At 37.8% G+C, this 57,671-nt stretch carries 51 protein-coding genes and 1 tRNA gene (2 of these 52 running past the window's edge); 34 read left to right on the forward strand and 18 right to left on the reverse strand.

Going from position 1 to position 57,671, the window contains the following annotated elements:
• The 18 genes from HHL20_RS07610 to hisIE form a co-directional block, all read left to right on the forward strand.
• Positions 1-298: the end of an efflux RND transporter permease subunit gene (locus tag HHL20_RS07610; protein WP_169230553.1), read on the forward strand. It extends 2,849 nt beyond the left edge of the window; 298 of the gene's 3,147 nt are visible here — the last part of the coding sequence; its start codon lies off the left edge, out of view; it ends in the stop codon at positions 296-298.
• A 77-nt stretch (positions 299-375) separates the two neighbouring features.
• The gene (locus tag HHL20_RS07615) at positions 376-1,791 is read left to right on the forward strand and encodes a TolC family protein (RefSeq protein ID WP_169230554.1); all 1,416 of its coding nucleotides are present in this window, start codon (positions 376-378) and stop codon (positions 1,789-1,791) included.
• Between the two features lie 174 nt (positions 1,792-1,965).
• Positions 1,966-2,039: transfer RNA gene (locus tag HHL20_RS07620), tRNA-Ala, on the forward strand.
• A 304-nt stretch (positions 2,040-2,343) separates the two neighbouring features.
• Positions 2,344-2,721 (forward strand): hypothetical protein, encoded by a 378-nt coding sequence (locus HHL20_RS07625; RefSeq protein WP_169230555.1) that lies wholly within the window; start codon positions 2,344-2,346, stop codon positions 2,719-2,721.
• Positions 2,722-2,857: 136 nt separating this feature from the next.
• Positions 2,858-3,430, forward strand: a complete 573-nt coding sequence (locus tag HHL20_RS07630) for a C40 family peptidase (RefSeq protein WP_169230556.1) — start codon at positions 2,858-2,860, stop codon at positions 3,428-3,430.
• A gap of 93 nt (positions 3,431-3,523) precedes the next feature.
• Positions 3,524-4,336: a 2,3,4,5-tetrahydropyridine-2,6-dicarboxylate N-succinyltransferase gene (locus tag HHL20_RS07635; protein WP_029293243.1), complete on the forward strand. Its 813-nt coding sequence runs from the start codon at positions 3,524-3,526 to the stop codon at positions 4,334-4,336.
• A gap of 29 nt (positions 4,337-4,365) precedes the next feature.
• Positions 4,366-5,535 (forward strand): glycosyltransferase family 87 protein, encoded by a 1,170-nt coding sequence (locus HHL20_RS07640; RefSeq protein WP_169230557.1) that lies wholly within the window; start codon positions 4,366-4,368, stop codon positions 5,533-5,535.
• Positions 5,536-5,540: 5 nt separating this feature from the next.
• Positions 5,541-6,470: a glycosyltransferase family 2 protein gene (locus HHL20_RS07645; RefSeq protein WP_169230558.1), complete on the forward strand. Its 930-nt coding sequence runs from the start codon at positions 5,541-5,543 to the stop codon at positions 6,468-6,470.
• Position 6,471: 1 nt separating this feature from the next.
• Complete coding sequence (locus HHL20_RS07650) at positions 6,472-7,248, forward strand: polysaccharide deacetylase family protein (RefSeq protein ID WP_169230559.1); 777 nt, start codon at positions 6,472-6,474, stop codon at positions 7,246-7,248.
• Positions 7,245-8,339, forward strand: coding sequence for a glycosyltransferase family 4 protein (locus HHL20_RS07655; RefSeq protein WP_169230560.1), 1,095 nt, complete (start codon positions 7,245-7,247; stop codon positions 8,337-8,339). Before HHL20_RS07650 ends, HHL20_RS07655 begins: the two co-directional genes overlap by 4 nt.
• A 251-nt stretch (positions 8,340-8,590) precedes the next feature.
• Positions 8,591-9,448 (forward strand): ATP phosphoribosyltransferase, encoded by an 858-nt coding sequence (hisG, locus tag HHL20_RS07660; RefSeq protein WP_169230561.1) that lies wholly within the window; start codon positions 8,591-8,593, stop codon positions 9,446-9,448.
• 1 nt (position 9,449) lies between these two features.
• Entirely contained in the window at positions 9,450-10,742 is a 1,293-nt protein-coding gene (hisD, locus tag HHL20_RS07665) for a histidinol dehydrogenase (RefSeq protein WP_169230562.1), read from the forward strand.
• Positions 10,729-11,754, forward strand: a complete 1,026-nt coding sequence (gene hisC, locus HHL20_RS07670) for a histidinol-phosphate transaminase (RefSeq protein WP_169230563.1) — start codon at positions 10,729-10,731, stop codon at positions 11,752-11,754. Before hisD ends, hisC begins: the two co-directional genes overlap by 14 nt.
• Before the next feature lie 62 nt (positions 11,755-11,816).
• Positions 11,817-12,911: a bifunctional histidinol-phosphatase/imidazoleglycerol-phosphate dehydratase HisB gene (hisB, locus tag HHL20_RS07675; RefSeq protein WP_169230564.1), complete on the forward strand. Its 1,095-nt coding sequence runs from the start codon at positions 11,817-11,819 to the stop codon at positions 12,909-12,911.
• A complete protein-coding gene (gene hisH, locus HHL20_RS07680; RefSeq protein WP_169230565.1) occupies positions 12,911-13,489 on the forward strand; it encodes an imidazole glycerol phosphate synthase subunit HisH in 579 nt (192 codons plus the stop codon). The genes hisB and hisH overlap by 1 nt, the downstream gene beginning before the upstream one ends.
• A 1-nt stretch (position 13,490) precedes the next feature.
• On the forward strand, positions 13,491-14,213 hold the full coding sequence (gene hisA / locus HHL20_RS07685; protein ID WP_169230566.1) for a 1-(5-phosphoribosyl)-5-[(5-phosphoribosylamino)methylideneamino]imidazole-4-carboxamide isomerase: 723 nt from the start codon (positions 13,491-13,493) through the stop codon (positions 14,211-14,213).
• On the forward strand, positions 14,206-14,958 hold the full coding sequence (hisF, locus tag HHL20_RS07690; protein ID WP_169230567.1) for an imidazole glycerol phosphate synthase subunit HisF: 753 nt from the start codon (positions 14,206-14,208) through the stop codon (positions 14,956-14,958). The genes hisA and hisF overlap by 8 nt, the downstream gene beginning before the upstream one ends.
• The gene (gene hisIE, locus HHL20_RS07695) at positions 14,955-15,545 is read left to right on the forward strand and encodes a bifunctional phosphoribosyl-AMP cyclohydrolase/phosphoribosyl-ATP diphosphatase HisIE (protein ID WP_169230568.1); all 591 of its coding nucleotides are present in this window, start codon (positions 14,955-14,957) and stop codon (positions 15,543-15,545) included. The genes hisF and hisIE overlap by 4 nt, the downstream gene beginning before the upstream one ends.
• A gap of 78 nt (positions 15,546-15,623) precedes the next feature.
• Here the strand turns inward: hisIE and HHL20_RS07700 are convergent, their stop codons facing one another.
• The 6 genes from HHL20_RS07700 to thrS all read right to left on the reverse strand — a co-directional run bounded on the left by HHL20_RS07700 (position 15,624) and on the right by thrS (position 22,161).
• A complete protein-coding gene (locus HHL20_RS07700) occupies positions 15,624-16,796 on the reverse strand; it encodes a M28 family peptidase (protein WP_169230569.1) in 1,173 nt (390 codons plus the stop codon).
• A gap of 102 nt (positions 16,797-16,898) precedes the next feature.
• Positions 16,899-17,243: a 50S ribosomal protein L20 gene (gene rplT, locus HHL20_RS07705; protein ID WP_169230570.1), complete on the reverse strand. Its 345-nt coding sequence runs from the start codon at positions 17,241-17,243 to the stop codon at positions 16,899-16,901.
• A gap of 121 nt (positions 17,244-17,364) precedes the next feature.
• A complete protein-coding gene (gene rpmI, locus HHL20_RS07710; protein ID WP_002979658.1) occupies positions 17,365-17,562 on the reverse strand; it encodes a 50S ribosomal protein L35 in 198 nt (65 codons plus the stop codon).
• 89 nt (positions 17,563-17,651) lie between these two features.
• The gene (locus HHL20_RS07715) at positions 17,652-19,421 is read right to left on the reverse strand and encodes a glycosyltransferase family protein (protein WP_169230571.1); all 1,770 of its coding nucleotides are present in this window, start codon (positions 19,419-19,421) and stop codon (positions 17,652-17,654) included.
• Between the two features lie 170 nt (positions 19,422-19,591).
• On the reverse strand, positions 19,592-20,092 hold the full coding sequence (gene infC / locus HHL20_RS07720; protein WP_185194799.1) for a translation initiation factor IF-3: 501 nt from the start codon (positions 20,090-20,092) through the stop codon (positions 19,592-19,594).
• A gap of 149 nt (positions 20,093-20,241) precedes the next feature.
• Positions 20,242-22,161, reverse strand: coding sequence for a threonine--tRNA ligase (thrS, locus tag HHL20_RS07725; protein ID WP_169230572.1), 1,920 nt, complete (start codon positions 22,159-22,161; stop codon positions 20,242-20,244).
• 93 nt (positions 22,162-22,254) lie between these two features.
• On the opposite strand from thrS, the gene HHL20_RS07730 reads away from it, so the two are divergent.
• Entirely contained in the window at positions 22,255-23,436 is a 1,182-nt protein-coding gene (locus HHL20_RS07730) for a DUF4932 domain-containing protein (RefSeq protein ID WP_169230573.1), read from the forward strand.
• Positions 23,437-23,488: 52 nt separating this feature from the next.
• Here HHL20_RS07730 and HHL20_RS07735 read toward each other — a convergent pair whose 3' ends face one another.
• Entirely contained in the window at positions 23,489-25,033 is a 1,545-nt protein-coding gene (locus HHL20_RS07735; protein WP_169230574.1) for a hypothetical protein, read from the reverse strand.
• A 148-nt stretch (positions 25,034-25,181) separates the two neighbouring features.
• Here HHL20_RS07735 and HHL20_RS07740 point away from each other — a divergent pair, with 148 nt between their 5' ends.
• From HHL20_RS07740 to leuB, 4 genes are all read left to right on the forward strand, one after another.
• Positions 25,182-26,345 (forward strand): 2-isopropylmalate synthase, encoded by a 1,164-nt coding sequence (locus HHL20_RS07740; protein WP_169230575.1) that lies wholly within the window; start codon positions 25,182-25,184, stop codon positions 26,343-26,345.
• 27 nt (positions 26,346-26,372) lie between these two features.
• The gene (gene leuC, locus HHL20_RS07745; RefSeq protein ID WP_169230576.1) at positions 26,373-27,752 is read left to right on the forward strand and encodes a 3-isopropylmalate dehydratase large subunit; all 1,380 of its coding nucleotides are present in this window, start codon (positions 26,373-26,375) and stop codon (positions 27,750-27,752) included.
• A gap of 333 nt (positions 27,753-28,085) precedes the next feature.
• Positions 28,086-28,691 carry a 3-isopropylmalate dehydratase small subunit gene (leuD, locus tag HHL20_RS07750; RefSeq protein ID WP_169230577.1) on the forward strand — a complete coding sequence of 202 codons (606 nt, stop codon included), beginning with the start codon at positions 28,086-28,088 and terminating at the stop codon, positions 28,689-28,691.
• On the forward strand, positions 28,675-29,796 hold the full coding sequence (gene leuB / locus HHL20_RS07755) for a 3-isopropylmalate dehydrogenase (protein WP_169230578.1): 1,122 nt from the start codon (positions 28,675-28,677) through the stop codon (positions 29,794-29,796). The genes leuD and leuB overlap by 17 nt, the downstream gene beginning before the upstream one ends.
• A gap of 153 nt (positions 29,797-29,949) precedes the next feature.
• On the opposite strand, the gene HHL20_RS07760 is transcribed toward leuB, so the two are convergent.
• The 7 genes from HHL20_RS07760 to HHL20_RS07790 all read right to left on the reverse strand — a co-directional run bounded on the left by HHL20_RS07760 (position 29,950) and on the right by HHL20_RS07790 (position 37,299).
• Positions 29,950-30,135: a hypothetical protein gene (locus HHL20_RS07760; protein WP_169230579.1), complete on the reverse strand. Its 186-nt coding sequence runs from the start codon at positions 30,133-30,135 to the stop codon at positions 29,950-29,952.
• A gap of 11 nt (positions 30,136-30,146) precedes the next feature.
• Positions 30,147-30,752 carry a DUF4230 domain-containing protein gene (locus HHL20_RS07765; protein ID WP_169230580.1) on the reverse strand — a complete coding sequence of 202 codons (606 nt, stop codon included), beginning with the start codon at positions 30,750-30,752 and terminating at the stop codon, positions 30,147-30,149.
• 3 nt (positions 30,753-30,755) lie between these two features.
• Positions 30,756-31,322: a TlpA family protein disulfide reductase gene (locus HHL20_RS07770; RefSeq protein ID WP_169230581.1), complete on the reverse strand. Its 567-nt coding sequence runs from the start codon at positions 31,320-31,322 to the stop codon at positions 30,756-30,758.
• Between the two features lies 1 nt (position 31,323).
• The gene (locus HHL20_RS07775; RefSeq protein WP_169230582.1) at positions 31,324-31,791 is read right to left on the reverse strand and encodes a pyrophosphohydrolase domain-containing protein; all 468 of its coding nucleotides are present in this window, start codon (positions 31,789-31,791) and stop codon (positions 31,324-31,326) included.
• 713 nt (positions 31,792-32,504) lie between these two features.
• A complete protein-coding gene (locus HHL20_RS07780) occupies positions 32,505-35,432 on the reverse strand; it encodes a reprolysin-like metallopeptidase (protein ID WP_169230583.1) in 2,928 nt (975 codons plus the stop codon).
• A gap of 203 nt (positions 35,433-35,635) precedes the next feature.
• On the reverse strand, positions 35,636-36,136 hold the full coding sequence (locus HHL20_RS07785) for a DinB family protein (protein WP_169230584.1): 501 nt from the start codon (positions 36,134-36,136) through the stop codon (positions 35,636-35,638).
• Positions 36,137-36,159: 23 nt separating this feature from the next.
• Positions 36,160-37,299 carry an acyl-CoA dehydrogenase family protein gene (locus HHL20_RS07790; protein WP_169230585.1) on the reverse strand — a complete coding sequence of 380 codons (1,140 nt, stop codon included), beginning with the start codon at positions 37,297-37,299 and terminating at the stop codon, positions 36,160-36,162.
• A gap of 192 nt (positions 37,300-37,491) precedes the next feature.
• Between HHL20_RS07790 and HHL20_RS07795 the strand changes: the two genes are divergently transcribed.
• The 9 genes from HHL20_RS07795 (at position 37,492) to HHL20_RS07835 (ending at position 50,768) form a co-directional block, all read left to right on the forward strand.
• Positions 37,492-39,354, forward strand: coding sequence for an endonuclease (locus HHL20_RS07795; protein ID WP_169230586.1), 1,863 nt, complete (start codon positions 37,492-37,494; stop codon positions 39,352-39,354).
• A gap of 249 nt (positions 39,355-39,603) precedes the next feature.
• Positions 39,604-40,044: a GPW/gp25 family protein gene (locus HHL20_RS07800; RefSeq protein WP_169230587.1), complete on the forward strand. Its 441-nt coding sequence runs from the start codon at positions 39,604-39,606 to the stop codon at positions 40,042-40,044.
• Between the two features lie 24 nt (positions 40,045-40,068).
• The gene (locus HHL20_RS07805) at positions 40,069-41,946 is read left to right on the forward strand and encodes a type VI secretion system baseplate subunit TssF (protein WP_169230588.1); all 1,878 of its coding nucleotides are present in this window, start codon (positions 40,069-40,071) and stop codon (positions 41,944-41,946) included.
• A gap of 112 nt (positions 41,947-42,058) precedes the next feature.
• Positions 42,059-42,985, forward strand: coding sequence for a DUF3829 domain-containing protein (locus HHL20_RS07810; protein ID WP_169230589.1), 927 nt, complete (start codon positions 42,059-42,061; stop codon positions 42,983-42,985).
• Between the two features lie 199 nt (positions 42,986-43,184).
• Positions 43,185-46,016, forward strand: a complete 2,832-nt coding sequence (uvrA, locus tag HHL20_RS07815) for an excinuclease ABC subunit UvrA (RefSeq protein WP_169230590.1) — start codon at positions 43,185-43,187, stop codon at positions 46,014-46,016.
• A 327-nt stretch (positions 46,017-46,343) separates the two neighbouring features.
• Positions 46,344-46,748: a hypothetical protein gene (locus tag HHL20_RS07820; protein ID WP_169230591.1), complete on the forward strand. Its 405-nt coding sequence runs from the start codon at positions 46,344-46,346 to the stop codon at positions 46,746-46,748.
• 125 nt (positions 46,749-46,873) lie between these two features.
• Positions 46,874-47,749, forward strand: a complete 876-nt coding sequence (gene era / locus HHL20_RS07825; protein WP_072882662.1) for a GTPase Era — start codon at positions 46,874-46,876, stop codon at positions 47,747-47,749.
• A 67-nt stretch (positions 47,750-47,816) separates the two neighbouring features.
• A complete protein-coding gene (locus tag HHL20_RS07830; protein WP_169230592.1) occupies positions 47,817-48,248 on the forward strand; it encodes a DoxX family protein in 432 nt (143 codons plus the stop codon).
• Positions 48,249-48,365: 117 nt separating this feature from the next.
• Positions 48,366-50,768 (forward strand): alpha/beta hydrolase family protein, encoded by a 2,403-nt coding sequence (locus HHL20_RS07835; RefSeq protein ID WP_169230593.1) that lies wholly within the window; start codon positions 48,366-48,368, stop codon positions 50,766-50,768.
• A gap of 238 nt (positions 50,769-51,006) precedes the next feature.
• Here HHL20_RS07835 and HHL20_RS07840 read toward each other — a convergent pair whose 3' ends face one another.
• Positions 51,007-51,696: an HAD family hydrolase gene (locus HHL20_RS07840; protein WP_394352916.1), complete on the reverse strand. Its 690-nt coding sequence runs from the start codon at positions 51,694-51,696 to the stop codon at positions 51,007-51,009.
• 84 nt (positions 51,697-51,780) lie between these two features.
• Between HHL20_RS07840 and HHL20_RS07845 the strand changes: the two genes are divergently transcribed.
• Both HHL20_RS07845 and HHL20_RS07850 read left to right on the forward strand, forming a co-directional pair.
• Complete coding sequence (locus tag HHL20_RS07845) at positions 51,781-52,359, forward strand: Crp/Fnr family transcriptional regulator (RefSeq protein ID WP_169231147.1); 579 nt, start codon at positions 51,781-51,783, stop codon at positions 52,357-52,359.
• Between the two features lie 53 nt (positions 52,360-52,412).
• Positions 52,413-52,916, forward strand: a complete 504-nt coding sequence (locus HHL20_RS07850; protein WP_169230595.1) for a GNAT family N-acetyltransferase — start codon at positions 52,413-52,415, stop codon at positions 52,914-52,916.
• Here the strand turns inward: HHL20_RS07850 and HHL20_RS07855 are convergent, their stop codons facing one another.
• The 3 genes from HHL20_RS07855 to HHL20_RS07865 all read right to left on the reverse strand — a co-directional run.
• Entirely contained in the window at positions 52,917-55,364 is a 2,448-nt protein-coding gene (locus HHL20_RS07855) for a ligase-associated DNA damage response DEXH box helicase (RefSeq protein ID WP_262888421.1), read from the reverse strand.
• Positions 55,365-55,489: 125 nt separating this feature from the next.
• Positions 55,490-57,070, reverse strand: coding sequence for an ATP-dependent DNA ligase (locus tag HHL20_RS07860; RefSeq protein WP_169230596.1), 1,581 nt, complete (start codon positions 57,068-57,070; stop codon positions 55,490-55,492).
• A gap of 47 nt (positions 57,071-57,117) precedes the next feature.
• A protein-coding gene (locus HHL20_RS07865; RefSeq protein WP_169230597.1) for a ligase-associated DNA damage response exonuclease crosses the window boundary here: on the reverse strand, positions 57,118-57,671 show its 3' portion. 463 nt of this gene lie beyond the right edge of the window; only the last 554 of its 1,017 coding nucleotides appear in the window; its start codon lies beyond the right edge, outside the window; its stop codon occupies positions 57,118-57,120.

A 57,671-nucleotide genomic window follows, 5' to 3' on the forward strand; every position in this document is an offset into this window, starting at 1 on the left:
CGTACAGCGGAGACATCACGGAGAAACCATCGTCATGTCTGCTATCAATGCTGCCAAAGCGAGATTAAGACCTATCCTGATGACTTCATTTGCATTCATCTTCGGACTTTTACCATTGGTATTAGCAAGCGGAATTGGTGCTGTTGGTAACAGATCCATCGCTACGGGGGCCGCAATAGGATTATTGATAGGTACCATTTTAGGACTTTTCGTCATTCCTGTACTGTACGTTATTTTCGAATACCTGCAGGAAAAAGTGAAACCTATTAAAAAAGAAGAAATCAATTTAGCAGAATAATTAAGCATGTTCATGGTTTCGGTTTAATGTTAAATTAAAATCCGGAACCATGGACTTTAAACCTTAAACTTCAAATAATGAAGAATATTTTAAATAGTATAAAAGGAATATCTTTTTCGATAGTGCTTGTTGCTTTAGTATCATCGTGTATGGCGAGAAAGGAATACAACAGACCCAACAATGTTGTAGACGAAAAGCTGTACCGTACCGATATGCTTCCTGCAGACAGCACGAATATCGCCAATGTTTCGTGGAAAGAAATCTTTACCGATCCTATCCTTCAGAAACATATTTCAAAAGCGCTGGAAAATAACCTTGACATTAGAATTGCCCTACAGAGCATTGCTTCCGCAGAGGCGTATCTTAAACAAAGCAAAGCAGCTTACCAGCCTACTTTATCCGTGGGGCCCAACTATACCTTTCAGACCCAGTCTATCAACACCCAATTTGGGCAGATTATCGGGGAAAGAAGATATGTAAATCAGTTTGATATCACGGCAAGCATCGGCTGGGAAGCCGACATCTGGGGAAGGCTGAAATCACAGGAAAAAGCCCAATATGCGGCTTACCTCGGAACCATTGCTGCCCATAAAGCGGTGAAAAGTGATTTGGTAGCATCTGTAGCTTCGGCGTATTATCAGCTTTTGACCTATGATGCACAGAAGAAAATCATTACCGAAACCATTGCGGTGCGCGAAAGAAATCTCGAAACAACGAGAGCTTTAAAAACAGCAGGAACTTTAACAGAGGTTGCCGTACAGCAAAGTGAAGCCTTAGTTTTTAACGCTAAATCTTTACTGATCGATATCGATACGCAGATTCAATTGCTGGAAAACACAATGAGCCTTCTAATGGGAGAGCCTTCTCACACCATCGAAAGATCTACTTTGGAAGGCCAGCGTCTTCCTATCGATGTGAAACTAGGATATCCGGCGCAGCTTTTGGCCAACCGTCCGGATGTGATGAGAGCAGAGTACAACCTGATCAATGCTTTTGAACTAACCAATTCTGCGAAAGCACAGTTTTATCCTACTTTAAGACTAACCGGAAGCGGGGGAGTTCAGTCAGTAGATATTGACCATTTATTCAGTGTAAACTCATTGTTTGCCAATGTTGTGGCCGGTCTGGCACAGCCTATTTTAAACAGAAGAGCGATCAGAACCAATTATGATGTAAGTCTTGCCAACCAGGAAACAGCGTATCTGAATTTCAGAAAAGCAGTTCTTACAGCAGGAAAAGAAGTTTCTGATGCCATAAGGGTTTTCTCAGTGCAGGATTCTTTTATTGAATTAAAACAAAAAGAGCTGAATGCCTATAAAAACTCTGTTGAATATTCTCAGGAGCTAGTAAACTACGGGATGGCCAATTATCTTGAAGTATTAAACGCCAGCGTAAACTCACTGAATGCAGAACTGAATATTGCCAATGCAGAATACAGTAAAATGAGAGCTGCCGTTGAGCTTTATCAGGCTCTTGGCGGAGGATGGAAATAATTTAAGTTAGTAAATACATATAAAAGCAGAACGCGCATCGTTGATGTGCGTTCTGCTTTTTTATTTAAAATATCTGAAATAATGGTGGTTAGCTGTAAATGCTGAAGAAAATTAAATAAAATGTTTGCACATTTGGTTTAAATAGCTATTTTTGTACCGCTTTAAACAGTAAAAGGGGAATTAGCTCATCTGGCTAGAGCGTTAGACTGGCAGTCTAAAGGTGACGGGTTCGATCCCCGTATTCTCCACATTTACAAAGAGTTACATTTATTAAATTGTAACTCTTTTTTTTATAATCCTATTTTTACGGAGATGAACGTTAGTCATTTACATCCGTCTAACCAACTACAAAAACTTTTTCTAAAAAAATTCAGCAACAATAGTTCATTCCAGATATTTTATTATCTTTGGAAATAATTAAAAATAGAAGAAAAACAGGTAAAAACTGACTATTTTTATAAGAAAATCAAAATACAACCCATTTATTAATCAGGAGATAAGGAATTTAATTAAAAACCCATATTCTCCATATTTGTTTATAAAACAAAGACTATGAAGAAAATATTTTTACTTGTGTTCACCGCTTTTTTATTCATCGGTTGCGGCAAAGATGAAGATACCATTTATGATTTTATCGGTACCTGGGCCGGAACTTACTCCGGAACAGAAAAAGGAAGCTGGAACATTGTAGTGGCAAGCGACGGAAAAGTAACCGGAACACTGGATTCTGAACAGACCACAGAAAACTATTACATTACCGGTACCCTTACCGAATCCGGCGAACTTAACGCCACCATCGGTTCACCTGCGGACGGAGAATTCAAGGGAACGCTTACAAGAGAAGATAAAAAAGCAAGCGGAACATGGGTAAATGCAGTTCCGTCACCCACGAGATCCGGAACATGGAAAGGTGAAAAAACATCCAAATAATACAATCATTCACTATACAAAGCTATTCATCTGAATAGCTTTTTTTATTTCCAGATATTTCATACCACGAAATGACAAAAAGGAAAACATAATTTATTTATATTTGTAGTCACGTTTGCCCGTAAAATCAAGAAATATGAAGAAGTGTCTGAATTATAAATATGTAAATAGCAAAACAATTCATTCGTTACTCATTGTATCTTTACTCACCGTTTCATGCGGAAGTTCGAAAAAAGCAGCTTCAAATAAAAGCTCCGGAAGCAAAGCTGTATCAAATACCGAAAACCTCAGAAACCTGGACTCGAAATTCAACGGCAAAGTTTCAAAATCTATTAATGAAATCCTTAAAGACGCCGAAAAATATCTGGGCGCACCATACAAATTCGGAGGAAATACCTCTTCAGGATTTGACTGCTCCGGATTCGCCGTAAAGGTTTTTGAAGAAAACGATTATAAACTTCCACGTAGATCAGCAGACCAGGCCGAAACCGGAAATACAATAGACATCAGAGAAGTGAAACCCGGAGACCTCCTGTTCTTTGCTACAGCCGGCGGAACAAGGGTTTCCCATGTAGGGATCGTTCATGATATCGGAAATGACGGGGAGGTAAAATTTATTCACGCTTCCACAACAAAAGGCGTTATCATTTCATCCCTGAAAGAAAAATACTGGAATAAAGCGTATCTGCACGCAAAAAGAATTCTTTAAAAGCCATTCTTTAGACCGCATTCTGCTCATTACAGTCAGAAAATTTTCCTTAACTTTTTGTATCTTTGGCGCAAATAATTTTAAACTAGAAACATGTCGTTACAACAAACAATTGAAAATATCTGGGACAACAGAGAATTATTGCAGAATGAAGACAGCCAAAAGGCTATCAGAGAGGTTATTGCTTTGGTGGACAAGGGAGAGCTTCGTACAGCGGAGCCTACGGAAAACGGATGGCAGGTAAATGAATGGGTGAAAAAAGCAGTAGTAATGTATTTCCCGATTCAGAAAATGGAAACTATTGAAGTAGGTCCGTTTGAATTTCATGATAAAATGCCTTTGAAGAGGAACTATGCTGAAAAAGGCGTAAGAGTTGTACCGCATGCTGTGGCTAGAGAGGGAGCTTATATCGCTCCGGGAGTGATCATGATGCCTTCTTATGTAAACATTGGTGCTTACGTGGATTCGGGAACAATGGTTGATACCTGGGCAACAGTGGGAAGCTGCGCGCAGATCGGTAAGAATGTTCACCTTAGCGGCGGTGTTGGAATCGGCGGAGTTCTGGAACCGCTTCAGGCTGCTCCGGTAATCATTGAAGACGATTGTTTTATCGGCTCAAGATGTATCGTGGTAGAAGGAGTACATGTAGAAAAAGAAGCCGTATTGGGAGCGAATGTCGTTCTTACGGCATCAACAAAAATTATTGACGTTACAGGTCCTGAACCGATTGAAATTAAAGGAAGAGTGCCTGCACGTTCGGTTGTAATTCCGGGAAGTTACACCAAACAGTATCCGGCCGGAGAATATCAGGTTCCTTGTGCTTTGATCATCGGCCAGAGAAAAGAATCTACAGACAAAAAAACGTCTTTAAATGATGCTTTGAGAGATAATAATGTTGCTGTTTAAGAATACATTCTAAAACTAAAACCAAAATTTTGAAAGAAAAATTTCTTAAAATACTATTAAACCCTAAATATATATTTGGGGTTTATCTTATTATATCCGTCGTTACCGCAATCTCAAAATATTTAAGAGGAGATTATGCCATTAATAATTACCTGATTTTTAAAAATGTATTTTTTAATACCATTCATCAGAAAAATCTGTTCATCCATTATCCGGAGCTTTATTTTGACTTAAACCATTACGGCGTATTTTTCAGTGCATTGATTGCACCTTTTGCCGTAATGCCGGACTGGCTGGGAATTTCGCTCTGGAACGCCGCCAATACATTTATCCTTATTTACGGTATTCACAAGCTGCCTTTTTCAGATTCTAAAAAGGCACTGTTTGGGTTGTTCTGTCTTCAGGAATATATCACGGCAGCTTTAAGTTTACAGTTCAACGTAGCACTTACAGGACTTTTACTCTTATCGGCAGTTTATATTTACGAGAAAAAGGAAGTAAAATCGGTAACAGCAATACTGATCGGGGTCTTCGTAAAAATCTATGGAATTGTAGGGCTGTCGCAATTTTTCTTTATTAAAAATAAAACAAAATTTATTCTTTCCGGATTAATCATAGCCGTAGTATTATTTGCGTTACCAATGGCGTATTCAAGTCCGAAATTTGTGATCCAGTGTTACGCAGACTGGTTTCAATCTATTGTAGAAAAGAACAATGAAAACCAGGTGTTGGGAAATATGCAGGATATTTCATTAATGGGCTTTTTCAGAAGGATTCTGGGGGATGCTTCCATTTCAAATCTTGTTTTTCTTGCTTTTGGACTGCCGCTTTTTGCCGCACCGTATTTTAGAATCAAACAATACAAACAGTATGCTTTTCAGCTGATGATTTTAGCTTCTACATTGCTGTTTTTAGTATTATTCAGCTCAAGCTCCGAGTCTCCGACGTATATTATTGCTGTAGTCGGTGTACTGATCTGGTTTTTCCTTCAGAAAGAAAGAACTCCTCTTGTTATCGGATTATTGGTGTTCGTAATTATATTCACATGTTTTTCAACTTCAGATTTGTTCCCGAAATTTGTAAAAGAGCATTACATCATTAAATATTCTTTAAAAGCCGTACCTTGCATCGTAGTCTGGCTGAGGATTACCTATGAACTTCTCACCAAAGATTTTGAGAAAAATTACAGCCTTGAATAATCAGTATGAAGAAAATTTCAATCGTCATTCCTGCGCATAACGAAGAAGGGAACGTTGCTTTGGTACATCAAAAAATAAAAGAAATTTTTGATGCTCTGGAGCAATATACATTTGAAATCATATTCGTTAACGACGGCAGCAGGGACAATACCCAACAAAAGCTGGAAGAGCTTTCAGAACAATTTGAAGAGATAAAATTCATTGAATTTTCAAGGAACTTCGGACATCAGCCGGCGGTAAAAGCCGGTATGGACAATGCCACCGGAAACGCAGTCATTTCAATGGACGGCGATCTGCAACATCCTCCGGAACTTATTCCTGAGATGATCAAAAAATGGGAAGAAGGCTATGATATTGTGTTCACAGTAAGAAAATATCCTAAAGAAATCTCATTATTTAAAAGAAAGACCTCTGATTTTTTCTATAAAATCCTTTCAGGCTTATCGGATGTTGATTTAACAAAAGGGGGCGGTTCAGACTTCAGACTGATGGATGCAGGTGCCGTAGAAGTGATGAGGAATCTTAATGAAGATGATCTCTTTCTCAGAGGACTTACCAGTTGGATGGGTTTCAAACAGACAGGAATCAGTTTTATTGCCAATGAAAGGCTTTCCGGCAAAAGCAGTTATAATCTTAAAAAGATGGTGACTTTTGCCTTTACGGGAATTACGGCATTTAGTGTAAAACCGCTTTACATTGCCGCATATCTTGGATTCCTGTTTTCCGGACTTTCGGTGATAGGATACGCAACGTATGTCATCCATTCTTTCATTGTCGGAACGGAAATTTCAGGATGGGCATCGCTGATTATGACCATTGTTTTTTTCGGCGGACTCCAGTTAATTATATTGGGAATTATCGGAATGTATCTGGGTAAAATCTTTAAACAGGTAAAACACAGACCCAATTATATCATCAAAAACAAAAATTTTTAACATGGTTTTATTAAGTTTTGACATCGAAGAATTTGATATGCCATTGGAATACAAAGGTGAAATATCTTTCGAAAAACAGATTTCCATCTCTCAGTCCGGACTGGAAAAAATCTTAGATATTCTGAACAAACATCAGGCAAAAGCTACTTTTTTTTCAACCGTTGTCTTTGCTGAAAACAGCAAGCATCTCATTGAAAGATTGCTTAAAGAAGGCCACGAACTGGCTTCTCATACCTGGTATCATTCGGATTTTAAAGAAGAGCACCTGAAGCAGTCTAAGGAAAAACTGGAAGAAATTTCTAGCACGAAAGTGACCGGATTGAGAATGCCGAGAATGATGCCGGTAAGTAAAAACGCCGTCGAAAATGCAGGATATTCGTACAACTCTTCGATTAATCCTACTTTTCTTCCGGGAAGATACAATAACCTCAAAGTCTCCAGAACTTATTTTAAAGAAGGAAATGTAACGCAGATTCCCGCTTCGGTTTCGCCCAATTTCAGAATTCCTTTATTTTGGCTGAGTTTTCACAATTTCCCTTTGTCTTTTTATAAAAAACTGGCTTCGGATGTTCTTAAAAAAGATCAGTATCTGAATATTTATTTTCATCCCTGGGAATTTGCAGATATCAAAGACGAAGCTTTTAAATTACCCGGATTTACCGTTAAAAATTCCGGAGAAGATATGGTCAAGCGTTTTGATGAATTTCTATCATGGTTAAAAAGTAAAAATTACTCATTTGGAACATTCCAGGAATTTCAAAAACAGATCACCTCATGAAAATAGCTTTTGACGCAAAACGTTTTTTCCATAATACTTCAGGATTAGGAAACTATTCGAGAGATCTTGTGAGAATTCTGGCAACGTATTTCCCCGAAAACGAATACATTTTATTAAACAAAAATAAATCCGAAAGAGCGGCTGATCTTCTCAATTTACCGAACGTTCATTTCATAAAAACAACAAAAGGAAGCCTATCGCGCCAGCTGAAAATGGGAAAAGATGCGCAGCAGCAAAGCGCAGATGTTTTCCATGGGCTATCTGGCGAACTTCCTTTAAAATGGGATAAAAAGCCCATTAAAAAAACGGTGACTATTCACGATCTTATTTTCGTACGATATCCGCAGTATTATTCTTTTTTTGACCGTAAAATTCATTTCTGGAAGTTTAAAAAAGCAACAGATACTGCCGATAAAATCATCGCCATTTCCGAGCAAACGAAACAGGATATTATCCAGTTTCTTAAGGTTCCTGAATCCAAAATTGAAGTAATTTATCAGGGTTGCCATCAGGCTTTTAAAGAAAAGCAGCCGGAAGAATTTATTCAGCAGACAAAAGAAAAATTTGATCTCCCTGAGCGTTTTGTATTAAATGTGGGAACCATCGAAGAGCGCAAAAATCTCCTGAATGTTGTTAAAGCATTAAAAGATACGGATATTCCATTGGTGGTAGTCGGCAAAAAAACAAAATATTTCAAAAAAGTAGAACGTTTTGTCCGTGAGAATAAGATAAAAGCTTATTTTCTTGAAAATGTTTCAATGGATGAATTGGCTGCGATCTACAAACTTGCAGATATCTTCATTTATCCGAGTTTATTTGAAGGGTTCGGAATTCCTGTGATTGAAGCATTATTTTCTAAAACAGTTGTTATAACAAGCAACACAAGCTGTCTTCCTGAAGCCGGCGGGCCGGATTCGGTTTATATAGATCCTAAAAACCCTCTTGATATTCAGGCAAAAATAAAATTTTTATGGCAAAACGAATCCGAGAGGAAACGCCGTGCGGAAAAGGGTTTCGGGTTTGTTCAGAAGTTTAATGACGAACCTATTGCCAACCAATTAATGAATTTTTATAAAAATATTTTACAATAATATTTGCATTTGTAAAATTTATTGCTTTAAATTTGCACCATACAATTCAAACAAATGAAACCGAATTTTTTAACAGTACATCATTATCATCATCATCTCTGCTAAGACGGAATTGATTGATATATGACTATGTTAAAAATCAAAATAATTAAAACCGTCTGAGTAAACAGGCGGTTTTTTTGTTCTAAATTCTTCCCGGGCAATTTATATCAATTTACCATTTTGTTACTCAGACACAACCAGAAAGTGAAATGAGTAAATTAAAAATAGCTATACAAAAAAGCGGAAGGCTTTACGAAGAATCTCTTCAGCTCCTTAAAGACTGCGGCATTTTCGTTAATAATGGCAAAGACCAGCTAAAAGTTTCCGTAGACAATTTTCCGATGGAAATCATGTACCTCAGGAATTCGGATATTCCCCAATATCTGGAAGACGGCGTCGTAGATATTGCCATCGTAGGTGAAAATCTTTTAGTAGAAAAACAGAAAAAAATTGATATTGTACAACCTTTGGGGTTCTCAAAATGCAGGGTTTCTCTTGCCATTCCAAAGGAAGTTGAAACAAATGATCCTGAGTATTTTCAGGGTAAAAAAATTGCAACATCATACCCCAATACACTGAGAAAATTTCTTCAGGAAAATAATATTTCTGCCGATATTCACATCATTTCAGGCTCGGTAGAAATTGCCCCCAACATTGGTCTTGCCGACGGAATCTGTGATATCGTAAGCTCCGGAAGCACACTTTTCAAAAACGGACTGAGAGAAACGGTAACGCTGCTTTCTTCCGAAGCCGTTCTGGCAAAAACAGCTCAGTTAGATGAAGAAAAAGCCAAAATCCTTGAAAAATTTATATTCAGGATCAAAGCCGTTTTAAAAGCGAAAAATTCAAAATATATCCTGATGAATGTTCCGAATGAAAAAATAGAAACCATTTCCAAAACACTTCCGGTTCTTAAAAGCCCTACGGTTATTCCATTGGCGGAAGAAGGCTGGAGCAGCATTCATTCGGTAATCGATGAAGAACGTTTCTGGGAAGTAATTGATGAACTCAAAGACAAAGGAGCCCAGGATATTTTAATAATTCCAATTGATAAAATGGTGATTTAATATGAAAGTGAATAGATATCCGCAAAAGGAAACATGGTCCGGATTCGTCAAAAGACCTGCCATAAAAAGAGAGAAATTAGCCGAAATTGTTGCGGCAATTTTTGATGAAGTGAAGAAAAAAGGAGATCAGGCGCTGATTAATTTTGCTGAAAAATTCGATTCTGCGGAATTAAAAGATATTAAAGTTTCTGAAAAAGAAGTTGAAACTGCTGAAAATCTAATCAGTGAAGAACTGAAAACAGCCATTCAGGAAGCGAAATTAAACATTACCAAATTTCACGCTTCACAGATTCCCGACATTGAAAAGATTGAAACAACAAGCGGAGTAGTTTGCTGGCGGGAAAACCGAGCAATCGAAAAAGTAGGTATTTATATTCCGGGAGGAACAGCACCTTTGTTTTCTACAGTTTTAATGCTTGCGATTCCGGCTCAGTTAGCCGGATGTGAAGAAATTATCCTTTGTACGCCGCCGGATAAGAATGGAAACGTAAATCCTGCCATTTTATATACGGCAAAACTTTGCGGTGTTACAAAAATATTCAAAACAGGAGGCGCTCAGGCAATTGCAGCAATGACATTCGGAACAGAAAGCATCCCGAATGTTTATAAAATTTTCGGACCGGGAAATCAATATGTTGTAGCCGCTAAAGAATTTGCCCAAAATTATAATGTAGCCATCGATATGCCTGCCGGACCGAGCGAAGTTCTCGTTATTGCTGATGAAAATGCAGTTCCGGAATTCTGTGCCGCAGATTTACTTTCTCAGGCAGAACATGGAAGTGACAGTCAGGTGATTTTTCTGGCAACCGACGAAAATATCTTTAATCAAGCCATTCTGGAAACCCAAAAACAGCTTGAAGCACTTCCAAGAAATGAAATGGCAGCTGAATCTTTGAAAAACAGTCACTTTATTTTAATGAATTCAATTAATGAAGCTTTGGAATTCAGCAATTTATACGCGCCGGAGCACTTGATTTTAGCAGTAAACAATTTTGAAAAATATATTCCGCAAATCCGGAATGCAGGTTCTGTTTTCCTGGGAAATTATTCCTGTGAAAGTGCCGGAGATTATGCCAGCGGAACCAATCATACCCTTCCTACAAACGGTTTTGCTAAAAATTACAGCGGTGTTTCCCTCGACAGTTTTGTGAAGAAAGTTACCTTTCAGAATCTGTCGGAAAAGGGATTGAAAAATTTAGAAAAAACCATTGAAGTAATGGCAGAAGCAGAAGGATTATTCGCACACAAAAATGCCGTAAGTATCAGATTAAAAGAACAGAATGAAAGAATTTAATATCAAAAGTTTAGTACGGAAAAATATTCTTGACCTGCAGCCTTATATAAGTTTCAGGGATCAGAATGAATTTGAAAATCCGGTTTTTCTGGATGCGAATGAAAGTCCGTTTGGAGAATATAACCGCTATCCTGATTCTACGCAGAAAGAATTAAAAAATAGACTGGCAGAGCTTAAAAATGTTTTACCACAACAGATTGCAGTAGGAAACGGAAGTGATGAGCTGATCGACCTTATCATAAAAATCTTCTGTGAGCCGAAGAAAGATTCGGTTATGATGATGAACCCATCGTTTGCGATGTATAAATTTTATGCTTCTATTAATGAAAACAACGTTATAGGATTAGATTTAGATAATAATTTCCAGATAAATAAAGATTTATTTTTAAAAGTTTCAGAACAAGAAAAATCCAAGATTTTCTTCCTTTGCTCACCCAACAATCCTACCGGAAATTCGATTCAGGATATTGAATTTTATATTAAAAATTTTGATGGTATTGTGGTGGTAGACGAAGCGTATATTGAATTTTCAGAACAGAAATCTTGCATCGAATTGCTTGAAAAATATCCAAACCTAATCATTCTTCAGACCTTTTCAAAAGCGTGGGGAATGGCAGGAGCAAGAGTAGGTATCGCTTACTCTTCAGACGAAATCATAAGTCTGATTAATACTGTAAAAGCACCATATAATGTTAACTCACTAAGTTTAAGTAAAATTATGCAATTAATTAATTATAAAAATATTATAGAAGAAAATATAAAAAATACTTTAAGTGAAATTTCAAGATTAAAAAATGAATTGCTTAACGTTGAATGTGTTAAAAGAGTATTTCCTACCGATGCGAATTTTTTTTTGATTGAATTTAACAATGCTGAAAAAGTGTATCAGGAATTGCTTGAAAATGAAATTCTGACCAGCAAGAGAAGTCCGCAGATTCCGGACTGTATTAGAATCAATGTTGGGAAAAGAGATGAAAACAATAAGGTGATTAACGTCTTAAAAAGTATTTAATTAAATCCGAAACCTCACAGGTTTTAAAAACCTGTGAGGTTTGGTAAAAAAAGAAATTAAAAATGAAAAAAGTACTCTTTATAGACCGCGACGGAACCTTAATCTTAGAACCCCCGATTGATTTTCAGATTGATTCTCTTGAAAAGCTGGAATTTTATCCCGGAGTGTTTCAGAATCTTTCAAAAATTGCAAAAGAACTTGATTACGAATTGGTCATGGTCACCAACCAGGATGGACTGGGAACAGATAATTTCCCTTACGAAGATTTCATCAAACCTCAGGAAAAAATGTTAAAAGCATTTGAAAACGAAGGAATTGTTTTCAGTGATATTCTAATTGATAAAAGCTTTGAAAACCAAAATTTACCCACAAGAAAACCGGGGATAGGAATGCTCGGAAAATACATTTACGGAGATTATGATCTGAAAAATTCATTTGTCATCGGAGACCGCCTTACAGATGTTAAGCTGGCTCAAAATTTAGGGGCAAAATCAATATTAATAAGTAAAGTTCCGAATGAGGAAGCTGATTTAACCACAGTAAGCTGGAGTGAAATTGCACAGTTTCTGACCAGCATTCCTCGAAAAGCAAAAGTTTCAAGAAAAACCAATGAAACAGAAATTGCAATTCAAGTCAACCTTGATGGAAACGGAACATCCGAAATATCAACAGGATTGCATTTTTTTGATCACATGCTCGAGCAGATTTCAAAGCACGGCAATTTAGATTTAAAAATTGAAGTAAAAGGTGACTTACAAGTCGATGAACACCACACGATAGAAGACACGGGAATTGTGCTTGGAGAAGCTCTTTTAAAAGCTTTAGGAAAGAAAAAAGGTATTGAACGTTACGGATTTCTTCTTCCGATGGATGATTGTCTGGCACAAGTTGCCATCGACTTTGGAGGAAGACCGTGGATTGTTTGGGAAGCTGAGTTTAAGCGTGAAAAAATTGGAGATGTTCCTACGGAAATGTTTTATCATTTCTTCAAATCGTTCAGTGATTCCGCAAAATGTAATCTTAACATTAAAGTAGAAGGTGAGAACGAACACCACAAGATCGAATCTGTTTTTAAAGCTTTTGCCAAAGCCATAAAAATGGCGGTAAAACAGACAGACCGTAATTTTAATCTACCATCAACAAAAGGAAGTTTATAATGATTGCCATCATAAAATACAATGGAGGAAATGTTAATTCCGTACAAAATTCGCTTAACCGACTGAATATAGAATCTGTGGTGACCGATGATTTTGACCTGATAAGAAATGCCGACAAGGTGATCTTTCCGGGAGTGGGTGAAGCTTCCTCCACCATGAAGTTACTAAAGGAAAAAGGTCTGGATCAGTTAATTCCGACATTAATACAGCCCGTTTTAGGCATTTGCCTGGGAATGCAGCTGATGTGTAAAAACAATGAGGAAGGAAATACAGTCGGAATGGGGATTTTTGATATTGATGTTAAAAAATTTCCTGCAACAGATATTGTTCCGCACATGGGATGGAATACGATTTCAGACTTTAGATCCGATATATTTTCAGGAATTGAAGAGAATAGTGATGTATACTTCGTTCACAGTTACTACTGCGAGTTATCTGAAAATACTACCTCGGTTTGTAATTATATTCTGCCGTTCAGTGCTTCCCTGCAGAAAGACAACTTTTATGCGATGCAGTTTCACCCCGAAAAATCAGGCGACGTAGGAAGCCGCTTATTACAAAACTTTTTAAAAATTTAAAATGAAAATTATTCCCGCTATAGACATCATCGACGGAAAATGTGTAAGGCTGTCAAAAGGAGATTATGATACTAAAAAAGTATATAATGAAAATCCGCTGGAAGTTGCCAAAGCGTTTGAAGATTTTGGGATAAAATACCTGCATTTGGTAGATCTTGACGGCGCAAAATCAAAACATATCGTCAACCAAAAAGTTCTGGAAACCATTGCGAAAGAAACTTCCCTGGAAATTGATTTTGGAGGAGGTTTGAAAACTTTGGAAGATATTGAAACTGCTTTTAATTCGGGAACAAAACAGATTACCATTGGTAGCATCGCTGTCCAGAATCCTGATTTTTGTTTTAATCTCATTGAAAAATACGGTCCGGATAAAATCATTCTCGGTGCCGACTGTGAGAACAGAAAGATAAAAACTTCAGGCTGGCTGGAAGAAAGCCAAATTGATGTTGTGGATTTTATACTTCAATATAAAAATAAAGGAATTAAAAATGTGATCTGCACAGATATTTCCAAAGACGGAATGCTTCAGGGCGCCTCGGATGAATTATACACCGAAATTATCGATAAAACAAATGTTCAGCTGATTGCAAGCGGAGGAATTTCCTGCATTGAAGATGTTGAGCAGATGAAAAAAATAGGCTGTTCCGGAACCATTATCGGGAAAGCGATTTATGAGGGAAGAATCAGTTTGCAGCAACTCCAAAATTTTATTGAAAATGCTTAAAAAAAGAATCATTCCTTGTCTGGATATCAAAGACGGAACTACAGTAAAAGGAATCAATTTTGAAGGATTGCGAAATGCCGGAGATCCTGTAGAACTTGCCAAAAGATATGAAAAAGAAGGAGCAGACGAATTGATTTTCCTCGATATTACGGCAACCATAGAAGAGCGTAAAACTTTTGCAGAACTTGTAAAGAAAATTGCACAGGAACTGAGAATTCCATTTACCGTGGGCGGCGGAATTTCTACCATAGAAGATGTGAGAAAGCTCCTGGAAGCAGGAGCAGATAAGATTAGTATCAATTCTTCGGCCGTTAAAAATCCAAAGCTGATTTCTGATTTAGCGAGAGAATTTGGAAGCCAGTGTATCGTAGTTGCCATTGATACTAAATTCATAAACGGTGCAGACTGGGTTCATGTGAAAGGAGGAAGAGAAATTACGGATCTGAAAACACTAGACTGGTCAATAAAATCTGAACAGCTTGGAGCCGGAGAAATTCTTCTTACTTCGATGGATGGCGATGGTACCAAAAATGGGTTTGATCTTAGAATTACAAAATTAATCTCCGAAAGCATAAATATTCCCGTAATTGCTTCCGGAGGTGCCGGAAAAATGGAAGATTTTGAAGCAGTTTTTAATCAGACAAAAGCAACAGGAGCTTTGGCGGCCAGTATTTTCCATTTCGGAGAAGTACAGATTCAGGATCTGAAAAATAATTTAAAATATAAAAAAATTGCAGTACGATGAATATTGATTTCAATAAAAATAAAGACGGCCTTGTGCCTGTAATCATTCAGGACGACAGAACCTTGCAGGTTTTAATGTTGGGTTACATGAACGAAGAAGCTTTTGAAAAAACTAAAAATGAAGGAATTGTAACTTTTTTCAGCCGTTCCAAAAACCGACTCTGGACAAAAGGCGAGGAGTCCGGAAATTTTTTAAAGGTTAAAAATATTGCAGTTGACTGCGATCAGGATACGATTTTAGTTAAAGCAATTCCGACAAATGTTGTTTGTCATACCGGAAGTTTCAGTTGTTTTGGAGATAAAGATTCTAAAGGTTTTCTGTATGAACTGGAAGAGAAGATAGCTCAAAGAATTGACGAAAAAACCGAAGGTTCTTACACCTATTCACTGTTTCAGAGAGGCATCAATAAAATGGCTCAAAAAGTAGGAGAGGAAGCGGTAGAACTCGTGATTGAAGCAAAAGATAATAAGGATGATCTGTTTAAAAATGAGGCGGCAGATTTACTGTACCATTTTTTAATTTTACTGAAAGCTAAAAATTTTACGTTGGAAAACATCGAAGAAATTTTAAAGAAACGGAATCAGTAAAAACACATGAAACCAGAATATAAATTATAATAAAAATCCTGAGCAGTAACTCAGGATTTTATTGTGTATTTACAGGAATTATTTTCCGATAATTATTTTTCTGACCGCTTTGCTGTCTTTGGTTGTTATGGTCGCTAAATAGGCTCCGTTTGCCAATCCTGAAACATTTATTTTTGTTTCATTTTCCTTAGTTATTATCAGTCTGCCGTTCATATCCGTAATTTCAAGATTAAAATTTTTGATATCTTTTGCAAGCTCAATGTTCAGGATGTCTTTTGCAGGATTCGGGTACACTTTTACCGTTTCGAGCTTATTTAAAGCTTGTTCTTCAGTAGCCAGCAAACTTGTGGAAGCCGTTGCAAAATGCTGTAATGCTCCCACAGCCGCTTTCCCCACATTAAAAACATATACAGGGTCTACATTTGCAAAAGTATCATTTACCGTATGTTCGTTATAGCTCCTTTCATTTTCATAAAACCCGGTAATAATGTCTCCTTTACCTTCAAAAGGCATATAATCCGAAGCGTATGCATTAGACATTACAGTTTGTAGAGGAGAATATAATGTAGTACAGTTGGCCAGTTGTTGGGTAAAAGCCAGTGACTGGGCATTATTTCCGGTTTGTCCGGACTGGTCGCTTTCGCATTTAATCGCGTTGTTGTTATTGCCGATTTCACCACCAACCTGGTCGATATTAAATACCACTCTTATATTCAGCTGTCTTACATTATTTTGAAAAACAACATTATTCACATAATGTGTACTTCCTACCAAACCTTGTTCTTCACCTGAGAAATGGATAAATTTAATCGAATAGTCCGTAGGAATATCCTTTAAAATCCTCGCCGCTTCCAGGATAATGGAAGTTCCGCTTCCGTTATCGCTTACTCCTGTTCCGGTGATGGTATCATAATGTCCACAGATGATGACGTAAATATTAGGATAAAGTGTTCCTGTTTTTGTGATCACCAAATTCTTTGAGCCTGTACTATTGTAAGTGAAAGAGTCTTCTGTAATCTGACTTGCAGTGTATCCATATGACTGGTATTTTGCTTTAAGCCAGTTTAGGGCATTGGTATTGGCGGTCGAGCCGGTAGTTTTTACACCGAGATTTTCAAATTCCTGAAGAATTGTGGTAATATTGGTCTGGGAAACCTGGTCTGCCCTGTTTTTATAAGCCTGGATAAGACTTTGAGCCTGGAGGTTATAAGAAACCAAAGAAATAAGCAGAAAAGTAGTTAGTTTTTTCACCCTTAGATAAATTTTTACATATTTAATAATTAGCAAATGTATATAATAAAAAAATCCCAGGCAAAAAAACCCGGGATTTATATTGATAACAAAAATTTTACATTATTTTACTTGATCTACAACTGCTTTGAAAGCTTCAGGGTGATTCATTGCTAAATCTGCTAAAACTTTTCTGTTAAGCTCAATGTTGTTCTTTTTAAGAGCTCCCATAAATTGAGAGTAAGACATTCCGTGCTCTCTGGCTCCCGCGTTGATACGAGTGATCCAAAGTGCTCTGAAGTTTCTTTTCTTCTCTTTTCTACCACGGTAAGCATATTGCATTGCTTTTTCTACCGCGTTTTTAGCTACAGTCCAAACGTTCTTTCTTCTTCCGAAAAAACCTTTAGCTTGCTTAAAAATTTTCTTTCTTCTAGCTCTGGAAGCTACCGAATTTACTGATCTTGGCATAATTTAAATTGTTTTTTTGAAATGTGCGGTAATTGTTTCATTACTCTTAGGTGCTCCATTTCAGGGTTAAAATGTTGAATTTGTTTTGAATTCTTATAAACCGGATATAGATTTATAAAAACTACTTAATTGCTAATTGACGTTGAACGCTTTTCTCATCCACTTTAGCTACGTAAGAAGTAGTAGTAAGATTTCTCTTCTGCTTTGTTTCTTTCTTAGTTAAGATGTGGCTTTTGTAAGCGTTTTTTCTTTTGATCTTACCAGATCCGGTAAGAGCAAAACGTTTCTTAGCACCTGATTTCGTTTTTAATTTTGGCATTGTTCTGCTTTTTATTGTTTTGTTATCAATATCTGTTTTGGTTTCCCGGCAATTCCGGAAATAATAGTGTGCAAAATTACAAAAAATTATTAATATTTCCTTTGCAATTCCAGACTTTCTAAAAATATTTCCTGTTCAGGGACAACAATAAGAGTCATCGTGTTTTTTTCGTAACTGATGGCAGATTCCAAGGAAAACAATCTGGATGAAGATTTGCTCAATGTCCACTTTTCAGCATTTGAATTTCTTAGGGAAAGTGTATACTTTTTTCCTTTATGAAAATGTTTCAGAAGCTTTTTGTTTTTAAAAACACTTTCATCACCTGAAGCAGTATTCATAAAGTACGCTGGGATCACCATCGCATTTGCTTTTTTTATAATACCGGTACTTTTCCCATATTTATTAAAATACAAAATATGCTCGTCATTAATTTGCCTGGTAAAGACTTCCACATAATCATTAATAAATATACGATTCACTTTCATCTGATCACCAACATTAAATCTGGGAATAGCTCCCATATGATAAATAATGATATCCGGATTTCTTTTCAGAACATAGCTCGCATCGCCCAGTTCGTGAGCCAGCATCCCTGTTCCGAAATTTTTAGGAGGATGGCGCGGTGTGTAGTAATCGTTTAATCCAAGCATATCAACGGTAGGAAGCTCAGAGGCATAAGGAATACAACCGGCAGCGGTAACCGCAATTAAAGTATTTTCAGGAAAAGTTTTTTTCAAAGTATTCCCAAGTGTCATTCCACGGAATTCCCAGCGTTCTTCAATGGCATAATGATTATCAGCAACCAGCAGCTGAAGAAATGGATTAATCAACAGTATAGCAATAAATCCAACTTTAAAGCTTTTCGATGTAAAGCTGAACTGCATTTCATTCAATCCTGAAATAATGGCAAAAACCAATAAAATCAACACTACATAATAATGACGAAAGGCCGGGAAAATATCACCGCCAACCAGAACGACATACGCCGTCCAGGCTACCATATTCAACAATAAATAAAACCCAAAGAGATTCCTCTTTTTATACATGAGATAAAACAGAAAGTACAGTCCAAGGGAAGACAGTAATACAGTTCCGAAGAAAGCTTTAAAAATGTAAAATCCACCTCGTAAAACATGATGTAACGTGACTTTTACCTTAACCAATGCCGTATTAGGAACCCATTCGCCATAGAAATCATATCTGAAAAGAAGCTGGCCCAATAGAAATAAAGCCGGTACAATTCCTGCGAAAACAAAAACTCGGATAAGATCTTTCCTGCTTTTTCTGAAAATAAAAACTAAAAATATTGTTGTTAAAATAGTGAACAGAAAACCATCCGGTCTTGTAATTGCCAAAAGTCCAAGCCATAACGACAGAAAATAGATGCGCCCTTTATTTTTATCGTTAATAATTTTTGAAACTTCAGTTAAAGTGAGTGTGAGCAGAAAAATGTATAAAGGCTGTTCCAGTCCGCCAATGGCCCATACTGTAAAGCATGGGGTTGTAGCCAGTAGGAATACGGTCAGAAAAACGTATTCTTTTTTAATATTTTTTTTCTTAAAATAAGAACATATTACAGCAAGTGTACCAACGGAACATACGATTCCCAGTATTCTGGCAGCCAGAATAAGATTCATTCCCAACTTTCCCAGCAAAGAAATCATCAGAATCCACAGCAGGTTGGAATAGCCTTCTACAGGATGTCCATCGTTCCAGGTAAGTCCTTTACCCTCAATGAAACGCTGCGCATACCGAAGCGAAATTAAACTGTCATCAGAGAGAAAAGGGTAGTAGTAATAACAGCCCAGCGCAAAAACAATCAGGATGAATAAAAAAAAGGAGTAATATCCGACTTTCATGGAATAGAATTAAATAAATTTCTTGATCTCTTTAAGAATAAATGCAAAATAACGAAAAATAAGAAAAAGAATAAGGGGAAAGCATTTAAAACTCAATAACAAAACCGCTCCATAAATGAAGCGGTTTTATAGTTGATATGTTTTGCGGATCAGATGATCCCTGCTATCGATTATTTAGCCGGTTTTTTAGGACTCATCATCATAATCATTCTTTTTCCTTCAAGTTTAGGCAGCTGATCTACTTTTCCAACGTGCTCCAGTTCCTGGGCAAGTTTTAAAAGCAGGATTTCTCCCTGGTCCTTAAAGATAATGGAACGTCCTTTAAAAAATACGTAGGTTTTTAACTTTGAACCTTCTTCAAGGAATTTTTCAGCATGCTTCTTCTTAAACTCGTAGTCGTGTTCGTCGGTCTGAGGTCCGAAACGAATTTCTTTCACTACCACTTTCACCTGCTTGGCTTTAAGTTCCTTCTGTTTTTTCTTTTGCTCGTATAAGAACTTTTTATAGTCCAAAACTCTAGCAATAAACGGTTCAGCCTTATCAGAAATTACGACAAGATCAAGATCCTGCTCTTGAGCAATCTGTCTTGCTTTTTCTGTAGGATATACTCCCGGCTCTACGTTATCGCCCACTAAACGAAGCTCTCTCACACGAATTTTATCGTTGATCAAGTGAGCGTCCTCCTGTACCGGACGTCTCTGTGGGCCCCTGTTGTTAAATCTTTGTGCTATTGTATTATAATTTTATTGGTTAATTCTATTTATTTGTATTAAAGAATTTAAATTAAACAGTATTTAATTCTCATCTTTAACAGATCGGTCTATATTGCAGATTCTTTCTTAAAGTAAGAAACGAAGTCTTCCATGTTCATTACTCCCAAATCACCTTCACCACGTCTTCTTACAGAAATTGTGCCATCTTTCTCTTCATTTTCCCCTACTACAAGCATGAATGGGATTTTATTTAATTCCGCATCACGGATCTTTTTCCCTGTTTTTTCGTTTCTGTTGTCAATCTGACCGCTAATATCGTGATTTTCTAAAAATTCTGAAACTTTTTTAGCATAATCTGCATATTTTTCACTGATCGGAAGGATAATAAACTGATCCGGGCTCAGCCAAAGCGGAAAATCTCCTGCAGTATTCTCAAGCAAAATGGCTATAAAACGTTCCATAGAACCAAAAGGCGCTCTGTGGATCATTACCGGTCTGTGCTTCTCGTTATCATTTCCGATGTAGTGAAGATCAAATCGTTCCGGCAAGTTATAGTCAACCTGAATCGTTCCAAGCTGCCACTTTCTTCCTAAAGCATCCTTAACCATGAAATCCAGTTTCGGTCCGTAGAAAGCTGCTTCACCGTATTCAACAACAGTTTTCAGACCTTTGTTTTTTGCTGCGGTGATGATAGCGTTTTCTGCTTTTTCCCAGTTCTCATCAGAACCGATATATTTTTCTCTGTTATCAGGATCTCTCAATGAAACCTGAGTCACAAAATCTTCAAAACCTAATGATCTGAAAACGTATAATACCAGATCAATAACTTTTTCAAATTCTCCCAACAACTGATCCGGAGTACAGAAAAGGTGAGCGTCATCCTGAGTAAATCCGCGAACCCTTGTCAAGCCGTGAAGTTCTCCTGATTGCTCATATCGGTAAACCGTACCGAATTCTGCATATCTTTTCGGCAAATCTCTGTAGCTCCATTGTGAAGTTTTGTAAATTTCACAGTGGTGCGGACAGTTCATCGGCTTCAGCATGAATTCTTCACCTTCATTTGGCGTTTTAATCGGCTGGAAGCTATCGGCTCCATATTTATCCCAGTGTCCGGAAGTTACATATAACTCTTTGGCACCAATATGTGGTGACATTACGAATTCGTATCCGCCTTTTTTCTGAGCTGCAGAAAGGAAATTTTCCAGTTTTCTTCTCAAAGCAGTACCTTTTGGCAGCCAAAGCGGCAACCCTGCACCAACTTTTTCAGAGAAAGCAAAAATCCCCAGTTCTTTACCTAATTTTCTATGATCTCTTCTTTTAGCTTCTTCTAATCTTTCAAGATATTCTGTTAATTCTTTCTGTTTTGGAAAAGAAATACCATACACTCTTGTCAGCTGAGGATTTTTCTCATTTCCTCTCCAGTAAGCTCCGGCAGCATTTAAAATCTTTACCGCTTTTACAATACTTGTATTTGGGATATGTCCTCCACGGCATAAATCTGTGAAATCATCGTGGGTTACAAAAGTGATTTCACCATCGTTAAGATTAGAAATCAGTTCTACCTTATAAGGATTATCTGCATATACTTTTAATGCTTCTTCTTTAGAAACAGGGTATAAAGAAAACGTTGAGCCTTTTTTAGCATTTTCCAATACTTTCTTCTCAATTTTCTCGAAGTCTTTTTCAGATAAGCTTTCGTCCCCGAAATCTACATCGTAATAGAATCCGCTTTCGATGGCAGGACCGATGGTTAACTTAGCATTGGGATAAAATTCAAGGATCGCCTGCGCCAGAAGGTGGGCAGAAGAATGCCAGAACGCTTTCTTTCCAAGATCATCATTCCAGGTAAGCAGCTGTATCGTAGAATCCGTGGTGATAGGCGTGGTCGTCTCTACTTGTTTATCATTAACAATTGCGGAAATGGTGTTTCTAGCCAATCCCTCGCTTATAGATTTTGCCACATCTAGCGGAGTAACTCCCGCCTCGAATTCTTTGACACTACTGTCTGGAAGTGTAATTTTTATCATTGTTTACTAAGAAATTTTAAGATGCAAAAATACGGAATTTTTAGTTAATATGCTATATTCGCAGATATTTAGACCAATAATTAATACTAAATCATGAAAAAAATATTTCTGGCTTTTGCATTTATATTTTTTATACAAGCATTTTCTCAAAAAAACATGAGGAAATTTTCAGTAGACTTTAACAGAAATATAGAGACTTATTTTCTTGCGGAAATCCTTTCTGCTGAACACCGAAGGAACAATAAGGACTTTGAGCTGTATAAAATTAAAGAATGTTCAGTATATCAGCCTATTGTTAAGAAATCAATAGAGAAATTCGTGCATCTGAAAGACTCAAAAATAGCATTTGCAACAGCAGAACTCAACGATGTACTTTTAGAAAAATACGGCCTGGGAAATGATGCTCTGATGAAATCCTTACTGTATCATGAAGAGTTCTCGTCAAACGGCTGGGTCAATGAATATAAGTTTGAATTTTCCCGTTTGACGCGTGAACAAAATAATGAAGTAACAATTTTAATTAAAAATTATCTTTCTGAACTTTCAAAATTTTATGCTCAGGAAAAAATCGGCCTTTTTTTTAATGAAAATAAAAGTTTCTACCAGGCTGCTGCGAAAGAATATATGAAGCAAATTCCTTCAGGTTTTACTGATGCTATGGAACAGTTTTACGGCGAAAAATTTAATTCTTACACGATCCTTATTTCACCAATAATGATGTGGCCGATTTCTGATAATGAAGGAAGAGGAATAGGATCTGATGTCACTTTGAAATCAGGTTTAAAAAATATTTACGAAATTGCGAGTCCGTTTGTGAAAGTTGAAAAAGCAGGCCAATTTGGCTATGATAACCAGTTCCAGGCAAGGTTTTTAAGCATTCATGAATTCGGGCATTCTTTTGTGAATAAGGAAGTTTACAAACATCCTGAAAAACTTCAGAAATTTAAAGATCTATTTGAAAAATCCGAACTAAAACAGGCTATGATTAAAACAGGCGGCTATGGAGATTATCAAACCTGTGTAGCGGAGCATCTTGTAAGACTTGGCGAAATTGAGACCGCAAAAATTCAGAAAGATTTTGAAAGAGCAAAAAAGCTTGAAGATTATCATCTGAAAAATAATTTTATATTCTTACCTCAATTGCAGGATAAAATAAAAGATTATCACTCAAACAGAAACAAATATAAAACTTTTGGAGACTTTGTTCCTGAACTTCTGAATGTTTTTGAAGACAGCAGTGTTGAATTTATTAATTCGAAATTGAAGAATCAATAAGTCATTTATTTCAGGTTCATATTATTTCAGGGAATATAGTGAGGATATAAAATTATTGTCTTTTTTTGTACCTCACTTTTCCTTTAATTATTTCAATAACATCCACATTTCTCACTTTAGACTGTACCCATCCGTGAATATCAATGTATAGCAGTGATCTTCTGTAATATTCATTCTGGGAAAAAAACTCAAGTTTACGGTCGAATTGTTTAAATGATTCAGTCTGCTGATCCGGTGTTTCGTTATTCAGATTTTTAAAAAAACCGATGCTTTCAAAATGGAATTCATCAGGTTTTTTCATTTTTCTGGTAAACTTTACAGTCGCTTTTATAAATTCATCGTAATCTTCATCGTTTCCGGACTCATACTTTGCCATTAAAATCAGAATTCTTGTATGAAACAGCAGGTCTTCCTGTACATTCCCTTTGGACTCAATTACTTTTAAAGCGTACTTTATCGACTCTTTAAATTTTTTACTTCCGAAAAACATGGCTGCCATTTTAAGATATAGAATCATGAAATGATGCTCATCAATTTTATCGCGGAGTTTTTCCATTTTCAATTCAATTTCAGGAACTGTTTTGGTTCCGGAAAAGAATTCCCCTTTTACAAAGTGGATGTTCATTAAAGTATTGTAATGGGTCAGAAAAATAAGTGATTGCAGGTTTTCATTTTGAGAAAAGCTTGAAGAATAAACAACTTCATTAAATTGCTTAAAACGATCTTCGAGAATATCAATATTCCCGTACAGAAAAAGAATTTTCAGGAGATACGTATTCCCTTTAATATACCATACAGGATGGCTCATGATCATCTCAGGATTGTTGTGGAAAAGATCTACCCAGAGAAAGGCATATTTCAATGTGTATTTATATTCCTGGAGCAGTTGGTTTTTCCAGACGTGAGCCTTAAAATACCACAGCTTTTCCGTAAAATTTAATTTTTCAAATGTTATTTTTTGAATTTGTGCATCAAAAATTTTCATGATTTCAGCACGCTCTTCATCCGTTTTTACGTAACCGTGCGTCAGCATTTCGCTGTAGAGCTTCAGGGAAAGGTTAGAAAGTTCCGTGGCATAATGATTCTGCTCGCTGATTTCAGTAGACTGTCTGATCAGCTCTTCGGCACGGCCTTCTATACTTCTTGTAATAAACTGGGATTCAATTACTTTTTCAAGATCGATAATTTCAGAAGCAATGGTTTTTTCGTCAAGCTCCAAAGCGGTCTGTTTTGTCTTATCTAAAATTTTCAAAGCCTGTTTATACAGGCCTTTTTGATACAGAATATTGGCAAAGTCCAGTTGTTCACGCAGCTGAATCCTGTAATTCTGATGACTCGGATTCATCCTCAGGCTTACCAGAATCTGTTTGTAAAGATGTGCCTTCAGATTGGATAACTGTTGTTTGGTTGAAATTTTTTTCTGAATAATAATGCTTTCATCATATTCTCTCATCTTATCCATTTCAGAAAAAAGAAGCAGGAATTTTGCATCTACATTGATCCCAAGACGGTTTACATACAGCCTGAATTGCCGTTTTTCCGAAGTCGTAAGCGACTTAATGAGGATAAATAAAAAATCTTTATGCAATTCTGCCATTGTAAATTTTTAAATTTTAATATACTGATAAACAAAATTTTATATTCAATTTCCACTAATTTGAATATTGTAATTTTTATTAAAACCAGAAATGAATAAACGTTTCATCTTTTTAGTTTTGAATCAAAATTAAGTAAAATACTTCATTATGAATTCCGAAAAAGTTGAAATTTTTGATACCACACTGCGCGACGGCGAGCAGGTTCCCGGCTGTAAACTGAATACGGAACAGAAGCTGGCTATTGCGGAAAAGCTTGACGAACTTGGGGTTGATATTATTGAAGCAGGATTTCCCATTTCCAGTCCGGGAGATTTTCATTCGGTTTCTGAAATTTCAAAGCTGGTAAAAAATGCAAAAGTATGCGGATTGACAAGAGCCAACCAGAAAGATATTGAGGTAGCTGCTGAAGCACTGAAGTTTGCCAAAAGACCACGAATTCATACAGGAATAGGAACTTCGGATTCACATATTAAATATAAATTCAATTCCAACAGGGAAGATATTATTGAGAGAGCAGTACAGGCAGTAAAATACGCCAAAAGTTTTGTAGAAGACGTAGAATTTTACGCCGAAGATGCCGGAAGAACCGATAATGACTATCTCGCAAGAGTCTGTGAAGAAGCCATTAAGGCAGGAGCTACAGTGCTCAATATTCCGGATACAACAGGATATTGCCTTCCCGAAGAATATGGGGAAAAGATAAAATACCTGAAAGAAAATGTAAACGGTATTGAAAAAGCAGTACTGTCATGCCACTGCCACAATGACCTTGGACTGGCCACAGCCAACTCCATTTCCGGAGTTATCAATGGAGCGAGACAGATCGAATGTACGATCAATGGACTCGGCGAAAGAGCGGGTAATACAGCTTTGGAAGAAGTTGTTATGATTTTGAAACAACATAAAAATTTAAAATTATACACAGAGGTCAACTCCAAAATGCTCAATTACATGAGTGTTTTGGTGTCTGATCTTATGGGAATGCCCGTGCAGCCTAACAAAGCGATTGTGGGAGCCAATGCCTTTGCACACAGTTCCGGAATTCATCAGGATGGCGTAATCAAAAATCGGGAAACCTACGAAATTATTGATCCTGCGGAAGTAGGGGTAAATGCATCAACCATTGTGCTTACCGCCAGAAGCGGGCGCTCTGCGCTGGCATATCGGTTCAAGAACATCGGCTTTGATGTCACAAAAAATGAGCTTGATTTTTTATATCAGGAATTCCTCAAAGTGGCTGACCGTAAAAAGGAAGTTAATAATGATGACTTAAGCGCTATCATTGAGAGGGTAACAAGAAAAATAGGATAGGGAATTGGTTTTCAATTAAACAAAACAATGAACAGTAAGAAAACAATTTTTGACAAAGTCTGGGATGCCCATGTGGTGGAAACCATTCCCAACGGGCCTCAGATTATATACATCGATAAACATTTGATCCATGAAGTGACAAGCCCGCAGGCTTTTGCAGAACTGGAATCCAGGAACCTTGGAGTTTTCAGGCCGAAACAGATTGTAGCGACTGCAGATCACAATGTTCCGACATGGGATCAGGATAAGCCGATACGCGATGAGTCTTCCAGAAATCAGGTTCAGCAATTAACGGAAAACTGCAACAAAAATAATATTGAATTATACGGTTTGGGACATCCTTACCAGGGAATTGTTCATATTATTGCTCCTGAACTGGGGATTACCCAACCAGGAATGAGCATCGTATGTGGTGACAGCCATACTTCTACGCACGGTGCTTTCGGATCGATCGCTTTTGGGATCGGAACCAGCCAGGTGGCTCAGGTTTTTGCAAGTCAGTGTTTATTACTGAATAAGCCTAAATCCATAAGGATTACCGTAAACGGTAAATTAAATAAAAACGTTCAGCCAAAAGACGTAATTCTTTATATCATTTCAAAAGTCGGGACCGATGGCGGAACGGGATATTTCTGTGAATATGCCGGAAATGTCTTTGAGGAAATGTCGATGGAAGGCCGAATGACGGTTTGCAATATGAGCATCGAAATGGGTGCCCGCGGTGGAATGATCGCTCCTGACGAAACCACTTTCAGCTATGTAAAAGGAAGAAAATTTGCGCCGGAAGGAGAAGAATGGGAAGAGAAAGTGGAATACTGGAAAACACTGAAGTCGGATGAAGGAGCTGTTTTTGATGCGGAATTTTCATTTGACGCGTCTGAAATTTACCCAATGGTAACGTATGGTACGAATCCCGGAATGGGAATTTCCATCAGCCAGAATATTCCGAAGCCGCAAAATGATTCTGAAGAAAAGGCTTTGAAATATATGGGATTAAAGGCAGGACAGGCTCTTTCTGATATTAAAGTTAACTATGTCTTCATCGGAAGCTGCACAAATGCAAGGATTGAAGATTTCCGCTCTGCGGCCAACTATATTAAAGGAAAAAGAAAATCGGAGCATGTTCATGCATTGATTGTTCCCGGCTCTCAGCAGGTAGCCAAACAAATATATGAAGAAGGCCTGGACCAAATTTTTGTAGAAGCAGGCTTCCAGATCAGACAGCCGGGATGTTCGGCTTGTCTGGCGATGAATGATGATAAAATTCCGGAAGGTGAATATTGTGTTTCGACTTCCAACAGGAATTTTGAGGGACGACAGGGACAGGGGGCAAGAACAATCCTGGCGAGTCCTCTAACGGCTGCTAAGGTTGCTGTGGAAGGGAAAATTTCGGCTTTTGAAAACTGATGGAGATGTATTTTACTTCGTAAGTGAATGGTGAATTTAAAGCAAAATTGTAATTCGTTAAAATTATTTTAAAGCCAACTTGTCATCCCGTAGGGATCTAAACATAGTATTAGAATTCCAATAAAAAGATTAAGGTCTGGATCCTTACAGGATGACAAACTTTGCGTCATTACAAAATATTGTAAGAAAACCGAATTCCTAGCCCCGATAGCAACGGTTACCCCGGAGCAAGCGAAGATAAAAAGCAAGGGAGCGAGGAGTATGAGTGGATAGCGGGATTAAGCTCCTGAAAATTAAATTAAATAACTACAACTATAATTGATTTAGCACAGAATGCAAAAATTAGTCATGATAAAATCCCGGGCAATCCCATTGCCGGCAGAAAATATAGATACCGACCAGATCATTCCGGCGCGGTTTTTAAAAAGCATTGATAAAAATGGCTTTGGAGAAAGTCTTTTCCGGGACTGGAGGTATAATGTTCATACGAATGAACCGAATCCCGATTTTGTATTAAATAATTCAAAATACTCAGGTGAAATTCTGGTGGCCGGAAATAACTTCGGTTGTGGGAGCAGTCGGGAGCACGCTGCATGGGCGTTGACGGATTACGGTTTTAAAGTAGTTGTTTCCAGCTTTTTTGCAGATATTTTTAAGGGAAATGCTTTAAATAACGGTCTGCTTCCGGTAAAAGTTTCTGAAAATTTTTTAAAGGAAATTTTAAACGGCATTACTGAAAATCCTGAAAAAGAGATCAAGGTTGACGTGGAAAGTCAGACCATTAGCTTCGAAGGTAATTCCGAATATTTTGAAATTGATTCTTATAAAAAAATCTGCCTGATGAACGGGTATGATGATATCGACTTCCTGATCAGCAGGAAACAGGCTATTGAAGAGTTTGAATTAAAAACGCAAAGAATCTATGAAAACAAGTTTTAACATTGCCGTTCTTCCGGGAGACGGAATCGGTCCGGAAGTAGTAAACGAAAGCATTAAAATTCTGAATGCAATTGGCGAAGTTTTTAATTATACCTTCGAATTCACCTACGGATTGATGGGCGCAGAAGCGATTTTCAAGACAGGAAATCCTTTGCCGGATGAAACGCTGCAGATTTGTAAAGAATCTGACGCAGTGCTTTTCGGAGCCATCGGAGATCCTTCTTTTGATCATAATCCCGATGCAAAAGTTCGCCCGGAACAAGGTTTACTTAAACTGCGAAAGGAGCTCGGACTTTTTGCCAACATCCGTCCTTTAAAAACATATTCTTCACTGATTGACAAAAGCCCTCTGAAAAAAGAAATTATTGAAGGTGCCGATATCCAGATTTTCCGGGAGCTGGTGAGCGGAATATATTTCGGTGAAAAATTTACGGATGATGAAGCTGGTTACGCTTATGATGTTTGCAAATACAACCGTGATGAAATTGCACCGATCGTTCATATGGCTTTTCAGGAAGCGCAGAAAAGAAGAAAGAAATTAACTTTAATTGACAAAGCTAATGTTTTAGATACTTCCAGATTATGGAGAAAAGTCTGTAAAGAAATTGCACGGGAATATCCTGATGTAGAGCTTGATTTTATGTTCGTGGATAATGCTGCGATGCAATTGATTTTAAACCCGAAACAGTTTGATGTTATTGTAACCGAAAATATGTTCGGAGATATTATTTCTGATGAAGCGAGCGTGATCGGAGGTTCTATCGGTCTCCTTCCTTCGGCTTCCATCGGAAATGAAAATGCTTTATTTGAACCAATTCATGGGTCTTATCCACAGGCAAAAGGAAAAGGAATTGCCAATCCTGTGGCGTCTGTTTTAAGTACAGCGATGATGCTGGATTATCTCGGACTCGGCCAGGCGGCGGAAAAACTAAGACAGTCTGTAGAATATACTATTGAAAATAAGTATGTAACGGTAGATCTGAATGCCGACCAACATTATTCGACGAGTGAAGTGGGAAGCTTTATTGCCGATTATATTAAATATTCCGAAAAGTCTTATTATAATTTTGAGAATGTAAAAATCGGAAAATCTACGATTGTCTGATAAAAAAATAATTTCGCTTCGCCGAAAATTAGATAAAATAGTTAACAGTCCATAAATTCAAAAGGCGGAGCGAATTTTTATACGGTTTGATTTTTATTTGTATATTTTTTTTCTAAAAAAGGTTCTGCTTGTGAGAAGCAGAACCTTTTTATTTTATCCTCTGATATTATCCGTTTTTCCGGATTTGTTGTTTTTTGACGATTTCTGAACGTCTTCCTTATCTACATCAGAAGGGTTGGTTTTCTTTGATGCGGCAGGGATATTCTGGAAATCCTCATTTTGCTTTTTTGTTTCTGCGGTGTTTGCAGATTCCTGTTTTTTGTTTTCTTCTGAGTCCATTGCTTTAAATTTTACAGTTTTAGAATGCCCAGTTTTCCTGTCTGGTCTTCTATCTTATAATTCAAAGCCTTTGCCAAAACGAAAATGGTATTCAGATTTTCCATGAGCTGCTCTTTGCCTTCACCTTTCAGCTTGTTCTGATCAATGGAATTTATAGCTGTGGTTTTAGCTTTCTGCGTTACATTCTTAATATCTTTTTCAGAAATCCGGTTAAAAAAAGAATCGTCCAGCGACTGGATTTCCACGCTTGGGGTAATTCTTATTTCGGGTTCTGGCAATTCTGTGATGATCAGCTTTTTATTAATGGAATCTACTTCCATTTTCATTTTATTAAGATCATACGAAACCTGTGCATTGGTTTTGGTATAGGTAATAATACTGTTGCTGGATACTTCTTTTCCAAAGAATTCATAGCCCATTTTGGTTTTCTGCATAGAGGAAGTATTCTGTTCCAGAACCACCATTTTATTCATCTTTGAGATCTGATTGGTCAGAATATAATAATCTGATTTTTCAGTTTTCTCAGCGGGATTTAAACAGGATCTGAAGCTGAAAAACAGGATAATCATTACAATGACTCCTGCCAGAAACGGTAGTATTATTCTTAGGTTTCTCAAGATTTATTTATTAAAAATTTCTTTGATTACGGATTGGTCATCTTTCTTTAAGATCTCCACAAGGTCTCTTTCAATATATCCCGTTGTCGGCATTTCTATAATTCTGCCGATTTCCTTACCGTATCGTTCTACAATAATCGTAGGGACTTTCTGGACATTATACCGTGCTTCATCTCCTGTCGGGGATTCCTTTTTACGGTTTACCGCGATAATGGTAAGCTTGCTTTCAGGGTATTTTACTTCCTCGAGGATTTTCATGAGGCGCGGAAAATCCCGGTGGCTGTCTTCACACCATGTTCCCATAAAAACTACCAGAGTGTAAGAGTTGATCTTAGCTTTTTTAAGCTCACTGATGGCTTTCTGATCAAGGGCATATTCGTCGTGCTCTTTTACATACCAGTCAGAATAAGGAGCTTCCAGGAACTTTGCTTTCAGCTGATTCCCTAAAAGCATTTTGCCGTCATTTGTGGTTTCCACTTCGCGACCTACCACAACTTTCTGTGCATCAAGCTGCTGAACGGCCAGGAACAGGGTAGAAACCATGAGGGTACTTTTAATAATTTTTTTCATTCTATTTTTCAATAATTGTCTTCAGATCGGCAGGAGAATAATATTTGTTTTTCAGGACTTTATGATCTGCTTTCCTGTACACATTATATTTTTCACCTGATTTTTCAAAAAATGATTCTACCTCTTTTTCTTTGTAGAATTCTACAGTTTCCTTTGCCTGCTCTTCATTGTCACAAGCCTTCGACATGTTGGATCGCTGTACTTCGTTGAACAGTTCTACAAATTTACTGCCAAGTCCGAATTCCAGAACCGCACCACTTAATACATATTGTAAATCACACAAAGCATCAGCAATTTCTATGATATTATTATCTGCAATAGCCTGTTTCAATTCGTTCAGTTCTTCCTGTAAAAGTTCAACCCTTAGGTTGCATCTTTCCGGAGAAGGAATCTGCGGGGTATCTAAAATAGGGGCTTTAAAAGTTGTGTGGAATTCTGCTACCTGGTTCAGACTGTCGATTTTATCCATGAATATTTTTTATTTAGGCAAATATAAAAATTAGCTTTCATAAAATCAGGATTGATGAGTTGAGTTTTTACAATTAAATAAAAATGATTAGTTCTCAGTCTTGAATTTTAAATTATGAATTTTGAATATAATAAGTTTTATAATTATTTTAAAAAAAAACAGACAGTCAATACAACTGTCTGATGTTATTTTTCGTAAAAGTTTAATGAAAATGGCTAAAATTTTTGCCAGATTATCTAAAATATTACCCGAAAGACTTAAAATTTTAGCCCAAGGACCTAATCAGAATATAAAAACAACTAATCAGAACGTAAAAAGACTTAAACGGATCATCAATGCACCTTAACAATTAAGGTTTAAAAGTGTGTTCAAATTCTAGTATTTTAAGAACCCATTGTATATTTTGAAAAATTTTGATAGCGGCTTCGTCACTTCGAGTGTTTTTTCGCAACAAAGTGGAGAAAAAATGTATCGAGAATGGAATCTATTTTCAAAACCATAAACTTCTCGATACGATTTTTTTCAAAAATCTACTCGAAGTGACGAAAATGAATCAAAATGCACAATGGGTTTTTAAGATTAATAATTTATAAATTAAATCGATAAATTGATTTTAATTAAGATTTCAGTTAAAGGGACTCAATTTCTTAATACTAAAAAAAAGACTGCCCGTTTCCGGACAGCCTTTACTCAATATTAATTTGAATCAGTTATTAGTTTTTGATGAATCTCTTGGAGGTTTCTCCGATCTGAATCATATAAGCTCCTTTGATAAGGCTGCTTACATTGACAGAACCTCTTTCGAGTTTTCCAGCGTTGATTAGTTTTCCACCCATATCGAAGATTTTGTAATCTTCTGCCGTCGTATTTGAGATATATAAAATGTCTTTTACCGGGTTTGGATACAGTTTAATATCTGTCATAAGATCTTTAGTACCGACTTCACCTCTTCCTGATGAAAGAATATTTAAGGTATAATCTTCCACCTGTCCGTAGGTATATGTTCCGCATGAAGATGAAGGAACCGAGCTGTACTGCATCATGACTCTCATTCTGGTATTTCCTAGAGTTGCTGTTGACGGAATCGTGATAGAACCTGTTGCAGGACTCGTTGTAGAACCTGTTTTAGACCAGGCCAGTTCTCCGCTGTCTGTAAAGTCTCCGTCTCCGTTGTAATCAATATACACCGCGTATGCCTCACTATACACTGTCGATGTCCATACCGGAGTTACCGAAATTGCATAAGCTGTTCCTCTGGTAACATTGGTAGAGACTGATGTAAAGTTTTCGTATCCTGCAGTTCCTGTAGAAGTATTATTAATCGTACCGAATTTTACATTTCCGATTCTTTCATCTGCGGTATTATTTGCAGATGCCGAACAATAGGAAACCGTACTTCCGGACAAGGTGGTTACGCTTACCGAGTTGCTTGAAGATGAAACATTTCCAGCCGCATCTTTTGCTCTTACAGAGAAAATATATGTTGTAGAAGGGCTAAGACTTGTTACAGTATACGATGTAGAGGCCGTAGAACCGATCAAAGAAGCTCCCTGGTAAACATCATAACCTGTTACCGCAATATTATCCGTTGCTCCTGACCATGATAAATTGGTGCTTGTAGAAGTGGTTCCTGAGGCAGAAAGGGTAGGAGCTGTCGGAGCCGTAGTATCTGTTGTTCCTGATCCGGCATTTACTGTGATATTGGCATTGTTAACATCAAAGAAAATATGATTGGATCCTTTTACCATAATTCTTCCCGTGGTGGTAGATGAATTAGGAATCGTTACTGCCTGAGAACCGTCATTTGGAGTTCCTGCCAACAGGGTAGTCCATGTATTCCCGCTGTCCGTAGACCAAAGAATATCCACATTCGCTGCATTTACGCCATTTGCCGTTGTTCCCGCTACGTTCCAGGTCACCGTTTGGGAAGTTCCTCCCGTATATGTTGTTGTTGAATTCTGAGAGCTTACACTGAAAGGACCTGCTGTTCCGTTTACCGTGATCACCGCATCGTCAGAATTGTTTCCGGATCCGCCCGCTCTGTTATCACGAACCGTAAATCTGAAATTATAGCTTCTTGCTACATTAGACAAAGCTTCCACCGTAATTTCAGAACCTGCTGTAGTTGTTGCTCCGGCTAATACAGAAGCCATTCTTGGGAAATATCTTACCGGCGAAGCGGTTGGAGTAAAGGATCTGAAAGTAGGTCCTGAAGCTTTGGTAGCACTTGCTGCCGAACTTGCACCAGTCTGGGAAGAAGAAGCATTATCCATCTGTTCCCATATATAGGTTAACGAATCTCCGTTGGCATCCGTTCCGGTTCCCGTTAACATAAACGGTGTGCCTTTAGGAATGGTATAATCTAACCCTGCATTAGCCGTCGGAATTGAATTTCCGGTATTGGTGCTTACAGGACATGTCTTTGCTTTAATATTATTGGTAATTTGCTGAATGCTGATCGCATGGAAGAAAGCATCGGAATGAGGCTGAATATCCTGGCTTGTAATTCCTGCATATCCCATAATTGTTGATCCTGATCCCGGTTCCATATTGGCGCCAGTGCCTTCATTGCTCATGGAGAAGGTATGGTTTCCACCGAACTGGTGACCCATTTCGTGGGCTACATAATCAATATCAAAATTATCTCCTGAAGGAATCCCGTCTGCCGGAGAAGTATATCCGCTTCCTTTGGATCCGTTGGTACATACACAGCCGATACATCCTGCATTTCCGCCACCTCCGGACGCTCCGAACAAGTGACCGATGTCATAGTTAGCTTCGCCGATAACTGATGTTAACGTCGACTGTAGCTGAGAATTCCAGTTGTTCATCTGTGCGGCAGCAGAGTAGGGATCTGATGATGCACTGGTATAAATTACTGCGTCATTGTTGGCAATTAATACCATTCTTGCCGAAAAATCTTTTTCGAAAACGCCGTTTACACGAGTCATTGTGTTATTCATTGCAGCTAAAGCATTGGCTTTGGTGCCTCCGAAATAAGCCGTATATTCTCCCGTACAAGACAATGCAAGCCTGAACGTTCTTAACTTGGCATCATCTGCATTAGGTCTTGCCATAACATCGCTTGTAGAAGCACCTTTTTGGGCTACGTCCAATACGGTACACTCAAATGCGTTCAGATTATCTTTTTTGTCAGATTTTTTATAAACAATATAAGTGGAAAGGTCTTTGGTGTATGGTTCAATGAAAACTGCAGATTTGTCACCATAAATTTCCATGGATGAAAGCCCTAAAGGCGAAATACTAAAATAAACAGTTGAAGATGGATTTTCAAGGCCTTCGCCGACATAGGATTTTATATCCGGATATTTTGCAGCGAGTTGAGGATCAAAATTGGAATTTTCACGGACTTTGAAATTTTCCATTTTTCCTTCCGCATTTGGAAAAGAGATAATGACTTCTGATTTTTCTCCTGCTGCAATTCTCTTAGGAGCTTTTGCGAGTGCATTTTTCAATCCGTTAATATCAAGACTGTAAATTTTAGGATTGTTGATACTGTTTTTGTTTTCGAAAATACCGGAAGTTACTTTTCCTGAACCTGGAGACCAGAGACGATCGGTCTGCGCGAAGGAAATGCCTGATAAAAAGAGCATTCCCAACAACGATAGTTGTTTTTTCATATAAATTCTATTTGATTGTGGAATACCAAATCTAATGAAAATATGATTACTAAAAACAAAATTTTTTAAGAAATTTTTAGATATTTAGTTTAAATAATTATGCAATACATTAAATATTTCAATTTTTACATTTTCTCATAAAAAGAAAATAGTACACGCAAAATACGTGTACTATTCACTTTTTAATGATATAATTCTAATTTTTAAAATGCATTGTCGTCAGCAGTCGGACCATACATTCCGGGAACCTTATTTCCGGTAGATCTTAAATAAACTACCAGCTCACCTCTGTGGTGGTATAAATGATTAAACAAAAACCCGCGGATCACCTGAATTTTCGGCATAGGAGGAAAGATTACATTTCCATTCATTTCCATTCTCCATTCATTCATTGCAGTGCTTTCGTCCCAATTGTTTAGTGCTTCATGAGCTCGGGTCACATTTTCTTCAAACTTTTCTACAATATTCTGAGCTTTTGAAATATCTCCTTTATCATATTGATAAGTACCCATATCAAAGACATCCAGGTTAAAAGTTCCGTCATACCAGTTGTAGACTTCTGCGATGTGAGAAGCCAGCTGACCTGTTGTCCAGTTTTTCTCAGAAGGTTTCCATTCTAATGCGCTGTCCGGAATTGCATTTAAAAGTTTTCTTGTGTTCTCTGCCTCATGCAGGAATTCACCTAAAAGTGCCTGTTTAATCATTTGTATTTATTTTAAAAATGTTTTTATTTTGTAATATCTCTTCCGATTACCAGTCTCTGGATTTCAGATGTCCCTTCACCAATAGTGCAAAGTTTTGAATCTCTGTAGAATTTTTCAGCAGGGAAGTCTTTGGTATAACCATATCCTCCGAAAATCTGAACTGCATTGTTAGCAATTCTTACACATGCTTCGGAAGCATATAATTTTGCCATTGCACCTTCTTTGGTCATTTTCTGTTTAGCGTTTTTTAGAGTAGCTGCTCTTTGGATCAGCAATTCTGCCGCATCAATTTCCGTAGCCATATCTGCTAACATAAAGTTGATTGCCTGGAATTCCGAAATCGATTTCCCGAACTGATGTCTTTCTTTAGCATATTTCAAAGCCGCTTTGTAAGCTCCTCTCGCTGTTCCTAAACTTAAAGCCGCAATAGAAATTCGTCCTCCGTCAAGGATTTTCATGGCCTGTTTGAAACCTTCTCCCACTTCACCCAGTCGGTGAGAATCCGGTACACGAACGTTATCGAAGATAAGTTCTGCTGTTTCGGAAGCTCTCATTCCCAGTTTATTTTCTTTTTTCCCGGAACTGAAACCCGGCATTCCTTTTTCAAGTACGAAGGCAGTGGAATTATTTTTAGCTCCTTTTTCTCCTGTTCTGGTCATCACTACAGCGATATCACCGGAAATCGCATGGGTAATGAAGTTTTTAGCACCGCTGATAATCCATTCATCACCATCTTTTACGGCAGTGGTAGACATTCCTCCTGAATCGGAACCTGTATTGTGCTCAGTAAGCCCCCATGCGCCGATCACTTTTCCTGATGCCAACTGCGGAAGCCATTTATTTCTCTGTTCTTCATTCCCGAATTCATAAATATGATTCGTACAAAGTGAATTGTGTGCAGCTACGGAGAGACCGATAGAAGGATCAACCTGAGAGATCTCATCCAGAATGGTAACATATTCGTGATAACCAAGACCGGAACCTCCATATTGTTCAGGAATAACAATTCCCATAAACCCCATTTCTCCTAACTCATGGAACAAATCTTTTGGGAACGTCTGACTTTCATCCCACTCCATAATATTAGGTCTAATATTCTTTTCAGCAAACTCTTTTGCTGTTTCCGCTATCATTTTAATGTTGTCAATAGTCTCTGTATTCATATAGATAAATAGTTAATTCCCAAAGATAATTAAATTGACGGAACGCCCAAAAAAATTATTCCGGGCATTACATTTTCAATGCAAATTTTTAATTTTCAGGTTTTTATATTTTAAAGGTTAGTGATATTTTAATAAAATTTTCCGAACTTTAAGGAGATTAATTTACTATTTTAGCCACCCAATTTTTACGGCATGAAAAAATTTCTACATCTTATTATTCTGATAACATCTTATTCTGCAGCTCAGGCACCGGCAGGATATTATGACGGAACTTCGGGGCTATCAGGATACGCTTTAAAATCTAAGCTTCATGATATTATCTCCGAAAAGAACATCAACTGGCATTATGGAGATCTTACCAATTATTACAACCAAACGGATCTGGACCGATACTACGACCATAATGCTTCGAATACCACTATATTAATGGATATTTATTCCGAAATTCCTTCAGGTCCGGATGCTTACGAATATACTACAGCAAACATTATTGGAAGCGCCAGTGCAGAAGGACAGGGCTGGAACAGGGAACACATGATGCCACAGAGTACATTTTACAGCAATTACCCGATGTATTCTGATTTATTTTATGTAGTTCCTACAGATGCCAGAATCAACCAGCTAAGAAGTAATTATCCGTACGGAATTGCAGGTTCCACCATTTATTACACATTTACCAATTCATCTAAAATCGGGAAAAGCGCCATTCCAGGTATAGCATATACTGGCCGTGTCTATGAACCGATTGATGAGTTTAAAGGAGATGTGGCAAGAAGCCTTCTTTATTTCGCGGTACGATACGAGGGAAAATTAGGAACTTTTAATTTTAATAATAATGCCAACCCGGCTTCTGATACCAACCCGCTGGATGGCACCGAAGAAAGGGCTTTTGATCCGGCTTATATAACAATGCTCCTGCAGTGGCATCAGCAGGACCCTGTTTCTCAACGGGAAATTGACAGAAATAATGCGGTATATGCTATACAAAAGAACAGAAATCCGTTTATTGACAATCCTTCCTGGGTTAATGCCATCTGGAATCAGAATCCGGACGCAATAGCACCGCAAAGTCCCACGAATGTAACCGTTACACAAAACAGCGCTTATTTTTCTACCTTAAGCTGGACGCCAAGTACAAGTACCGATATCATTGGCTATAAAATTTATCAGGATGGAAATCTGGTGGGGACGACGAAAGGCTCAACATACACCGCAGATCATTTAACACCTTCTACGACTTATATATTTACCGTAAAAGCTTATGACAATGGATATTTGCTTTCTCCCGACAGCAACACGGTTTCTACCACAACGCTGGCATCAGATATTTATGCGAAAGATCTTTTTGTTTCGAAGTACCTTGAAGGAAGCTCAAACAACAAAGGTCTTGAAATCACCAACAGAACTGGTCATGCCGTAAATCTGAGCGATTACAGGCTATCGATTCAGTTTCCGAGCGGATCCAATTATTATTTTCCAGACCCTTATGAACTGGAAGGAATTGTACAAAACAATGAAACTTTTGTGGTATTAAATCCCGATGCTAACTTTCCATGTTATACGATCAATCAGGCAAAATTTGTAACTGCAGCTCCCCAAATGACGTTTTCCGGAAGCCAGTATCTCGAGCTGAGGTATAAGTCTACAACGGTTGACGCAATGGGTGTTTCTTCTACCAATAATTCCTCAGTGTTAGGAAATGTTTCTTTATACCGAAAAGCGGGTATTAACCAACCGAATACGGTATTCAACAATAATGAATGGGATTCTTATGCTTCTAACTATTGTCAGAATCTGGGAGTACTTTCCGTATCAGAATCGATTTCATCGGAGAACAAATTCAAGATCTATCCGAATCCGATACATGATGAAATTTTTGTTGAAGGAAAAACAGATCGGGTTAAGTTAATACAAATCCTTGATTTTTCCGGAAAACTGCTGTATTCAGAAAAATTACCATTTAAAAATAAAAATGCTATTCGGGTGCATCATCTTCCTCCAGGGTCTTATCTTCTGAAGATTGATAATGCGGTTTATCCGTTTATTAAAAAATAATTTTCAGGATATTAATGAAAGCAGTTTCGGGGCTTCAAACAAAGTTTGAAGCCCCGAAACTTTACATATGGATCTTAAGTATATCCAGCAACATAATTAAAATCGCCCGAACAAGGTGTTATTTTTATCTTTACACATTAAAATATTCATTAATTTTAGAATATTACAATATTATATTTCGTGAAAAATCATTAATTTGGTATTCTCTTCTGGCAAATGACAATTATGATGTAATATAGAAGCAGAATTATGGACACACCAAATTACAGAATGCCTTTCGTACCGTCTACCTTAATGACGGAGGGAGGAAGTATCGATACATGCGATATGGGAGAAAGCATTGCCCATAACATTATGCTGCTGATCACCACCAAGAAAGGCGAAAACAGATATGATGAAAATTATGGAAATGATGTCTGGAATCTTGAATTTGACAATGGCGTTACCAGCGCTGTCTGGGAAAACGTTTTCATCAAAAGTCTCAAAAGACAGATACAGGAATACGAACCCCGGATTGTCAATCCGCAGATCGATGCACACATTCAGATTGTGGAGCATACTTATGACACAAAAGAACACACCGAGATCAAAAAGAAAGTAAAAATTGCCATCAATGCTAAAATGGAGGCTACCGGAGAACGCTTCAGCTTTTCTACGGAATTGTTTCTGAGCCCCATGTCAATTGATTAATTTCCTACACCGTAATCACAACCTATGAATTTAGATCAAAATATATATTCCAAAGAATCGGTAAAAGCACGGATGCTTCAGAATGCAACCAAAGTTTGGGGACTGAAGAGTCCGCAATCGCTGGATCCGTTTGTAAAATTATTAATTGATGCTTTCAGCACGGAAGTTTTTAAAGCCAATAATGAAATACAGACGGTAAATGCCCGGATTCTGGAGAAGCTTGCAAAACTTTTAACACCATCTATCTATACACATCCCGTTCCGGCGCATGCCATTGCTTTTACACAGCCGTATGAATCATCTGAAATCCTGTTGGAACATACCGAGTTTTTCTTCAGAAAACATATGACTTCCACCATAAAATCGGAATCCGATAAACAGATCAACATTCCTTTTACTCCGGTGGGAAATGTGAGGATCAACAAAGTACAGACAGCTGTAATGTTTGTGGGCAATACCTGCTACAGCATTGATGAAAGGCTAAACAAAATCCCGATTGCAAGATTTCAGGGCAGGCCTGAAGATTACAGAAAAGTAACGATCGGCATTGACGTCAGCAATTATTCCCAGGAAACTTTCCCAAAACAGGTAAGTATTTACTGTTCCAATCCGGCTTTTGAACATCTGGATTTTACCTACAAACTACTGCCTTATATTACAGTAACGAGTAATGGAAATCCGCTTTTTATTAAGGAAGGATTAACCTATTATAAAAATACCCAGGCAGACGGGTACGAACAGATCTTCCACGAGCAGTCGATCCGCAATAAAATTATTGAAGATGTAAAAAGCATTTATCACCATAAATTTATTGAGGTGAGCGGTATTTCAAGCTCCCTATTTTCCGAACTTGGAGAATTGCCGGAAAATCTCAGTTTTGTTGATTATAAAGAAGAGATTACCAAACATATTCAGGGGAAACGTTATCTGTGGCTTACCTTTGAATTTCCACCGCAGTTTTCTGCTGAAATTCTGGATAATTTTTCTTTTGTCCTTAATGCTTTCCCAATCTACAACCGTGGCTGGAAAAAAACAGAATATAGTCTCGATATTATGGGAAACAACATTCCGTTGGTCACTGATGAAGGCGAGCATTTTCTCTATGTTGATGAGGTTCAGGATGGCGACGGAAGAAGATATACCGAAATTCCGTTTACCCCGAACGATAATCTTAAAAAAGGATTATACACCGTAAGAAAAGGCGGGATGGAACGATTCACCAACAGAAACGCTGTCGACATGATCGCCAATGTTCTTGAGCTTACACGCGACGAAATCGCTGCTTTCTCTTTACTGAACAGAGATAATGTAAAGGGCTTGCTAAGCGAAATGTCAGACAAAATGAAATCCATGATCCAGAAAGTGAATAATGCCAAAAGAAGCATTAAACAGGAACTGAACTACGTGATTATGGAGCCCGTTGAAAAAACAGATCATACCTATGCTTCATTCTGGGTAACCCATTGTACACTTGCCAACCATATGCGTCCCGGCACAGAATTATCCAACCAGCTGAAATCCCAGGTTCTTGTACTTCTCAGTGAAAGCATCGGCGGTGCGGAAGAACAGAAAGGAACAGACAGTATTCAGGCTTATAAATATGCATTAACAACAAGAGATAAAATCATCTCATTGGAAGATGTTAAAAATTACTGCAGGATGGTACTGAAAGATGAACTGAAAGAAGTTCGGGTGAAACGCGGAACCATGATCAGCAACAAACCTAAAGAAGGATTTATAAGAACCGTAGAAGTGGAAATCATCCCCAACAACTATTCTTTTTACGGAAGATTATATTGGGAAAACATGGCCAATATTCTTCGAAACCAGATCATTTTAAAAGCCATCGACGGAATAGAATATGTCGTGAAAATAACGAACGAAGACACCGATTTTTCCTGATAAATAAAAAGCTTATTTAATTTCTTTTGATAGAAATAATCTTTGTCTTTTTTGCGGTTAAATTCAACATTCGTTTACCCGAATAAATACATAAATATCAACTTTATATAATATGAAAAAAATGATGATGATCGCACTTGCCTTATCGGTGAGTGTAACAGCAGTAAGCTGTAAAAAAGGTCTTGACAAAATTGAAAATGCAGTGGAAAAAGCTGGGGAAGACCAGTCACAGGCGATTATTGACTTTAATAATAACTTTCTGGAATCCTATAAAAGCTCTTCCAGACATGTAGAAAATATTATTCAATATGCCGAAGCAGCGGTGAAAAAGTCAAAAGGCGAAACCGTCTACAGCATGCCTATGGTTATCAGTACAATGGATTATTCTTTAACCAAAATTAAAGGCGTTCCTTCCGGTTTTGATAGTGAACAGAAAATTATCGAAACAGAGCTCATTACCTATAAAAGAAGGCGAGAAAGCATTGATAAAAAATATGAAGAGCTGAAATCCTATATCACTTCCGAAGACTATAAGGACGATCAGGGAGCAAAAGCACTGGCTTTACAAAAAGATATCGATGCGGAAGCAAAAGCTTTTTTTACGGCAGGTGATAATATTGTTACCAAAATAAAACCTGCTACCGAAGCTGCTGAAGAAGTAATTTTAAAAGACCATCCGATGAAAGATTATATTGTTTCATCCAAATCGATAATGAATGAACTTGATGCCGTGATGGATGCCCTCGATAAACAGTATACACAAGGTTTTAATGAAGCGGAAGCACAGAAAAAGTACAATGAACTGGAAAAAGCAGTGGATATAAATTCTAAAAAAGAATTCGACGTAAAAGATCAGCAATACGCTTATAAGAAAACAATGTTCGAAAATTTCAACAAAAGAGCGACAGAATTTCTTGATAAATACAGAAAACTGATCAGGGATTCAAAATCTGCCAATAAGATTCCCGACAGCAATATTCAGGAAATCAGTTCTGCTTACGATTCTGTTTTGAATTCTTACAATTCCTTTGTTCAGTAAATTTTTATTTTCAAAATTTGTTTAAATTTAAAAAGACTAATACCGGTAAAAAATATACCGGTATTTTTTGTAATTAATTCATTGAGGTAAAATATACCGGAAATTACCGCTCAATAATCTAACATTTTTTAACACAGGAAATTCCATAAAATTCCGTAATTTTGCACATCGTGATTTTCATGTAAAATCACACCAAATTATGAGTAAATCAACAGAATATATAGAAGTTTACGGTGCGCGAGAGCACAACCTGAAAAACATCAATGTCAAAATCCCCAGAAATGAACTGGTAGTCATTACCGGGCTTTCGGGAAGCGGAAAATCTTCCCTGGCTTTTGATACTATTTTTGCAGAAGGCCAGCGCCGCTACATCGAAACTTTTTCAGCTTATGCAAGACAGTTTCTGGGTGGTCTCGAACGTCCTGATGTAGATAAAATTGAAGGATTGTCTCCCGTAATTGCCATCGAACAGAAAACTACGAACAAAAACCCGCGTTCAACCGTAGGAACCGTAACGGAATTATATGATTTCCTGCGACTTCTGTTTGCCAGGGTTTCGGATGCCTATTCTCAAACGACTGGAAAAAAGCTGGTAAGCTACACCGAAGAGCAGATTCTCGAAACCATCAAAGAAAATTACAAAGGCGAAAAGATCATGCTGATGGCTCCTGTCGTAAGAGCCAGAAAAGGGCACTATCATGAACTCTTCGTGCAAATGGCCAAAAAAGGATACGGACAGGCAAGAATTGACGGTGAATTGCAGGATATTGAATATGACCTGAAACTCGACCGTTATAAAACCCACGACATTGATATTGTAATTGACCGCTGGATTATCGGGGAAAGCGCCTCGGAAAACAGAATGGAGAAATCCCTTCGTACCGCAATGGAAATGGGAGAAGGCCTTATCGGAATCCAAAAGCTGGGAAGCACAGAAATTGAATATTTTTCTAAAAACTTAATGGATGCCGAAACCGGTCATTCACTCGCTTTGCCGGAACCGAATACCTTTTCTTTCAACTCACCGAAAGGAAGCTGCCCGACTTGTAAAGGACTGGGAACCATTAAAAAAATCAACACCGATTATTTTATTGAAAATCCTAAGCTATCCATCAACCAGGGAGGTTTGTTGCCTTTGGAAGATATTAAATCAAACAAATGGATTCTTGCCCAAATTAAAAATATCCTTGAAATTTTCGGATTGGGACTCACAACGCCGATGAAGGACATTCCGCAGGAAGCCCTGGATTACATGTACAACGGCTGTCATAAAGAATTCAACAAAGACCTGAAATACGCAGGAATTACCAAAAAAATAAAGTTAAGCTTTGACGGACTGATTGCTTTTATGGAAGAAATCATCGAGGACAGGGAATCGTATGAAGCCATTCTTCTTGAAAGACATTTCACCACGGAAGAAACATGCCCGGAATGTAAAGGAACCCGGCTGCAGCCTTCAAGCCTGAGCTTTAAAATTGACGGTAAAAATATTGCGGAAGTGAATGCTTTAAGCCTTATCGATTTAAAAGAATGGCTGGCTGATGTTAAAGATAAATTTTCAGAGAAAAATGCGATTATCGCCCACGAAATATTAAAAGAAATCGAAACCAGACTTCAGTTCTTGCTGGACGTTGGCTTGGATTATTTAAGTTTAAGCAGAAGCTCGAAAACACTTTCGGGAGGTGAATCTCAGAGAATTCGTCTTGCAACGCAGATCGGTTCGCAGCTGGTAAATGTCCTTTACATTTTGGATGAACCAAGTATCGGACTCCATCAGAGAGATAACGAAAGACTCATCAATTCACTGAAAAATCTCCGCGACATCGGAAATTCCGTATTGGTGGTGGAACATGATAAGGATATGATTCTTGAAGCTGATGAGGTGCTGGATATTGGCCCGAGAGCCGGAAAATTCGGTGGTGAAATTCTCTGGCAGGGAAAACCAAAAGATTTGCTGAAAGCAGACACGATCACCGCTCAATACATCAACGGAAAAAGAAAGATAGAAATTCCCGAAGAAAGAAGAGCCGGAAACGGAAAGCAGATCGTCCTGAAAGGAGCCACCGGAAACAATCTTAAAAATGTGAACCTTACAGTTCCTTTAGGAAAACTGGTGGTGGTTACCGGAATTTCAGGAAGCGGAAAATCTTCCCTGATCAACGGAACTTTGTACCCGATTTTGAACAGGCATTTTTACAGAGCTGTACAGGAACCTTTGCCGTACAAAAAAATTGAAGGTCTTGAAAACATCGATAAAATTGTGGATGTAGACCAAACCCCGATCGGAAGAACGCCGCGTTCCAATCCTGCAACCTACACCGGAATGTTTACAGACATCCGAAATCTTTTTGCAGAATTACCGGAAAGTAAAATCCGTGGGTACAAACCCGGAAGATTCTCTTTCAATGTAAAAGGCGGAAGATGTGAAACCTGTCAGGGAGGGGGACTGAAAGTAATTGAAATGAATTTCCTGCCGGATGTTTATGTTCATTGCGAAACCTGCAACGGAAAGCGATTCAACAGGGAAACTTTAGAGGTTCGTTACAAAGGAAAATCGATTTCCGATGTGCTGGATATGACGATTGATGAAGCGGTGGAATTCTTCCAGCCGATTCCAAAAATTTATTCCAGAGTGAAAACCTTACATGATGTAGGTTTAGGGTATATCACATTGGGACAGCAGTCAACGACATTAAGTGGAGGAGAAGCACAGCGTATTAAATTAGCTACGGAACTTGCCAAAAGGCAAACCGGAAATACGTTATACATTCTTGACGAACCGACTACCGGGCTTCATTTTGAAGATGTAAAAATCCTGATGGATGCGATTAACCAGCTGGTAGAATTAGGAAACTCTTTCATCATTATTGAACACAACATGGATGTCATCAAAATGGCAGACCACATCATCGACGTTGGCCCGGAAGGCGGAAAGCACGGCGGACAGATCGTTGCCCAGGGAACACCCGAGGAAATTGTGAAGTCAAAGAAGAGTCTGACAGGGAAGTTTTTGAAGAGGGAATTGGAGTAAAAGTTATCAACTTAATTATATAAAGGAATTTGTGAATGCAGATTCCTTTTTTTATTGCAAAAGAGTATATGATGCCATCTTATTCGGGTTCCCGATTTGACAAACTTTACCCCTAAAACTTAATAGTTTTTAGATTTTTTCATCTCAAAATTAACACCCAATATTAAATTTTCAATTATTTTAAAAATTTAAAATACTGATAATCAATAAATTAATTTACAATGTTAACCCAATGTTAACTGTATGTAAAATTAATATGAATTTTTTTATATATCTTTGGTAAAGAGTTAGTAAATAATTTAAAATAACACTTAAAACCAACGAGTTATGAAAAATAAAATTCAGATAGTAATCGCTTCTTTTTTAGTTTGTGGATTTGTAACAGTAATGAATAACGCAAAAGCACAGACAACAAATAATAACACCATTCAGGAAGTACAGCTGAATAAAAACGATGCATTCAGCGAAATCAGAAATTTGTTGATGGCTAATTTCGATTTTACCAATTCCGATTACAAGCAGGGAATCGTAAATTCTGAAGTAAAATTTGATATTGCTGAAAACGGAAAGATTGTCAATGTACACTCCAAAGGTGACTGTAAAAACGTAAGTAAAGAAATCGAAAACGTATTGAGCAAACTTCAATACAGAGTAGACAGCAAAAAATTAAATGAAAATATGATTGCTTCTACATTTGTAATGCCGGTACGCGTAGATATCAACAATAGATAAAAGTATATATTTAATTGAAAAAGCCCCTGAAAATAAAGCATTTTCGGGGGCTTTTCATTTTAATACCAGGAATAGGCCGAAAGACCAGATTTGTTTTATTAACTTTGCAGTTCAATATAATTTTTATGCACAAAGCAGGATTTGTAAATATCGTCGGGAAACCGAATGCCGGAAAATCAACCTTACTCAATCAGTTAATGGGAGAGAAGCTGGCCATTGTTACCCAAAAAGCACAGACAACACGCCACAGAATTTTTGGAATTTATAATGAAGAAGATTTGCAGATCGTATTTTCCGATACCCCGGGAGTGCTGGACCCGAAATACGGATTGCAGGAAAAAATGATGGATTTTGTAAAAGATTCCCTTCAGGATGCAGACGTATTCCTATTCATCGTGGATGTTACTGACAAAGCCGAGCCTTCAGAATTTTTAATTGACAAGCTAAATAAAATTCCCGTACCCGTCTTACTGTTGCTGAATAAAGTTGACCAAACCAACCAGGAAGGTCTGGAAAAGCTGGTTGAAACCTGGCATGAACGAATTCCTAAGGCTGAAATTTTACCTATTTCCGCACTGAATGCTTTCAATACTGATATTATTTTACCGAAACTGAAATCATTGCTTCCGGAAAATCCTCCATATTACGATAAAGACCAGTATACCGACAAACCGGAACGGTTTTTCGTGAATGAAGCTATCCGGGAAAAAATCTTACTGAACTACGATAAAGAAATTCCCTATTCGGTAGAAGTGGTAACGGAGCAGTTCAAGGAAAAAGAAGGAATTATCTTCATCGATTCTATTATTTATGTAGAAAGAGATACCCAGAAAGGCATTGTGATCGGACATAAAGGTGAAGCCATTAAAAAGGTAGGAACAGAATCAAGATTGGATCTGGAGAAATTTTTCAATAAAAAAATTCACCTGAATCTTTTTGTAAAGGTGAAAAAAGACTGGAGAAAAAACGACAGAGATCTGAAAAACTTCGGGTACCGATAGACTAAAAACTGCTGAAAAGCCGTTATATAAGAAGATTTTTCGTTATCTTTAATTAAATTTTAACTTAATGAACTATTTGAACCCGACAAATTCTAATACAGTTTTTAAAGATATTATTTTATTGGTAGTGAGAGTTTTTATCGGTTTCGCGATGCTGTCTCATGGATTTCCCAAGCTTCAGATGCTTCTGGATGGCGGAAAGATCGAGTTTTTCGATTTTCTGGGAATGGGACCAACCGTATCTTTAATTCTTACTGTTTTCGCGGAGTTTGCGTGTTCCATACTTCTTATTTTGGGATTATTCACGAGGGTCGCACTGGGATTTCTCATTTTTACGATGATCATTGCAGCTTTCGTTGTTCACGGAGCTGACCCCTTTGAAAAGCGTGAGTTGAGTCTTATCTATCTTTCAGTGTATCTCCTTATGATGATTTTCGGTCCCGGAAAATTCTCTGTAGATCATATGATCGAAAAAAGAAAAAGAGCCACCGAGTGGTAATTTAAATACAGGCAGCAAATTTTTGCTGCTTTTTTATTTACGCCATTTGTATAAAGAGTATTTTTTAAAATGTAGATTAATATAAAATTCATTAAATTCGTCTTAAAAGAGAATTTAATGAAGATAAAGTTAACCATCTGCCTTCTTGCGTTTCTTAATTTCTATCAGGCGCAGGAAAACATCAGTTACCAAAAGCCATCTGCCGAAATCCTTAAATTGGCAGACTATGAAAGACCTCCGAGTGTCTTAATGAACAGTAAAAAAGACTGGATTGTTTTCAGCTACCGACCGACTTATAAAACCCTTGAAGATCTTAGTCAGCAGGAAATGAAACTTGGCGGACTCAGAATAAATCCGGTGACTAATATTTCCAGTTCGGTTACCTACATCAATAACCTGAAAGTAAGAAAGCTGAATGATAAAACGGAAGTTCAGGTTAAAAATTTACCGCAAAATCCTAAAATTGCGTATACTTCATTTTCCCCGGACGAAAAATCTTTTGCGTTTACCAATACCACTAATAAAGGTGTTGAACTCTGGATTGTCGATCTTGAAACTGCAACGGCAAGAAAAATCACTTCAGACAATCTGAATGCCAATTTAGGAAGTCCTTATACCTGGAATAAAGATTCAAAAAATTTATTGCTAAAAGTTCTTCCTCAGAACAGACCAGCACTGATTGATTCCAGTAAAGATCTTCCGACAGGACCTATTGTTTCAACTTCTGATGGTAAAGTTTCACAAAACAGAACGTATCAGGATTTGCTTAAAAACCCTCAGGATGAAAAGAATTTTGAAATTCTTACCGCTTCCGAAATCTATAATGCCGATCTTCAGGGAAATCTTAAAAAAATAAAAGATCAGGATATGTACACCGGGCTAAGCTATTCTCCGGACGGAAATTATCTGATGGCTACAACCATTAAAAAACCTTTTTCCTATATTGTTCCTTTAAGTCGTTTTCCGATGACAACAACAGTTTACGATACCAACGGAAATGTTGTAAAAGTGGTTAATGAAATTCCTTTGAATGAGATTATGCCGAAAGGCTTTTCATCCGTAAGAATGGGAAAAAGAGATATGGGATGGAGAAGCGATATGCCTGCAACATTGGTTTATGCTGAAGCTTTGGACGGCGGAGACCAGTCTAAGACAGCAGATTTCAGGGATGAGATTTTCACCTGGGATGCTCCATTCAGCAATGCTCCAAAGTCTTTTTTTAAAACAAAACAAAGATATGAAGGAACAAGCTGGACCAATGATCATTATGCCATTGTTTCAGAAGGCTGGTACGATACCAGAAATACAAAATCTTATCTTATCGACCTGAACAACGGAGAATCTAAAGTAATCGACGACAGAAATTACCAGGATGTGTATAATGATCCCGGAAATTTTAACACTACCAAAAACCAATACGGAAGATATGTTGTCGATATGAAAGGAGGAAAGTCCTACCTTATTGGTGCCGGGTTTACCAAAGACGGACAGCACCCTTTTCTGGATGAGATTGATATGAAGACTTTAAAAAAGAAGAGACTTTACACCTCCAATCTTAAAAATGCAAAAGAAGAAATCATCGATATTCTGAATCCTTCAAAAGGGGAAATTTTAACGACCCAACAGTCGTCAAGCCAATATCCGAATTATTACAAAAAAAATATAAAATCCAATAAAGCAGAACCGGTAACCCAGTTTGCGAATCCGTTTGAAAGCATCAAAGACGTTTATAAGGAAGTTATTACTTACAAAAGGAATGATGGAGTTACCTTGACGGGAACACTTTACCTTCCTGCAGGTTACGACAGAAAGGCAAAGACCAAAAAACTTCCGTTGCTGATCTGGGCTTATCCTACAGAATATAAAGACAAAAATACCGCAGGCCAGAATACCCAAAATCCGAATGATTTCACTTTCCCGTATTACGGATCCTTCGTATACTGGACGACCAAAGGCTACGCTGTTTTAGACGATGCCGCATTCCCGATCATCGGGGAAGGAAAAACAGAACCGAACGACACTTTCATTCCTCAGCTGGTTGCCAATGCTGAAGCCGCTATTAACGCCGTTGATCAGCTTGGATACATCGACCGTAAAAAAGTGGCCGTGGGAGGACATTCTTACGGTGCCTTCATGACGGCCAACCTTTTGACACATTCGAATCTTTTTGCCTGCGGAATTGCGAGAAGTGGTGCTTATAACCGTACATTAACGCCTTTCGGATTCCAGAGCGAGCAGAGAAATTACTGGGATGTTCCGGAAATTTACAACACCATGTCACCATTTATGAATGCCGACAAAATGAAAACACCGCTATTGCTGGTTCACGGTGATGCCGATAACAATCCCGGGACATTCACCCTTCAGACAGAACGGTATTTCCAGGCGTTGAAAAACCTAGGTGCTCCCGTGAAAATGGTTCTTCTTCCTAAGGAAGCTCACGGATATGTTGCGAAAGAAAACATTCTGCATTTGCTTTGGGAACAGGATCAGTTTCTGGAGAAATGCTTGAAAAAATAATTTTTGAAAGTTTTTATATAAATATAATGTCCCTAAAGTTTTCGGTTTTTAGGGACATTCTATTTATTTTAACCGCAAAAGGAACAAAAGTTTAATACTATATCAAAGCTTATCAGTACAAATGTAAAAAAGAGTGCATAAGCTCAAAAATCTTTTTTGTTCTTTTGAAAAATTTATTAATAAAGAGCATCTGTGAAATAGCTTTTGCATCTTTTGTGGTTATATTAGATAGTTTAATTTAAAAATAATCCAAAATCTCACGAATATTTTTAAATTCCATGAAACGTTCAGATTTCGGTTTTTGTTCGTGGTGTTCGTGAGCCCAGGTGATATGATAAGGAATGTGAGCAGCATAACCGCCTGTTTCCAATACTGGTAAAACATCCGATTTTATTGAATTCCCCACCATTAAAAAATGTTCGGGCTTACAATCCAGATGCCGGATCAGTTTCTGATAATCGCTATTTTTTTTTTCACTCATAATTTCAATATGATGGAAATAATCCTGCAGCCCTGATTTCTTAAGCTTTCGTTCCTGATCCAGCAGATCACCTTTGGTAGCAACTACCAATCGATACCGCTCTTTTAACTGGTCTAATGTTTCGGCAACGCCGTCCAGAAGTTCAACAGGCTTCTGTAAAAGACCGTGTCCTATTTCAATAATTTTTTCAGTTAAAGACCCATAACTTACTCCGTTTGAAATTTTTCCTGCCGTTTCTATCATACACAGCATAAAGCCTTTCACCCCGTAACCATAGAGATGAAGATTTTTCATTTCAGCAGCAAATAATTCTTCAGAAACCGTCTTATTGGGGTGTTCATCTTTAAAAAGTTCACAAAAAGCCATTTCGGCTTCATGGAAATACGTTTCGTTTATCCAGAGGGTGTCATCGGCATCAAAAGCAATTACATGAATAGAATTCATAATGTGTTAAAATTAGATTTTGTAATTTTCCGGTCCAAAATTCAGAAATAAATATCAACCAAAAAAGGACATTTGTCCCGGATCATTATGCTGAGAACGAATCAACCATTTCTAGACTATCTGGAAGCACTTTACGAGAGACAGCCGGAAAAGGAAAATATCATTATTAAATCTTACGCCAAAGGAGAAAGATTGCTTACACAGAATGAAGATTCCACAAAGATCATGCTCATCAGAAGCGGCATTACCAAGTGCTATTTTATAGAAGAAAATGACAAAGAATATATTGTTGAATTTTTGGGTAAAGGAGAAATTATCGGTGAGATTGAGGTCATTAAAAATGTTCCTTGTCTTTGCTCCATTGAAGCGATAACGAAAGTTACAGTATATGCAATGTCGATCCCGTATTTTAAAGATCTGCTTAAAAATGACCTTGGTTTAAATAATTTTCTGCTTGATGTTTTTGCGGAGCGTATCGTTAATACTTCAAGCAGGGCATCCTACCAGCAGCTTCATACGACGGAACATACACTGAGTCAGTTTCTGGAATTAAAGTCTAAAGAAATGGAACTTTCAAAGGAAGATATGGCTGCTTATCTGGGAATCAGCGTCAGAAGCCTAAACCGAAGCCTGAAAGAACTGAAAGATCCCGACGCCGAAGAATAATCATATAAAAAGAAAAATCTTCATGTATATTTGCAGATAAATGCTGCCATCCTATGGAAGAATTAACCTTCAGAAATGCGACACTTGAAGATTTACCGAAAATTGTTGACATTTACAATTCTACCATTCCCTCCCGAATGGTAACCGCCGATACCGAAAATATTTCTGTGGAAAGCAGAATACAGTGGTTTCACGATCATAGTCCTCAAACTCGGCCGCTCTGGATGATTGAAGATACTGCAAAAAATATTTTAGGCTGGGTAAGTTTCTCGTCATTTTACGGCCGGCCTGCTTATAACGGAACAGTGGAAGTCAGCATTTATATGGATGAAAACTGCCGCGGAAAAGGATTCGGTAAAAAAGTTCTGCAATATTGTATTGATAATGCCGGAAACTTCGGTGTAAAGACCTTACTGGGATTTATTTTTCTTCATAACGAACCGAGCCTGAAGCTTTTCAGACATTTTGGCTTTGAAGACTGGGGAACATTTCCTGATGTAGCGGTATTAGATGGCATAGAAAGAACACTGATCATCCTCGGCAAAAGAATAGGATAATTACCTGATCTTTTTTGCCTGATCTACCAGCCTTTTGATTCTGGAATCTAAATCTTCACTTGACAGGGTCTGACGGAGACTGTCTACTTTTATCGGGAAACTCAACGGGGTAAAGGAATTGGCAAATTTCAAAATAACTTTTGATTTTTCAATTCTTTTAAATGCTTCTACAAGCCTTTGCTCCTGAAGCTGCATATTGAACACTTCAGTATAAGCCTGTCTTACCAGAAAATGTTCCGGATCGTAATCTTCAAGCACTTTAAAAATAAGACCTGCGGAACTTTGTAGCGATTTATTGGAACGTTGCTGTCCCGGGAAATTCTGAATCACCATTCCCGAAATTACCGCAATATCCCGAAATTTACGTCTAGCCATTTCTGCAGCATTGATACTTGAAATAACGTCGGTCATCAAATTCTCACGGGTTAGAATCTGTTCCAAATTATCTTCATTCAGTGGAATTTCTTTATCACTGAATAATTCAAAACCATAATCGTTCATGGCCATCGAAAATGAAATCGGAGCCAGCTTTGAAATACGGTACGCAATAAGCGCCGCCATAACTTCATGAACAAGCCTTCCTTCAAAAGGATACATAAATAAATGGTAGCCTTCGCGGTTTTTAATTAACTCTACCAAAAATTCATTCTCCTCGGGAATATGGGACCGCTCTTCCTGATTCGCCAGCAACGGATGGAGAAATTTCAACTCCTTTTCCGGGGCTTTAGGATTCAGTGCACCCGAAAGCTTTTCCCTTAAAAAACGCCCGAGATTGGAGCTTAACGGCAGTCTTCCGCCCAAATAGCTCGGTGCAAAAGCCTTTCCTTTAGAAGCCCGTACAAAAACCGTCATATCTTTAATCATGGCGACTTCAAGGACGCGTCCGGCAAGAATGAATTTATCCTCTTTTTTTAATCTTGAGATAAAATATTCTTCCACCATACCGATATAACCGCCGGAAATAAATTTTACTTTCAGCATGGCATCACTTACAATGACGCCCATATTCATCCGGTGGAGCATGGAAATTCTTCGTGAAGTTACTTTATACAAACCTGTTTCATCAATAACTACTTTATGAAATTCTTCATAGCTTTTCAGTGCTTTTCCGCCTATGGTTAAAAAATCCATGATGCCTTTCCATTCATCTTCGGTCATCTCGCGGAAGGCAAACGTTTCTTTGATTTGCGGATACATTTCATTAGGATAAAAGCCATCGCCGATGGCCAGCGTCATCAGGAATTGTACCAATACATCGAAACACAGCACCTGAGGATCACGAGGCTCAATGACGTTATTTTTTACAGCTTCTTTTAGTGCCGAAACCTCAATTAGTTCTAAAGAATGTGTAGGAACGCAATAAATTTTAGAGGTTTCGAAAGGAGAGTGGCCACTTCGTCCGGCCCGCTGCAGAAATCTTGCAACGCCTTTTGCAGAACCAATCTGGATAACTGTATCTACCGGTTTAAAATCAATTCCCAAATCTAAAGATGAGGTTGATACCACCGCTTTCAGTTTTCCGTTGCTGAGGTTTTCTTCAATCCAGATTCTTAAATGAGCATCAATCGAACTGTGATGGATAGCGATTTGTCCGGCAAAATCAGGATACGCATCCAGTAAAAGCTGATACCACATTTCACTTTGGCTTCTGGTATTGGTAAAAACAATCGTTGAATTGGAGTTCAGGATAATCGGAACCACCTTATCTGCCAGCTTATGCCCGAGATGTCCAGCCCACGGAAGAATTTCCACTTCATCCGGAAATACAGAGAGGATGTCGATTTTCTTTTTTTCTTTTGCCGTAATGGTAGTCTTTTTAATATCATAAGGGATCAGGACTTCCATAGCTTCATCCAGATTACCGATGGTAGCCGTAATTCCCCAGACTTTAATTTTGGGAACATATTTTCTGAGCATGGATACTCCCAGTTCAACCATAACGCCGCGCTTGGAACCGAGGAGTTCATGCCATTCATCAATCACAATGGTCTGTAAACCCTGAAAAAACCGCTGATGTTTTTTTTGCCCGAAGAGCAAATGAAGGCTTTCGGGGGTTGCCACCAGAATTTCAGGCATATTTTTAACCTGTTGCTGACGGATTTTAGGATCCGTATCTCCGTTTCTGACACCTACTGCCCAATCTAAACCGATTTCATCAATGGCTTCCTGCATCGCTTTGGCAATATCTTTAGAAAGTGATCGAAGAGGAGTGATCCAGATCATTTTCAAGCCTTTCCCGTATTTTTCGGGACGGTTCAGAAAATCTGAAATTAATGCTAAAAATACTGAATAGGTTTTTCCGAAACCTGTTGGCGCGACAACCATTCCGCTGTAACCATTCCCGAATTTCCGCCAGGTTTCGATCTGAAACCTGAAAGGGGAAATATTTTTATCAGCCATCCATTGCTGAATGATTTTGAATCCGTTGGTATTTTCGAATGTTGTCAAGTTTTATTTTAATTTTGTTCAAACGCAATGAGTGTAAATGAATTATCTTAAAAAATGAAAGCATTTTCGTTCAAAGTGACTTTTCATTCAGCACACTTTTTAATTTCATTCTTTCTCATTTTAAATTACTGTATCAGTTTCTTAATTTCCTCAAGATCATCAATTTCATCCACCGTTTTATCTTTTCTCCATCTTAAAATTCTCGGAAAACGAAGGGCAACACCACTTTTGTGTCGGTTGCTGAACCCGATGCCTTCAAAAGCAATTTCAAAAACAAGTTCTGCTTTTACGGTTCTTACCGGTCCGAATTTCTCGATAGCGTTTTTATTCACAAATTTGCTGACCTCCATAATTTCTTTATCCGTAAGTCCGGAATAAGCTTTTGCAATGGTTACCAGCTTGTCTTCATTTTTTACGGCAAACGTATAATCGGTGTAGTAAGCACTCCTTCTTCCGCTTCCTTTCTGTGCATAAATAAGAACTGCATCAATCGTCAGAGGATTAATCTTCCATTTCCACCAGTCTCCCTTTTTCCTGCCGGAATGATACGGTGAATTTTTCTGTTTCAGCATTAATCCTTCGCTATTGATATCCCTGGAATTTTCTCGAATATTATTTAATTCATCCCAGTTTTCAAATGCTATCGCTTCTGAAATTTTAATATATTCAGGATTTTCGTTGAGCAGTAATTCTTCCAGCATTGCTCTTCTTGCAGAGATCGGCTTTTCACGGAGATCATTATTTTCCAATTCTAATAAATCATATGCAAAAACCTGAATCGGGATTTCTGCAAGCATTTTTTTAGTTAAAGTTTTACGGTTTAACCTTTTCTGTAATTCATTAAAATTTAAAACTTTACCATCCTTTACCGCAAGTATTTCTCCATCTATCACAAAGTCACCTTGCATGTTCTGAACAACTTCTTTTATTTCCGGAAACTGCTCGGTAACCAGTTCTTCGCCTCTGGACCAGATAAACACTTCATCATTTCTGCGAATGATCTGTCCGCGGATTCCATCCCATTTGTATTCAATAAGCCATTCATCGGGCTGTCCTAATTCTTCCAGTTCTTTTTCCAAAGCATACGCAAGGCAGAAAGGATAAGGTTTTGAATTATCCGGATTGATATTTTCTGCGGAAATCAACTCGCGGAAATCAACTTCGTCAGGCTGCCATTTTCCCATTAGACTGTGCATTAATGTACTTGATTCCTGATGTGAAAATTTTGTTAAAGCATTGATCAAAGTCTTATCGGAAACCCCAATTCTGAAACTGCCGCCTAAAAGTTTGTTGAAGATCAGGCGTTCTGTATAATCCAGACCGTTCCAAGAGCGAAGGACAAATTCTTTTTTTTCCTGGTCGGTTTTATTTTTAAGATCCGTAATCTCATTCATCCATTCGGATAATGATCTGTCAATTTTTTGTGTAGGTGGAGGCAGAATTAATGAAAGTGTTTCCCCAAGATCACCTACCGAAGAGTAGCTTTCCTGAAAAAGCCAGAAGGGGAGCTGAGTGATTTCCAGTGCCCATTCTTTCATATAATTGGAATTGACATTTCGTTTCGGACGTTTACCCGTAAACAGCGCTATAAACCAAACTTTATCTTCATCCGGCGCACGTTCAAGATAATCAATGATAGCATCGATTTTAGCATTGGTTTTATTGGTGCTTTCCAAGGCGTTAATAAGCTCTGCGAAATGTTTCATTTTTTATTTATTATAACAAACCTTCAAGGTTTCAGAAACCTTGAAGGTTAATTTTCTATGACTTCTTTTTCTTTTTCTTCCTCATCATCATCTCCGTATAATGTTTCTACGACATCCGATGTAATTCCGATTTCATTAAGATATTTCGAAAAAACTTCGGTTTGCCCGTGTGTAACGTGTACAAGTTCAGCTTCTGTTGCTTTTATAGCCTGCAAAAGTCCTTTCCAGTCGGCGTGATCACTCATTGCAAAGCCTGCATCCGCACTCCGCCATCTCCTGGCTCCGCGCACCTGCATCCAACCGGAGCATATTGCTGTTGCCGCATTCGGAATTTTCTTGATAACATTGGAGTCTAATAGAGCAGGCGGAACAATGACGATTTCATCTTGAAGATGTTTTACACTTTCCCTGAAATCCGGAATTTCATAATCCGGAAGATCAATTCCTACTGTTTCAAAAGCTTCATTTAGTTTTCCTATAGAATAGTGAACATGAATTTTCCCAAGTCCTTCCACCGCTTTCATAATTCTTTGTGCTTTCCCTAAAGAATACCCGATAAATACTGAAGTTTTCTGATTTTCTTTGTTTCTGAGAACCCAAC

Source organism: Chryseobacterium cheonjiense (genome assembly GCF_012927265.1).
In the GTDB taxonomy this organism is placed as follows: Bacteria; Bacteroidota; Bacteroidia; order Flavobacteriales; family Weeksellaceae; genus Chryseobacterium; species Chryseobacterium cheonjiense.

Bases quoted from the DNA above. Each gene is read 5' to 3' on its own strand.
- HHL20_RS07615 (WP_169230554.1), top strand. From the start codon at position 376: ATGAAGAATATTTTAAATAGTATAAAAGGAATATCTTTTTCGATAGTG.
- HHL20_RS07625 (WP_169230555.1), top strand. From the start codon at position 2,344: ATGAAGAAAATATTTTTACTTGTGTTCACCGCTTTTTTATTCATCGGT.
- HHL20_RS07630 (WP_169230556.1), top strand. From the start codon at position 2,858: ATGAAGAAGTGTCTGAATTATAAATATGTAAATAGCAAAACAATTCAT.
- HHL20_RS07635 (WP_029293243.1), top strand. From the start codon at position 3,524: ATGTCGTTACAACAAACAATTGAAAATATCTGGGACAACAGAGAATTA.
- HHL20_RS07645 (WP_169230558.1), top strand. From the start codon at position 5,541: ATGAAGAAAATTTCAATCGTCATTCCTGCGCATAACGAAGAAGGGAAC.
- HHL20_RS07650 (WP_169230559.1), top strand. From the start codon at position 6,472: ATGGTTTTATTAAGTTTTGACATCGAAGAATTTGATATGCCATTGGAA.
- HHL20_RS07655 (WP_169230560.1), top strand. From the start codon at position 7,245: ATGAAAATAGCTTTTGACGCAAAACGTTTTTTCCATAATACTTCAGGA.
- hisG (WP_169230561.1), top strand. From the start codon at position 8,591: ATGAGTAAATTAAAAATAGCTATACAAAAAAGCGGAAGGCTTTACGAA.
- hisD (WP_169230562.1), top strand. From the start codon at position 9,450: ATGAAAGTGAATAGATATCCGCAAAAGGAAACATGGTCCGGATTCGTC.
- hisC (WP_169230563.1), top strand. From the start codon at position 10,729: ATGAAAGAATTTAATATCAAAAGTTTAGTACGGAAAAATATTCTTGAC.
- hisB (WP_169230564.1), top strand. From the start codon at position 11,817: ATGAAAAAAGTACTCTTTATAGACCGCGACGGAACCTTAATCTTAGAA.
- hisH (WP_169230565.1), top strand. From the start codon at position 12,911: ATGATTGCCATCATAAAATACAATGGAGGAAATGTTAATTCCGTACAA.
- hisA (WP_169230566.1), top strand. From the start codon at position 13,491: ATGAAAATTATTCCCGCTATAGACATCATCGACGGAAAATGTGTAAGG.
- hisF (WP_169230567.1), top strand. From the start codon at position 14,206: ATGCTTAAAAAAAGAATCATTCCTTGTCTGGATATCAAAGACGGAACT.
- hisIE (WP_169230568.1), top strand. From the start codon at position 14,955: ATGAATATTGATTTCAATAAAAATAAAGACGGCCTTGTGCCTGTAATC.
- rplT (WP_169230570.1), bottom strand. From the start codon at position 17,243: ATGCCAAGATCAGTAAATTCGGTAGCTTCCAGAGCTAGAAGAAAGAAA.
- rpmI (WP_002979658.1), bottom strand. From the start codon at position 17,562: ATGCCAAAATTAAAAACGAAATCAGGTGCTAAGAAACGTTTTGCTCTT.
- HHL20_RS07715 (WP_169230571.1), bottom strand. From the start codon at position 19,421: ATGAAAGTCGGATATTACTCCTTTTTTTTATTCATCCTGATTGTTTTT.
- thrS (WP_169230572.1), bottom strand. From the start codon at position 22,161: ATGATAAAAATTACACTTCCAGACAGTAGTGTCAAAGAATTCGAGGCG.
- HHL20_RS07730 (WP_169230573.1), top strand. From the start codon at position 22,255: ATGAAAAAAATATTTCTGGCTTTTGCATTTATATTTTTTATACAAGCA.
- HHL20_RS07735 (WP_169230574.1), bottom strand. From the start codon at position 25,033: ATGGCAGAATTGCATAAAGATTTTTTATTTATCCTCATTAAGTCGCTT.
- HHL20_RS07740 (WP_169230575.1), top strand. From the start codon at position 25,182: ATGAATTCCGAAAAAGTTGAAATTTTTGATACCACACTGCGCGACGGC.
- leuC (WP_169230576.1), top strand. From the start codon at position 26,373: ATGAACAGTAAGAAAACAATTTTTGACAAAGTCTGGGATGCCCATGTG.
- leuD (WP_169230577.1), top strand. From the start codon at position 28,086: ATGCAAAAATTAGTCATGATAAAATCCCGGGCAATCCCATTGCCGGCA.
- leuB (WP_169230578.1), top strand. From the start codon at position 28,675: ATGAAAACAAGTTTTAACATTGCCGTTCTTCCGGGAGACGGAATCGGT.
- HHL20_RS07760 (WP_169230579.1), bottom strand. From the start codon at position 30,135: ATGGACTCAGAAGAAAACAAAAAACAGGAATCTGCAAACACCGCAGAA.
- HHL20_RS07770 (WP_169230581.1), bottom strand. From the start codon at position 31,322: ATGAAAAAAATTATTAAAAGTACCCTCATGGTTTCTACCCTGTTCCTG.
- HHL20_RS07775 (WP_169230582.1), bottom strand. From the start codon at position 31,791: ATGGATAAAATCGACAGTCTGAACCAGGTAGCAGAATTCCACACAACT.
- HHL20_RS07780 (WP_169230583.1), bottom strand. From the start codon at position 35,432: ATGAAAAAACAACTATCGTTGTTGGGAATGCTCTTTTTATCAGGCATT.
- HHL20_RS07785 (WP_169230584.1), bottom strand. From the start codon at position 36,136: ATGATTAAACAGGCACTTTTAGGTGAATTCCTGCATGAGGCAGAGAAC.
- HHL20_RS07790 (WP_169230585.1), bottom strand. From the start codon at position 37,299: ATGAATACAGAGACTATTGACAACATTAAAATGATAGCGGAAACAGCA.
- HHL20_RS07795 (WP_169230586.1), top strand. From the start codon at position 37,492: ATGAAAAAATTTCTACATCTTATTATTCTGATAACATCTTATTCTGCA.
- HHL20_RS07800 (WP_169230587.1), top strand. From the start codon at position 39,604: ATGGACACACCAAATTACAGAATGCCTTTCGTACCGTCTACCTTAATG.
- HHL20_RS07805 (WP_169230588.1), top strand. From the start codon at position 40,069: ATGAATTTAGATCAAAATATATATTCCAAAGAATCGGTAAAAGCACGG.
- HHL20_RS07810 (WP_169230589.1), top strand. From the start codon at position 42,059: ATGAAAAAAATGATGATGATCGCACTTGCCTTATCGGTGAGTGTAACA.
- uvrA (WP_169230590.1), top strand. From the start codon at position 43,185: ATGAGTAAATCAACAGAATATATAGAAGTTTACGGTGCGCGAGAGCAC.
- HHL20_RS07820 (WP_169230591.1), top strand. From the start codon at position 46,344: ATGAAAAATAAAATTCAGATAGTAATCGCTTCTTTTTTAGTTTGTGGA.
- era (WP_072882662.1), top strand. From the start codon at position 46,874: ATGCACAAAGCAGGATTTGTAAATATCGTCGGGAAACCGAATGCCGGA.
- HHL20_RS07830 (WP_169230592.1), top strand. From the start codon at position 47,817: ATGAACTATTTGAACCCGACAAATTCTAATACAGTTTTTAAAGATATT.
- HHL20_RS07835 (WP_169230593.1), top strand. From the start codon at position 48,366: ATGAAGATAAAGTTAACCATCTGCCTTCTTGCGTTTCTTAATTTCTAT.
- HHL20_RS07845 (WP_169231147.1), top strand. From the start codon at position 51,781: ATGCTGAGAACGAATCAACCATTTCTAGACTATCTGGAAGCACTTTAC.
- HHL20_RS07850 (WP_169230595.1), top strand. From the start codon at position 52,413: ATGGAAGAATTAACCTTCAGAAATGCGACACTTGAAGATTTACCGAAA.
- HHL20_RS07860 (WP_169230596.1), bottom strand. From the start codon at position 57,070: ATGAAACATTTCGCAGAGCTTATTAACGCCTTGGAAAGCACCAATAAA.